This is a genomic window from Roseibium sp. JB4-4, from assembly GCF_055693425.1.
Genome location: NZ_CM146333.1, coordinates 5,059,269 through 5,115,616 on the forward strand (window position 1 = coordinate 5,059,269; position 56,348 = coordinate 5,115,616).

Here is a 56,348-nt window from a genome sequence, read left to right on the forward strand (position 1 = left end):
ATCGGTTTCATTCATATTTCAAACTTTCTTGAAATTTAAATTCGTTTGTGAAATTATATTTCAATAAAACTTGAAATGAAAGGTGACGTTATGTCGTTGAGTGATCTTTTGGAGACGCTTCAGGCTCTGCCGAGCGAAGCGCCGGTCGTATTCCTGACAGATGAAGGTGAAATTGGCGCTGGCTATCATGTAACTGAGCTCAAACTGTCTCATGTGACCAGTATCGACTGCGGCGCTCGCATTTCCAGTTGGTCGGAGGCAGCGCTCCAGTTGCTCGACGGTGCGGACGGCGGCCATATGACAGCTGGCAAGCTCGGTGCCATTCTCAGACAAAGCATAGCTAGAGTCAGCGGCCTTGCCGCCGTGCCTCTAAAAGCGGAATTCGCTCACGGAAATGAGGGAATGCACCTCTACGGGATCGATACGCCGGAATTGGAGGGGGCAAAGGTCGTTGTTCGGCTCACACAGCTTCGCGCGCATTGCAAGCCGGCACTGGAGATGCCTGCGAACCAGAACATGTCCGCCTGTTGCGGGACCTCGCCACAGTCTCAATGCTGCGGCTAAGTTGTAACGAGCTAGATCTAAGGTTCGTCCCGGCGCGTTCGTTTGCCGTCTGCGCCGGGTCAGGATTCAGAGAGTTTTGATATACTCCAGAAGCGCGTCGAGCTGTTCCGGATTGTCCCTGAAAAATCGTGTGCTGTATTCGTGACCGGTGTTGCTGTTTCCGGGCAGCGAGGTGTCGACCACGAAACCACCGGCGTCAATGAAGCCAAGCGTTTCGGGATCGTAGGTCCTGCTGCCGACTTCAAAAGCCTTTTGGCGACACAGACGTTGGCCTGTATCCGCGTCTATTTCTCCGCCCGTTTCAGGGCAATCCGCCGGCAACATAAGTTGACGCATTGTTCTGATTGAACCGTTGTGCAGATAAGGGGCTGTTGCCCAAATGCCGTTCAATGGCCTGGCCTTATAGACAAACAGTCGTTGCCGGGCTGCCTCCGCTTCTGCGGCAGATGTATCTTCTCCTGTCGAGGGATCGCTTCGTCTCAGAATCTCGCGGATCTTCGACCGGAGGATACCGTTGCGGGAAATGTCGAGACCCTGTACCCAGTCGATCAGATTGTCGCGTTCCGCCTCCTCGATGGCGTCTATCAGGATGCGGATGCGCTTCAGATTGCTCGCATCCTGTGCTTCAACAAGGCGGGCCTGAACGCGCTCGAGAAACGCGCGCCGTTCTTCCGGCTGACCTAGCATGATGGCATCTAGGGTGTTCTTGGGGTCGTTGAGAACCTTGTTGACGATCACGCCGCGCACCGCATAACTGACAAGCTCTGCACCGCCGCCCTGGGAAGAGAAACGGTGTTTGTCGGTCAATGGAAACGTCAGTGGAAGAAAAGCTTTTACCTGTCCGTTGATTTCTTCAGAGATGGGATAGACCTGACCCAAAAAGTTACCGGCCATCTGGGCATCGGTCCCGAGCTTCTCGATTGAAATGCGTTCTGCCTCGATGCGCCGGTTTGGATCGTCGCGTTTGAAGGCCGTGGTCAGTTCGGTGTTGTCCAGTCGGCCGTCATGGCATTCAAGGCAACGTTGCTCGTAGAGTGCCTTGCCGCGCTCGACCATGGAGGGTCCGTTGCCGGCTGCTGGCTGAGAATTGATCTTGCCCAGAACGTTTTCTGGCCATTCTGGAGACTGCAAATCCCAGAGCAGGGCTTCCAATTTATAAAGACCGTCCGCCTTGATCGAAGAGGCGTGGCCGATGCAGATCGTGTTGTCGAGCCCGCCCCATATGCTCTTCCAAACCTGTGCCAGTCTGCCCAGGAAACCGGTATCTTCAGCCAGGCATTCTGAAAGCTTGCCGTCGATCGGGTTATAATCCAGGCCCCCGAATACGCCCAGAACTTCGCCGACATTCCGGCCCAGTGCACCCGCTCCTTCGTTGGCCACGCTCGCGTTCCACTGGACGAAATCGTGCTGTGGCGTATCCCAAATGAAGGGGTAGCTGACCGGTGCGTTCGCGCGCTTGCCGCTTGTATCGTCCAGGCCTTGCGCGGAAACCGACACGGCATTGAAGATAGCGCCAATGGCGTCGAGCCGGGAAAATCCGTACTCATGGTCTCCCTTGTTCAGCTCATTCCAGGCTGAACGTGTTTGTGCGAGTTCGGCGAGTTGCTGCTTCAGCGCAGTCTTATCGCCTGCTGTCGTTGCCGGGTGGCCGAGGACTTTTTCAGCAAAGCGTTCGAACCTGGCCTCATCTTCAACGGTTGCTGTAAGTGCGTCCTCCAAAGACCACATAAAGCCTTCGAAATCGGCCATTGCAGGCGCGCCGTCAATCAGGAGCTTCTTGCCGTTGAATTCAACCTGTCCGGTGTGGCAGGCGGCGCATGTCAGTCCGAGCCATTCGGTTGAAACCGGCGCAAGAGGGTCATCTTTGGCAACCTTGTCGCGGGTGAAGCCGATGGGCAGTCCATCGGGATTAAGGGCTGTTGGTTTCTGTGGCAAGTACCGGAAAGTGTCCAAGTGACTGCTGTCGGAAAATGCCTCCTGTGTGCCTGCCTGTTCAAGCGCCAGGAACCAGCTGTACGGCATGACCCTGGACCCCTGCGGCGTAAACCAGAACTCCTGCTGCTCCTGTGCATCCCAGTTCTGGCAAAGGGTAATCTCGCCATCGAAGGCCCCGTCAAAACTTGCGGGAACGCATTCGTCTGCTGATATTGGTGTTGCAAGGCCGGTTGTGGCAAATGATATGATCAATAAGCTGAAAATCTTGAGTATTTTCATTGTATGTTCTCCAACTAAACTTGGAAATACAATTAAAAGATGTATTAGGTTGTGTAAAAAATATATGTAATTACGTTAGGTCAGCTTATCTTTTGTGTCAATGAATTGAGACTTGTTGACTTCCTTCTGTAGTTTATTTGCAAGAATGGCTGCCTCAACTGCAGCGGCCTATCATTGGTAAGCTAGAGGTTGTTCTTTCTTGTGCCGAAAGCGACTTTTAATTGTTGCTTGGTATTGCCCTTCATTCTGGTCGATGTCGTCGCTACGGGTTGCCGGGGCAGCAAGTTCGGGTCAGGTTTCCCAGGGAGGACTTTTCCCAATTTTTTCAAGAAGAAAGTCGATGAAAATTCTGACTTTTGGAGTGAGGACGTTGGCCTTGGGGTAGACCAGCCAGAGCACCGTCCGGTCATCAACTTCATAGTCGGGCAAAACCCTTACAAGCGTGCCGTTTGCCAGTTCGCGATAAACGCTCCAGAGGGAATTTGCGGAAATGCCTGCACCGCCAAGCGTTGCAATCTTCTGACTGAGGCCATCGTCGATCGTCAATCTGGATGTTGCAACCGCAGGATCAAAGTGCCCGGTTTCACCGGATTTGCAGACAAGCTTTCTTGCCGATTGATGCCTGAAGGCAAGCAGTTTGTGTGCCTTCAGATCCTCGGGGTGGTGTGGCGTTCCATGTTCGGCGAGATACTCCGGCGATGCACACAAGAGGCGCGTGTCGTTTGCAAGTTTGCGTGCCTTTAAACTGCTGTCTTCGAGAGCACTGTTGCGCAGAGCAAGATCAAAACTCCCGTCGATCAGATCAAACGGAGTGTCTGAGAGCCTCAAATCGAGGTTGAGGCCGGGATGCCGGTCCAGCAATTCTGGCAGGAGTGGCATGATATAGAGTTGAGAAAACGTGCTGGGGGCTGCAAATCTGAGTGTTCCGGCAACATCCTGACGTGTCAGGCCTAGAGCGGCTCTGGCCGCGTCCTCCTGCGCCAGGATTTCCCGTGCATAAGGCAAAAACTCCGCACCTTGCAGCGAAAGCGAGACCTTGCGGGTTGAGCGGTGCAGCAAGTCTGCCCCCAGGCTCATTTCCAGTTTGGCAAGTTTGCTGCTTGCGACAGCCGGTGCCATGCCGAGTTGCCGTCCGGCAGCGCTGATATTCAACTTGTCTGCCGCGAGAACGAACAAGCGAAGGCTTTGCGTGTCCATCTATTATATCCAAAAAACGAATTATGAAACTAGAAATAGCATTCTTATATATTTTTTGAAGATATTTATTTTCTCGTCAGCACCAAACGGGGCGTCGCAAGCCCAGCGCAATTGTCGGGCCCGGTTGGATAAGAAACTGACACCAAGGAACCAATTCAGTGGCCTATTTTTCCGTACTCGCCGTCACACCAACCAGCGAAGACTGGATACCAGACTACATTGCTCCGGCTAACAAACTCGTTGCGAAACATGGCGGCAAATATCTTGCCCGAACCGCAAAACATGAGCAGCTTGAAGGAAAGACCCAGTCCTCAGCACTGCGCATTGTTATCGAGTGGCCTTCCAGGGATGCTGCGGTCAATTTCATGAACGATCCGGAGTATGTGCCGCATCTTAAAGCCAGGACTGCGGGTTCCGAGAGTTTCCACTTTCTGATCGAAGGCAAGGACGATCTCGCGTCCTGAACGGCGATAAAACGGCGATCCGCCGCCCACCACTCCAAAAACTTTTCTGCATGCTCTAGTTAGGGGCTTCATTATGCACGTCGAAGCAAGCGTGAACTATCACGTTACCGCGCCTGGTCGTCAGGCATTCCACATTGACGCAGGCGGTGTTGAAGGCAAGTTGCTGTCGCCTGTTTTGGTTCCCACCAGTGTTTCGGTGCTGGATCTTCGCGACGGTCAAACCACTGTCGATTTTCAAAACGACAGCGTCGTGTTTGTCGACAGCCCCTCATCTGTTGTTGACTTCGGTGCGGACGGAGGCTGGAAACCGGAATACGACCTGCATCTGACTGAATTGTTGAAAGAACAAATTGGTGCAGAAGACGTTCTAGTATTCGACCACACCGTGCGCGTGGATGATCCTGCGTCGGGTCGCAAGCCTGCCCGGAATGTTCACAGTGACTATAGTGAAACAGGTGCGCGTCAACGCCTTGTCGACCTTGTTGGCAAAACCGAAGCCGAAGTCTGGGAAGAGGGGCACTTCGGTTTTGTGAATGTCTGGCGGCCCGTCAAGGCGCCAATCATGAGCGCACCATTGGGATTTGTGCGTCCTCGCTCAGTCGCAAAAGAAGACTGGGTACTGCTTGATCTGATCTATCCAGACAGAACCGGTCAGATCATGGGGCTGGTAAATGCTGCCGGTCATGAATGGGTCTATCTGTCTCGCATGAGGCCCGACGAAGTCGCGATCTTCAACATCTTTGACAACAAAGGCCTGGCATCGATTGCCCATAGCGCTCTCGACAGGGTTGAAAACGGTGGTTTGGGCAGTGTGCGCATGAGCATCGAGAGCCGAACACTTGTGCGGTACGCAGACCGCAACAAATGACCGAAGCTGGCTGTTGCCGGCAAGAACAACGCTGTGAACCGCAGGCGGCAAACCCCGTCTTGTTTCGCACGCCCGAGGAGAGATGCCAAAATGCTCGAAAATGTTGAAAACCAAGGCTTCTTGTCCATCAATCGGGCTTACAACAGCACTTTCGTACCTGAACATCTCAGCCTCGGCCTGGTTGTTCCATTGGAGAATTATGGCAACAAGGCAGTGCCGGACCTGGAACGTCACCTTGAGAGGGTGCAGCTTGCAGAAAGTCTTGGTTTTTCTGCGGTGTGGCTTCGAGACGTTCCGTTCAACGTGCCTTCGTTCGGAGACGCAGGCCAGCTTTTCGACCCGTTTGTCTATCTTGGATACCTGGCAGCTGCCACCGACAGGATAGCGCTTGGAGTCGCCAGTGTTGTACTGCCATTGCGTCATCCTGCCCATGTCGCCAAAGCCGCTGCCAGCGCGGATGTTCTGTCCGGCGGCCGGCTGTTGCTTGGCATTGCCTCCGGTGACAGGCCGGAGGAATACCCGGCCCTGAACCTGCCATTTGCCGAACGCGGAGCATCTTTCCGCGAAAGCTATGCCTATGTCCGCCAAATGGCGACCAGGATGCCTTCCTTTGGCAATGCTTATGGCGCCCCAGGCGGTGGTATGGACATGCTTCCCAAACCAAAGGCGGGTCGGTTGCCTATGCTGATCACTGGTGGAAGTCAGCAAAGCCCGGAGTGGCTCGCAGAGAACGGAGACGGTTGGATGACATATCCACGCGGTCTCGATGCCCAGGCAAGAGTTATTGCCGGTTGGCGTCAACGGGTTCTGGAACTGAGCACTTACGACAAGCCGGTCATGCAGCCGCTTTATGTTGATCTGACGCAGTCAGAAGACGAGTCGCCACGACCAATTCATCTGGGATTTCGGATTGGGATCCCGGATCTGAAACAATACCTCAAGTCACTTCAGGCAATCGGTATCAACCATGTTGCCCTCAATTTGCGGTTCAATGGCGCGGACATTGAGACCACGCTGCACCGTCTTGCAGACGGTTTGTTGCCTGAATTCGGACGTTAAGGAGACAAAGATGAGCAAAACAATTCTGATTACAGGTTCGACCGATGGTATTGGACTTGAAACTGCGAAGCGGCTTCGAGAGAAGGGCCACAACGTCCTCTTGCATGGACGAAATCCTGAAAAGCTTGAAGTTGCCAAGTCGGCGCTCTCGGCAATGTCCGGCGCGGGTGAAATATCGGGTTATCTTGCAGATTTGTCGCGACTCGAAGACGTTCAAAGGCTGGCAGACGAACTTGCCGAAAATCACGACCATCTGGATGTTCTGATCAACAATGCAGGTGTCTTGCGGAGCCCTCGTGACAGAACGGAGGAGGGTCTCGACGTCCGATTCGTTGTCAATCTCTTTGCCCCGTATCTGCTGACCAAGTGCCTTCGGCCGCTCATGGATGGCAAAAGCAGAGTGATCAATCTGTCGTCGGCGGCTCAGGCACCTGTCAGTCTCGATGCGTTGTCCGGACGTGAACAGTTGTCTGCAATGGATGCATATGCCCAAAGCAAGCTCGCCTTGACCATGTGGTCGCAGCACATTGGAAAGGAGCGCGGAGCAAGGGAACCGGTCGTGATTGCTGTTAATCCGGGGTCTTTGCTGGCGAGCAAAATGGTCAAAGAGGGCTTTGGCGTTGCCGGCAACGATATCGGTATCGGCGCTGACATTCTGATCCGTGCTGCCTTGTCGGAGGAGTTCGCCGGTGCGTCGGGACAATATTTCGACAATGACTCTGGCCGGTTTGCTGCGCCCCATCCCGACGGGCTAAAGAAGGCCAAGATCGAAGCATTGATGGCCGTATTGCAAGACTTGGTTCCTCTAAAGTCCTGACCTAAAACCTAAATTGATGATTTCAAAGGCCTCAGTTTCCTGTGGCCTTTGGAAAGCTCGGTACCATTGACATGGCAGTAAAAACTATATAACTAGAAATATAGTTATATTGATGAGGTCGATATGGAACCGGAAGTTGTTGCACAAGGCTTTGCGGCGCTGGGCTCTGAAGCCCGGCTGCAGGTGGTTTTGACGCTGGTGAAAGCTGGGCAGAGCGGTTTGAGCGTGGGGGACATTCAGTCCCGGACAGGGATGGCTGCGTCAACTCTCGCGCATCACTTGAAGTTTCTGTCTTCCGCAGGATTGGTACTGCAGGAAAAAGACGGGCGCACAGTGATCAACCGTGCCGCCTTTGATCATCTGGAGAACCTTGCAGGTTATATTCTGAAGGAATGTTGTGCAGATGAAGCTGTTTGCGATGAGCCCCGCATGGCAAGGCGGGCGGCGAATGTCTGATACTGCAAACAATCTTCAGGCGTCGCAAGACGCGGCAGAGGCAAGCTGTTGTCCCCCAAAAGCTGACAACAGCAAGGCGCTAATGTCTCAATGGACATGGAAATCCTTTCCCGGTCGAAACTACGTCCTATCGACCTGGATGATTGTGATCGCCGGTCCACTTATGGTCTTGGTGTTTGACAGCGGCCAGTTTGTTCCGTTCGTCAGTTTTGCCGTTTCCGCCTTTGGTGGCACGTTGCCATATATTGCCTTCGCCGTTGCACTGATTGCATGGCTCAAGGCCGCCGGGGCCGAGGCCTATGTTGGACGGGCATTTGAGGGCCGCGAAACACAAGCCATTTTCCTGGCAGCTCTTTTCGGCGGGCTCGCGCCGTTTTGTTCGTGCGAAGTCATTCCATTTATTGCCGGATTGCTGGCGGTCGGCGCGCCGCTTTCCGCAATTATGGCGTTCTGGTTGTCATCGCCGCTGATTGATCCGCCAACGCTGCTTATCACCGCGGGTGCGCTCGGATGGTCTTTCGCCATCGGAAAGGCGGTGTTCGCGGTCACGCTCGGTCTGTTTGGCGGTTTTCTGGTGTCGGTGTTGTTGAAAATGGGTGTCTTTGCCAGCCCGGTGAAATCCGGTTCCATGGCGGGCGGCTGCGGCTGCGGCGCTTCGCCCTTGACTGGCCGCCCGGTGTGGCGGTTCTGGGGGAGACGGAGCGCCGGCAAAAATTCGCGGACGAGCTCAAGAACAATGCCCTTTTCCTGATCAAGTGGCTTGCACTTGCCTATGTGCTCGAGGCTGCGTTGGTCACCTATGTTCCAGCCGATCTGATTGCAGGTATCGTTGGAGGAACAGGACTTGGTTCTATCGTGATTTCGGCACTTGTCGGCATGCCCGCCTACCTGAACAGCTATGTGGCGCCACCATTGCTTGCCGGGCTGATGGATCAGGGCATGAGCGCGGGGGCGGCAATGGCTTTCATGATCGCCGGCGCTGTCAGTTCCATTCCGGCAATGGCAGCGGTCTGGTCGCTGGTCAAGCCTCCGGTCTTTGCAATGTATCTTGGGCTTGGATTTGTCGGAGCGGTTCTTTCAGGGCTTGTCTTTCAGCTTGTTTGAGGTCGCTATGCGAACACATGTCTCGATTGTTGTTGAACCACACCAGGATGCAACAAGGCAGTTGCTTGTCCCAACCGGACTGCCGACGCCGCACCAGATGCCAGTGCATTTCGATGTATCCGGAGCTACCTTCGCGCTAACGGGTGAAAACACGACTGGTCAGATGGCGGCGTTGGTGACACCTGTTGCTGGCCAAGTGGTCGAAATTCGTTATGTCTTTTCTGAAGCGGGACCCGGCTATCCGGACTCGATTTTTGTCCCGCATCGAAATCGCTTCACTGTGGCGGCTGAGGCGCTGGTGTTCGATGCCATCAACATCTCGGAAGCTCAGCCTGACGAGCACACCGCGATCCAGGCCCTGGTCAATGCCGCGGCAGAGAAATTCCGATATGCGCACCCGCAGGTGCGGTTCAACGATGGTTGCGATGAGGTTCCCTATCTGGCGTGTGGAACGAGCGAGGGCTCCTGTGTTGACATCAACACCTACTTGATCGCCTCATTGAGAGCCGCAGGATTTGAGGCGGCCTATGTCACCGGTTATTTCTTCCCGGAAGAAAAGAGCGGCTGCTGCAGTGACATGCATTGCTGGGTTGTGACCCGGCATGACGGTGTCGTGCTGGAATGGGATATTGCCCATCATCTGAAGATGGGGACACGGGACATCTGTTGTGGGCTCAATCCAAAACCAGGCGACCGGGTCGCGGTTGCGCATTCCATGGGGCTCACATTTCCCGAACTCGGTATTGAATGCGAAAAACTGATCGCAGAGCCAGCCTGGGTCAACCAAGCCGGTCATTTGGAAGCCGCTGAAGTGACGATCCGGCGCAAGATTGTCAGCGCTTCTGACAAATTTGCTTAATCGCCACTGTGATCGAGAGACAAAGCCTGACCAAAATCCTGTTGTGATTATGCCTGTGTGATTGGAGCAGAAGAGTTCTTGCGCCCTGGGCTTCGCCCGTTAGTCTGACAGAACAGATTTCAGGATTCTCTCATGACCATTCTCATTGTCGGGGCCGGAATTTCCGGTCTTTCCACCGCCTGGGCGCTGACGAAGCGCGGCGTGCCCGTGACCTTGCTGGAGCAGGGCTCAATTCCGAATCCGTTGTCGGCATCCGGCGACCAACACCGCATCATTCGGCGTGCCTATGGCGGGCAGGGGGGATATCAGCGCAGGATCGACAATGCTTATGCTGCCTGGGATGAGATGTGGCTCGATCTCGATGCCAAGCACTTGGTGGAAACAGGCTTCATGCTGCTCTCGCAGGAGCCGGGAGATGGCGGCGATGTCTATCGGGAAGGGCTCGTAGAAGGAGGGTATCCCTTCGAAGATTTGAGCCCCGAAGAAACGGCAGACCGCTTTCCTTTTGTTGATCCGACAACGATCCGCTTCGGCGCCTTGAGCGCGGAAGGTGGTGTATTGCTTTGCCAGAAAATCGCTGACGGCCTCAGAGACTGGTTGCGTAAGGCCGGTGCTGACTTGCGGGAGAATACCAAGGTTCATGCTGTGGATGCGGAGGCAGGATCCGTGACGCTCGCCGATGGTAGTGTGCTGACTGGCGAGCACGTCATCGTAACAGCGGGCGCCTGGACACTGGGCCTGTTCCCGAAACTCGCGGCCCAATTGACTACGTATCGGACAGCCGTCGTTTACCTGACGCCCCCGGAAGACCTGCAAGAAGCATGGTCCCAGGCCCCGACAATTCTTGATCCGGGCGGCCCGATTGACGGATATGTTCTGCCACCGGTACCCGGCACGGGTCTGAAATTCGGCGCAGGAATACACAAATATCAGGCGGGGCCCGATCAGGACCGTGTTGCCTCTGCGGGTGAAGGTGAGAATTTGCGTAATCACTTTTCACCACCGTTTGCACGCATCGGGGAATACCGCGTGGATGATGTTGTCACCTGCGCCTATACCTTCACGGCCGATGAGCATTTTTTCGTGACTTCGCAGGAGAAGGCAACCGTTGTGTCGGCGTGTTCTGGGCACGGCTACAAGTTTGGTGCCGTCGTAGGGCAAAAACTTGCAGAAGGTGTCACTGGGGGAGACCTTGAGAGCACACGGAGGTGGCTGGAAGCGCGTGACTGAAGTTGTCGCGATGGCGCGGCAATGGACCGTCAGGAAAGCGCTGCAGCAACTGCTCCGCCTTCAGCGGCGGACTATCGTATGCCGATCGAGTTTCGCGTCCTGCCGAGTGCATTTGACGTGATCCTGCGTACGTAATCGCGTCGGTTCCGTTTTTGGATGTCGTAGATGCACAGCAATTGCTCAGTGCTTTACGGTCTGCACTTTTAAGTTGTTTCAAATAAAAACTCTCGCAAAATTCAATTGCTTCCTACGCCACATTAGCAAAACTGTAATCTTCAACAGTTTTGCTATCTAAATAGGTTGGCATTTGATCCAATAACATAACCGTGTTCTATCGCCTATTTAGAGTTTTAGTAAAATTTAACTAATGTAAGTAATATTTAAAGCAGATATCGGGGAAGTAGTGCCCCGTGGAAGACATTTCTATTCAGATTTGTGGACTTGGCTCGGGGGAGCTCATGAAACCATCAGGTCAATCTAAGTTTTCGTGGAACAGCAACAAAGGTTTTGGATTGCTGGGCCGACTGCGCATTGGAATGCGTATCAATCTGCTGGTGTTGCTTACACTCGTTGCGACCGGAGCTTTCGGCATCACGTATTTGGCCGGACGAACGCTGACCGGACAGTCCTTGGACAACAAGGATCAATACGCAAAACTCTATGAACTCGTTCAGGCCGTCGAAATCGGCGCACTTCAAATGCGGCGGAGCGAAAAAGACTTCCTGTTGAGGCGCGATACCAAATATATCGGCAAGTACGATGCGGCAGTTGCGAAAGTCAATTCAGCGCTCACGGACATGGCTCAAACTGTTGCCTCGGCCGCTGTTACGGAAAATGTCGCAAACCTAGAGAGTGACGTGGCCCGGCACGCTGCACAGTTCCACAAGGTAGCCGCTCTTCATCAGACCATCGGGCTGAATGAAAAGGAAGGCCTTGAAGGCGAATTGAGGCAGGCCGTTCATCAGGTCGAGGAAAAACTTAAGTCCGCGGAAATGGACGCGCTGACCGTCAAGATGCTGATGATGCGCCGGCACGAAAAGGATTTCATGCTTCGCGGCAAGGAAAAATATATCGGGCGCATCGACAAAAGGCGGGAGGAGTATGACCTTCTGCTCAAGGAAGCTGCATTGCCTGCAGACCTGACGAGCGAACTCTCAAGCCTGATGGATGCATATCAGAGCGGTTTCAAGGCCTATGCCGAAACAGCGATGGTCCTCCAGCCGGAGACGAAACAGCTTAGTCAGATTTTTGCAGACATGCAGCCGGACTTTGCAAAGATCCAGGAAGTTTCCGCCAATGGTCAGCTCGCTGCGAACGAACACTTCAGTGCGACGATGCTCAATACGGATCGGACATTTTTGATCACAGGGGCAGGCATCCTGGCTTCTGTGATCTTCCTGGGACTTTTTATCGGTCGAAGCATCACGACACCCATAAATCAATTGAACAACTCGATGAAAGCGTTGGCGGAAGGCGATGTTGACGCGAATATTCCGCTAACCGGAACAAAGACGGAAATCGGCGAAATGGCCGATACCGTACAGATCTTCAAGACAACGTCCGTTGAACGGATTGCGCTCATGAGCGAAAGCGAAGCCGAGCAGCAAGCGCGTGCAGAGCGGCAGGGGAAAGTCGACGACCTCATTGCCGACTTCCGGCATACGGTTCTGGGTGTGCTTGATGCAGTCAACACAGAAAACAGAGAAATGGAAGTTGCTGCCGGCACCCTGTCTTCAATCGCAACCCAGACAACGTCACAGGCGGACAGCGTTGCCAACGCCTCAAAAGATGCCTCGACCAATGTTCAGGCGGTTGCAGTTGCAGCAGAAACTCTGTCTGAATCAATCGGCGAAATTTCCAGGCAGGTTAGCCAGACCAAGAACATAGTGGTCAAGGCGACCGATGCCACAATCGAGACGGACACAAAGATCGCCGGCCTTGCAGATTCTGCGGTCAAGATCGGTGAGGTCATCCTGTTGATTCAGGGGATCGCCGAACAGACCAACCTGCTTGCACTCAACGCGACCATCGAGGCCGCCCGTGCCGGTGAGGCAGGTAAGGGGTTCGCCGTGGTTGCTTCGGAAGTCAAGGAACTGGCAACACAGACGGCCAAGGCGACTGAGGCGATCTCCACGCAGATAACCGACATTCAGCGGGAGACCGAAAGTTCCGTCGACGCCATTCGCGGAATTGCCGAGACCATGCGTGAAGTGTCTTCAGCGACCGAGGCAATTTCGGCCGCCGTTGAAGAGCAAGGGGCATCGACATCCGAGATTACCAACAATGTGCAATCGGCTGCCACTGGTTCCAGCGAAGTTTCTGAGAACATTGTCGGTGTTCGGCAGGCAGCTGACGAAAGCCAGGCCTCGGTGGAACGCGTGCTTGCGGCAGCCAACGGCGTGTCGGACAACTCCGAACAGCTCCGTCACGTGATCGATGAATTTCTTGGAGACGTTGCCGCGGCCTAGTCGCGCCGACGCGCTCAAGAAAAGCGGACAATAAGTTCTAGGTTTTCCATTCGGGGGCGCGTCCAAACCGGGCTGCGCCCCCGAAATCTGTTCCGCAATGTGTCAGGCCTTTCTACGGCCTTCCTCAACGGCATCCAGAATGAATTTGGGCAAAGCAAAGGCCGCTGCATGGACCTCCGGCGTGTAGTAGCGGGTCTCAAAGCCGGCGGCCTTGAAACGCTCTTCAAGAACCGAAATGGCTTGACGGCGCAGGTCCTGATTGTCGGAAGCCCATCCAAGTGTCATGTGCCCGCCGAAATAGGTTGGAATTGCCGCAATATAGGCAGCTGCATCCTTGAAGATGCGCGAGAACCGCTCAACGCTGGTGACAAGTTCCTCTTTCTGAAGAAAGGGAACGCCGTTTTGCGTCACAAGTACGCCGCCAGGTGTCAGCATACGGTGAATGTTCCGGTAAAACTCTTCGGAAAAAAGAACGGCACCCGGACCATGCGGGTCGGTGCTGTCAACGATGACCACGTCGAAACGGCGGTCCGTTTCCGCAGCGAATTTCATTCCGTCCGCAATGACGAGTTCAAAGCGAGTGTCTTCCAGAACGCCTTGGTTAAAGTCCGCGAAATGCTGCTTTGAGAACTCAACTACAGAAGCGTCGATTTCCACCTGGACCAGGCTTTCAACGCTATTATGTTTGAGAACCTCCTCGGCAAGACCGCAATCCCCACCACCCACGATCAGAACGTTCCGGGCGGCACCATGAGCCAGGATCGGCACATGAGACATCATCTCGTGGTAGATGAATTCGTCCGCCGTAGTGACCTGGGTCACCCCGTCCAGCATGAGAACCTTGCCGAAGACAGGATTGGAAAAGAGCACCAGATCCTGGTGCTCCGTTTTTTCCTGATAGAGGATTTGCGTGCAGCTGTAGCTGACCTGAACCCCTGGATAAAGGGTCTCGTTGAAAATCAACCCGTCGCTCATTCCGCTGCTTCCAATGTGTGAGGCTTAGACAACAGATTGGCGACTTCGCGCCCGCGCAACAGCTCTGAGACTGCCGTTTTGCCGGGATTGAAAGCCCTGCGTAGAACCTCAACGCATTTTTCGGGTTGAGCATCGCCGCACATGAAGACGTCGAAAGCTGCGTATCCGGCTTCCGGCCAGGTATGGACCGAAATATGGCTTTCCGCGAGCACGGCAACACCTGAAACACCCGTCGGTTCGAACGGATGCAGATGGATGTGAAGCAGCGTTGCGCCGGCTTCATCAACACATGTCCGCAACGCTTCTTCAACATGTTGCAGATCGTCGAGCCGTTCGGCATCGTAAAGGTCAATTATCAAATGCGCACCAGCGCAGTGGACCCCTTGCTTCTCGATGAAGTGATCCAGGCGATCATCCGCATATACAGCGGTGGCCGCAGTCGAAACGTTTTCTTCCTTCTGGGTGGTGCTTCTTGGCTCGGCAACGCTCAACGCGTCTTCTTCTACACGAGCCGCCAAGTCCATCCCCAGTTCGAAGAGGGCGTTGCTTTCCATGTCGCTCTCCCAAACCAGCAGATGTACCCGGTGATTTTCCGGAGCGCACTCCTTACAGAAAACGCTGTTTAATCTCAATGGGGTATGTAAGATTTTTTCTAAAAAACTGCAACGCAGCTATGACTTGACTGCGTATCTGACAAAATCAAAGCAAATCGTTTCGTCAAATGAGAGACTTAGCCGTGACCCTGAAAATTCGAAGTCTGACCGGTAACGACCTGAAAGACGCCCTCGATGCGCTTGCCGATCTGCGAATTTCGGTCTTTCGCGATTGGCCGTATCTTTATGACGGTTCTCTGGAATTTGAAGCTCGGTATTTGCACCGTTACGGTGAAACAGGCGGCGCTGTTATCGTCGGCGCCTATGATGGCAGCAAACTTGTCGGAGCCGCAACGGGCGAACCTCTTGGCGATGAACTCCATGAATTCCGTGCTCCATTGGAGGAACGTGGATATGATGTTGCCAGGATCTTTTACTTGGCGGAATCAGTGCTGGACCCGCGTTATCGAGGGCAGGGGATCGGACATCGATTTTTTGATGAACGCGAAGCGCATGCGCGCCGGCTTGGTTATTCAGAGGCCGTATTTTGCGCCGTAATTCGCCCGGACGACCATCCCATGAAACCGGCGGACTATCGTCCACTCGATCCATTCTGGCGCAAACGTGGATATCAAAAACTCGACGGTGTTCAGGTGCGATTTCCCTGGCAGGACCTTGGTGATGAAAAGGAAACCGAAAAACCGATGCAGGTTTGGTTCCGCACGCTTTGATTGCCATTTCAATACGGCAGTCCTTGTGAACAAAGGCAGGTTGCCTTCAATTCCGATGCCATCGCATTGAGTCTGTATTGCAGTTGCTTTCCAGTGTTTCGCAGCGAACCTGGTTGTTTACATGATCGAGCGGGATGCATCGCGAACGTTTTGTGTCGCAGCGTTGATCTGTGCGGTAGCTGCGGAAATGCTTTGCATGTTGTTCGTGATAAGCTCGACACCCTGAGCTGCCGAATGCATGTTCGACGATATGTCATTGGTGACAGTGTTCTGTTCTTCAACCGCCGTTGAGATGCTTGTTGCGATCTCGCCAATCTTCCGGATCACCGACATGATTGCTTCAATTGCATCGACGGCCTGTCCCGTCGTCTGCTGGACAGAATTGACTTGTGCAGAAATCTCTTCCGTCGCCTTGCTGGTCTGCGATGCAAGGCTCTTGACCTCAGATGCAACAACGGCAAAACCCTTGCCGGCTTCACCTGCTCTGGCAGCTTCGATTGTCGCATTGAGAGCCAGAAGATTGGTCTGGTCGGCAATGCCGTCGATCAGTTCGATAACCGAGCCAATCGTCTTGGCATCTTCAGATAGGCCCGACATGATTTCACTTGACTGTTCCGCCTGATTGACTGCGCTTTCGGAAACCTCAAGGGCAGTTTGCACCTGGCGGCTGATTTCCTGGATGGAGGCAACCAGTTCTTCGGCTGCTGCCGCGACAGTCTGAACGCTGGAGGATGTCTGCTGAGATGCGGATGCCGAATTCGTTGCCTGCTCGGCGGCTTCCGAAATCGAATTGCCGATCTCCGTGAGGTCCACATCTATCTTCTGTTGGATATCAGCGCGGCGCTCGCGTTCCTGCACCTGTGCGGTGATGTCGGTAGCAAACTTCACCACCTTGAATGGACGCCCTGCTGCGTCAAGGATCGGGTTATAGGTGGCCTGTATCCAGATTTCGCGGCCGCCCTTGGCAAAGCGTTTGAACTCACCCGCCTTGAACTGTCCCGTGCCCAATTCTTCCCAGAAGGTCGCGTATTCAGAGCTTCGGCGATACTCCGGATCGACGAAGATGGAATGATGCTGGCCTACAATTTCATCCAGAGTGTATCCGACGGCCCCAGTGAAATTGTCATTTGCATCCGTGATAGTGCCATCGAGTTCGAAGTGGATGACCGCCTGCGAGCGATTGATCGCATCAACCTGTCCTTCGAAATCAGCACTGCGCACCTTCCGTGTTGTGATGTCGGATGCGATCTTGACGACTTTCACAACCTTGCCAGCACGATTGAAGACCGGGTTATAGGCGGCCTGGATCCAGACCTCGTTGCCACCTTTGTCGTAGCGCAGAAATTCTTCTGACTTGAATTCGCCCTTGGCAAGGTCTTGCCAGAAGTCGTGGTATTCCTGGCTGTCGGCAAAATCTGGATCAACAAAGAGACGATGGTGTTGGCCCTGAACTTCAGTCAGCGCGTATCCCATTGCGTCCAGGAAGTTCTGGTTCGCTGTCAAAATTGTGCCGTCCGGCCGGAATTCGATCATGGCCTGTGACCGGCTGAACGCGTTCAGAACAGGCTGAGCTGAGCTCCAATTGACGATCGACATGCGAATCCCCTTACGCAGATGACGTTTCAGCAATTTCGCTAAGATTGAAGGAAAAAAATAAAAACACATTAATACGCAGACTATCTTCCGCTAGATCACATGAAGCGAAATAAATTTTGGAGATATAAGCGATTTTACTTAATGCAACTTTAGATTTAGTCTTTAGATCTATTCATTTCTTGTCGCGATGACTGGCAGTTCTAAAGCATATATGTCTTCGTTGGCCGAGTGTGATTGAGCAAAATTACCACAATTCAGGAGTGTTATTGTTTGTTTGTGAACTGACCGTGGCTTGCACGACGTTGTGCTAAGCATTGTCAAAGAAAACCTGACTTGGATTTGTCGCCGGAATTGAATGCGGCTTTCCAAATATTGAAAAATTGGCGATATTTTTCAATATTCGGTTCGACTTCTCATAGGTCGATCTGCCGAATACATGCGTTTTTTTAAAATTTGAGCGCGCTGATAGCAGGTTCTTCACCGCTGATTTGATCTCAAATGCTCTTGTAAGATCCAAGTCAGCGGTGAAAGAGGATTGCTTCAGGCTGGTCTCAATTGCCCGCCTCTGTGTCGATCTCCCAGCGAATTGTGACATCGGCGCTGATGGTGGTTTCACCCGCTTCGATCGGAACTGCAGCTGAGGCCATCATACTCTCTGCCCGCATCATCAAAGGTTGCGGCATCTGGGTAGAGGTTTCGGTGATGAACAGAATATTGCCAAGTCCAACGCCGGCAGCAGCAGCAAAAATCTCAGCCTTGTGTCGCGCATTTTCAACCGCCTTCTTTCGAGCCTCATCGAGCTTTTCATTCGGGTCGCTCACTTCGAACCGAATGCTATCGACTGAATTCGCGCCATTTTCAACCACAAGCGTCAGCAGGCCACCCAGTTTGGCCAAATCGCGAACGTTGACCTCGACACCGTTGCGGATTTCATATCCGATGATATTCGGCTGGCGTCCCGAGCTGCTGTTGGACTGCTCGTAACGCGGATAGATACCAAATCCCCGGGTCTGGATGTCCTTTGCTTCAATACCCTGGTTTTTAATGGCATCGATAACCTTGCTGATGGCGGACGAGTTTTCAGCCAAGGCGTCTTCGGCTGTTTTGGCCGTTGTGACCACGTTTGCGGTGATGACCGCCATGTCGGGTGCCACTGCAACGGAGCCGCGGCCCTGCATGGTGATATTGCCGGTTTGAACGGCATGAGCTTCCTCAGCAGAAGCGGAGCTGGATGCAAGCGGTGCCGCGACGAGCATCGTTGCGAGCACCAGCTCGCGGAAGAAAGATACAGACCGGCGAGAAGCCGGTATTAAAAGGGAGGTCATGAAAAAGTGTCCTTTCTGAAACATCCGATTGGCGGCGATATGGCTCTTTATTGCGGCCTGGATGAGGCTAACCGGTTCATGTTCCATTCATTCTCATAACGGGCGCAGTCAGCTTCGCCTGCTCGAGGCTTCACCTTCCGCAAAGCCGACCTCACCAGTTTCCGACAAAAGCACGGCAATCGGTCGGGACGCTTCGAACCGCGCGCACACAATAACGATCATGACTGTGAGCGGAACACACAAGACCATCCCGACAACGCCCCAGATGGCACCCCAGAACGCGAGGGACAACATGATGACCAGGCCCGACAGGTTGAGGTTGGAACCCATAAGTTTGGGTTCTACCAGATTGCCGACGGCGAACTGGATCAGTCCCAGACCGGTCGCAATGGCAAAGAAGGGCGCTAGAGTGTCGTAGTAGACGACCGCCAGCAAACTGGGAAAGATCACGCCAATCAGTGACCCGATGGTTGGAATGTAGTTCAACAAGAAGGCAATGAAACCGAACAGCGCCGCATAGGGCAGACCAATGGCCAGCAGTACCAGGCTGGTCAGGACGCCGGTTGCGACTGACACAGCCGTCTTGATCGAAAAATAGTGCATGATCGAGCGGTTGATCTCGGCCCGGATGGCAAACGCTGCCTGAGCCTTTTCCGGATCTGAAAAGAGCCGCTCGAATTTGCGGTCGAAGGTCGATTGCTCCAGCACCAGAAACAGCACGTAAATGAAGACCAGGCTGGCTGAACCGGCGATGGTGGTCACCAGGCTAGCTCCGGCCGTCACCATGCGAGGAACGACGGATTCAGGCAGCAGATCCTTCAACTCGATCGGATCATTGAGGTGAAATAGTGACGACGCCTGATCAAACAGTTCCTCAAGGCGCTTTTGATAGGTTGGTGCGTCCTGAGCCAGCTGGGTCAGATTGACCGTGACAATGTCGAGAACGAAGGTGCTGACAGCGAATATCGACAGAAGGGACAGGGTAAAGGTGACAAACCCGGGCAACCGCCACCGGCCAATCGGTATCAGCTGAAAGACGTGGGACAATGAATTGATCATGTACCAAACGATCAGGGCGATGACGAATGGCAAAACCAGCGACCGGCCGACAACGAGCAGCCAGCCGATCATAAGGACCAGGAAAACACTTAAGGTAACGGACAGGAGCGGGGATCGCATGGCAGCTCCGCGAAAAGGATTCGGATAGACATTTTCTGGATGTCATTTAGACCCGAAGCAGCTCGTGAACGGAACCAGTTTTTGCTTGGGGACCGGGTCCTGGCAAAAATCCGTGATCGCAAAACCCGATTTCCCAGAGCTTTTGCATCATGTCTGCGCAAAGCCCTTGCCCGATAAAATGGCCGTGGTATAGGGAAGATCCGCATCAGCCGCCGCAAGCGCGAACCGGCAGGTGCTGTGGGCCTGTAGCTCAATTGGTTAGAGCCGTCCGCTCATAACGGATTGGTTGGGGGTTCGAGTCCCTCCGGGCCCACCATTTTTCTGTGAGATTTGAACGCAGATGCGCTGCCGGGCCAGGCTATTCGACGTCGGATTGTTTGCTTGATGATGGAAAAAAATCGGATTCGATCAACCTGGTGCCAGTTGGCAGATTAGTCTGTCGAGTACTTTTTCTCCAATTCATCATAGTAACTCTTTCTGACGGCATCCTGGCGAACTTCGAAACTGGCGACCGGTCCGCTTTCGTCCATCCGGCCGTCGGTTTTCAGCATCGAAAGTGCATCGTGCATGCCTTTCAAGGCGCCTTGCAGCGCAACATTTGCATATAGGATCAATCCGAAACCCATTTGGTCCAACTCGTCGAATTCGATAATCGGTGTCTTTCCACCAACAACGAGATTGATCAATTGCGGAGTACCGGACAGCCGGCGGGGAATGTCACGAATGTTCTGCAGATCCTTGGGAGCCTCAATAAAAGTGATATCGGCGCCGTCTTCAATGAAGGCTTCAGCTCGCTCAATAGCGGCGTCAAAGCCGTGCGTCGCGCAGGCATCCGTGCGCGCGACAATCATAAAATTGGAATCCAGACGCGCATCGGCGGCAGCCTTGATCCTGCTGCGGGCCTCGCTCAGGTCAACGACGTCCTTGCCTGAAAAATGACCGCATCGTTTTGGATTGACCTGGTCCTCAAGCTGGATTGCGCTGGCTCCAGCGCGTTCAAGTGTGCGGACAGTGTGGTTCACGTTGAGGGCATTCCCGAAGCCGGTGTCTGCATCGACGACAATCGGCAATTCGGTCGTATTGCGGATGGTAGCCGTGTGCTGCGCAATTTCCGGGAGGGAGATGAAGCCGAGATCCGGCATGCCGAGATAGGTGTTGGTGAGACCAGCCCCTGAAATATAGACCGCTTCAAAACCGAGACGGTCGATCACGCTCGCTGCCAACGCATTTGCGGCGCCGGGCATCAAAATGGCGCCGCCCTTGTTCAGGCGCTGCCGAAACGCCTTGTTGATTTCATGGTTCATCATTGCAGCGCACTCCGGTCAAAGGAACATGGGCACTGGCGTACTGTGCGCGTTGAGACAAAGCAAGCTGCGCTCTGGTGTGTTCTGTCAGATGAAATGGTGAGTGTCAGTTGGCTGTCAGGCTTTTCGCGAGACTTTCCAAAAGCGGAATTGCCTTGGCACGTGCCTCCTCATCAAACCGTGTGGCGAGACCAGACACGGTGAGCGCTCCGGCAAGCTCCCTGGAGCCCGTGAAGACAGGCGTCGATATTGAAGAAATATTGGGGTTGGTTTGTCCGGCCGCACTCACCGTGCCGTTTTCGTTGAACGGGGAAAGGTCGCCGACGTCTTCTCCGGAAAACCGGCGGAGTACGAGGCCGGATGCGCCTGTCGAGAGCCGCAGCCGCATGCCTTCTTCGACATGGAATCGAAGCAGGTTTGGGGAATTTTCCCTGTACAAACAAACACGCTCATTGCCTGCACGCACATAAAAGGACGCGGTTTCACCTGTTGCTTCGGCGAGAATTTTTAAAGACGGAGCCACGTGCTCACGCCTGGTGAAGTCACGGCGGAAAATCAGACCGAGGCGCCAAACGCTCGGTCCGACGCTGAAGCTGCCATCTTCGTCGCGCTGCATGAAGCCATAAATGCGCATCGAGTTGGTGAGACGCAGGATCGTGCTCTTGTGAAGACCCGTTTCCTCGGCGATTTCCGCAAGTGTCATGGTTGGTTTTTGCGTTGAGAATGCGCTCAGGATCGACAGCGCGCGCTCAACGGATTCTGTGCGATTGGCAGTCATGGCCGTTCTGTCTGGTGAAACGCAGTCCGGTTCAACTTGCAGCATCCGGGCAAGACTGTCTAGCCTAGCTCCAATTCAGGAGAGGTAAAGTGCGCTACCATCAAATCGCCCAGACAAACTTTCGGGCCGCGGATTATTGCGGCCTTCTCGGAGGAGGCTTTCGCAGCCTGCCTTATTCTCTGCGCCTCTTGGCCGAGAACGCGGCCCGCCACTCGAAAGACGGTGCTGCAGCGCTGGATGTTCTGGCCCGTAAGGGAGACGCTGTTCCCTTCCGGCCAGCACGCCTTTTGCTGCACGATATGCTAGGGATCCCGGCGCTTATCGATATCATGGCCATGCGCAATCTCCTGGAAGAGCAAGGCGGCGATCCGGGCACTGTCGACATGAGCCTACCGGTTGATCTCGTGATCGATCACTCCATGTCGATCAATCACTGGGCCGACAGATTTGCTCTGCAGAAGAACATGGATCGCGAGTTTGAAGTCAATCGCGAACGATTTGCGTTTCTGAAGGCCTGTGAAACACGATTTCCCCGTCTGCGCGTCATTCCGCCAGGAGGCGGTATCTGCCATCAGGTCAATCTTGAGTATCTCGGCCAAACCGTTTTGCCGTCTCAAGATGAGGCCGATCTTCTGGTGCCCGACGCCAGTCTTGGCACGGACAGCCATACTCCGATGATCAATGCGCTCGGTGTCATGGGTTGGGGGATAGGTGGACTGGAAGCAGAAGCCATTCTCTTTGGGGAAACAACTCCGGTTAACGTGCCGCGGGTGATTGGATTGGAAGTTTCCGGCGCGCCGTCCGGCGACATCACCGCGACCGATATTGCTCTGGTCGTTGCCGAAAAACTCCGGGCAATCGGTGTTGTGGACACCTTCGTTGAACTTTTCGGTTCCGGGTACCGCGCCTTGAGCGTTGCGGACAGGGCAACGATTGCGAACATGGCGCCCGAATATGGTTCGACCATGGTCTTTTGTCCGGTTGACGAGCGCACCATCGGCTACCTGAACGACACGGGGCGCAATGAAAGCGCTGCACGCTCGGAAGCATATTGCCGGGCACAAAATCTTTGGCTGGAAGGCGTCGATAGCGCTGTCGACTATGACGAAGTTGTCGAGCTTGATCTGAGCAAAATCGGGCGTTCGGTTTCCGGCCCGTCGAGACCTGAACAGAGGATCGATTTGTCGGACGCGACCGAGAGGCTGAAACTGAAGGATGAAACCGAGCGCCGGGTTCAAGTCGAAGGGCAAGCGCATGACATCGGCGATGGGGATGTGATCATAGCGGCAATCACCAGCTGCACCAATACGGCAAACCCTCGCAACATGGTTACGGCCGGTTTGATGGCGCGCAATGCGGTTGCCAAGGGATTGCAAGTCCCTCCGCATGTCAAAACCTCTCTGGCGCCGGGATCCCGTGTGGTTGCGAAGTACCTCCAGGAGAGTGGACTGCAAAGCCCGCTGGATTCGCTTGGCTTCGAGGTCGCCGCATTTTCATGTTCGACCTGCAACGGCATGTCGGGGCCACTGCATCCTGCGCATGAAGCGACGATCAAAGCGCATGATGTGCAGGGAATTGCCGTTCTGTCGGGAAACCGCAATTTTGCCGGGCGGATCCACCCGCTTGCGTCCCGCAACATGATCGCTTCGCCACCACTGGTCGTGGCCTACGCCTTGATGGGCACGATCCTGAAAGACATTACATCGGAACCGCTGGGCAGTGACCAGAACGGCGATCCGGTTATGCTGACGGACCTTTGGCCCAGCGTCGATGAAGTGACAAAGATTGTCGAGACGTTCGTGACACCGGACGAATTCAACAAAAACTACGCCGCAATCAATGATGTGAATGCCGAATGGAACGCACTTGAGACAGATGCCGGCACCTATGACTGGGTTCCGTCGACTTATGTTTCCTTTCCGCCTTTCGTTCGCGAAATCGAGCGTGAAGCGTCACCGGTTGGCCCCATTACAGGCCTTCGACCTCTGGTCATTTTGGGCGACAGTGTCACGACGGATCACATATCGCCATCGGGTATCATCACTCCGGAATCTGAAGCCGGTCAGTTCCTTCAAGAAAAAGGTGTCGCTCCACGCGACTTCAATTCCTTCGGCACCCGACGCGGAAGTTCCGACGTTGTTGTGCGTTCGACTTTTGCCAATTACAGGCTGCGCAATGAAATGACACCCGACAAGGAAGGATCCTGGGCACGCATTGAACCAGAGGCCGAAGTCACCTCGGTATTCAAAGCGATCCAGACCTATCTCAAGCGAGACCAGAAGCTTGTTGTCATCGGGGGCAGGGAATATGGTTGCGGCTCTTCAAGAGACACAGCTGCAAAAGCGCCCTGGCTAGCCGGTGTCCGCGCCGTGATCGTTGAGAGTTTCGAGAGAATCCACCGCTCAAACCTGGTCAACATGGGCATCGCCCCATTGTGTTTTCCGGAAGGTGTCACGCGCAAGACGCTGGGTCTTGATGGCAGTGAAACTTATGACATTGCGTTCAATGAAGATCTCACTGGAGCAACGCTGTCAATCAATCGCAAGGATGGCATCGTCGAAACAACCCCTCTGGATTTGCGGCTCTACAATGACGGCGAGCGTGCAACGTTTGCTGCCGGTGGACTATTGCCACGCGCATTCCGGACATTCCTTGCAGGAGCAGCCTGATGCAGAACCGGTTACGAGCTGCCTTCTATAGGGGAGGGACCTCCAAGGCGGTGGTTTTCAACGCTTCGGATTTGCCGGCAGATCGTTCCTTTTGCGACCGGATTTTTCTGCATGTACTTGGCAGCCCGGACGCTTATGGCCGTCAACTCAACGGCATGGGCGGTGGTTTATCCTCGCTTTCCAAGGCTGTGATCATTGGGCCATCGGATCGCGATGACGCCGATGTCGACTACACGTTCGTTCAGATCGCCGTCGACGAACCTTTGGCAGATTACGGCTCGGCCTGCGGGAACATGGCCTCGTGCGTCGGTCCATTCGCTGTTGACGAAGGCTTGGTTCAGCTTGTGCCTGGCCAATCTGAAGCTCTCGTCAGGATCTATGACACCAATACCGACCGGCTTTATCATTCAAGGTTTCCGGTGCGGGAAGGAAAAGCGGTTGAAGAGGGCGATGTTGCGATCCCCGGTGTGTCGGGAACGGGCGCTCCGGTCGTGCTCGACTTTCTGACCCCTGGAGGGGCCGCAACGGGAAAACTGCTTCCAAGCGGGAAAGCGCTGGATGAAATCAACGTGGCTGGTATCGGCACGATTGCGATTTCGTTGATCGATGCTGCCAATGCGGTTGTCTATGCGCGCGCGTCCGACCTGGGAGCGTCAGCGGCGGATCTGCCCGCACAGCTCGATGCGGATACAAAGCTGATGGCAAAGCTTGAAGACGTGCGCTCAGCAGGCGCCATCGCAATGGGCATGGCAGTGACCGCAGACAAGGTCAAACGCTCAACCCCGAAGGTCGCTATTGTGGGTGGCCCTTGCCAATTCACTTCGCTTGATGGAGCGACGCACGGGCCGGAAACGCATGATATCAATGTGAGACTGGTGTCGATGGGCAATTTTCATCGAGCGATTACACTCACCGGAGGCATGTGTACCGCAGTTGCTGCGCAGGTTCCGGGGTCCCTGGTTCAGCATATTGCGCGCATCGGCGGGAAGGACCTCAGGATTGGAACCCCTTCCGGTGTCTTGACCGTAACGGCGGACGTCAGGTCCGGCAATCATGGGCCTGAAGCGGTGACCGCCGGGACCTATCGGACCCAAAGGCGCATCATGGAAGGTTCCGTCCTTTATCCGGCAAACTTACAAGAGTCGCAGGAATGAGCGAGGCTCTGACAGTCTTTCCGGCCTGCGATCTCAGCGAAAGTTACCCGGATCAGGTTCGTTTTGTTCTTCTGTCCGAGGAACCGTTCCTTGCTTGACGCCTGACACGAACACTAGGGTCCGTACCTATGGCTGTACCATAGCGTTCAGCCAGGCGCGGATGAACGTGCGACGCTTGAGCTGGTCCAGATAAACGAGCAGGCCCGGACCGAGACGGATGGGACGAAATGCTGCCTCGCGCTGCAAAACACCCGGATCGATCGCGGGCAAGCCGGTCAGTTCCTCGATGAGCTGACGATTGGAACCCGATACCAGGAAGTCTATGAACTGGCCGGACAGGTCCACGTCCTGTGTTGTCTTGGGAATGAGCACAGTCCGCAGCATGACGGTGGTAAAATCGTTGAATTGCAGGACATCCAGATCCGGGTTGTCTGGCAGATGTGCTGCCGCGTAGCTGCCAAGCACGTTATAGGCGAGCGCCAGCCGTCCATCGGCAACGTCTTGGATCATCTGGCTTGAGCAGCAATAAAGCTGTGCATTCAATCTGCCCATCACCTCGGCCATACGCCAGAGCGACTCCGATTGCCGGGAGTCTTGCGTTGCAAACAGATAGCCTGCACCGCTTTCCCGGATGTCATAAGTCCCGACTTTGCCGTTGAAACGATCCGGGTTCTCACGCAACAGCGCGATCAGTTCATCCCGGTTGGTCGGCGTCGGCAAACCCTGAAATGAGGATTTGGAAAAGGCCAGCACCGCAGGTTCCTGGGTAAAGGCGAACAGACGGTCCCGCCATTTGGCCCAGTCGGGCAGAGTGCTGGTTTCCGCCGACACGTGACGCAAGGCGAAACCGTCATTGACGAGCTTCGTCTGCAGGTCCATTGCCGATGACATAGCAATGTCGAATTCCGCATTTTCTTCAAAAAGTGCCTTCATCAGCTCGCTGCTGGAGGCGGTGACATAGCGGACCTCTATGCCCGGGTTTCGGGCCTGATAGGCCTCGATGAGCGGCGCGAAGATGTTGAGATCGCCGGTCGACAGAATGTTGAGCGTTGCCGTACGATTTTCGACCTCAAACAAGCGCTCTTCTTCGGCGACGAAGGCGCTCGTCGTGGTGATCAAGGCGCAGCACCAGGCGATCAGGCCAAAGGTAAGGATATGGACGCGCATGTGCCTCTCTTTTCCGGGTTGTCCGACAGTTTCAGCGTGCCGCCGTGAGCCCGCATGACTTCCTCAACAATGGTGAGTCCAAGCCCGGAGCCAATAATGTCACGGACATTGTTACCCCGGCCGAACCGCTCGGTCAGGTGTTGCCGGTCGCCATCACCGAGACCGCGTCCCTCGTCGATGACATCGACCCTGACGGTTGATCCAGATTGCAGGATTTCCACCTTGATGATGCTGTCTTCTGGTGAATACTTGACGGCATTGTCCAGAAGGTTTCGCAACGCGTTCTGCAGCAGAATGGGATCGCCTTCCACTGATCCGATCGTGTCCGAGCCGGAGCAGGTGATCCTAATATCCTTCAAGTCTGCAGTCGGGCTGATCGACCTGATCACATCCTGAGCGAGCTCCCTCACATGGAGGCGTTCCTTTTCGAGATTGTCTGAGCGGAGCGCGACCATGGCGTGGTCGAGCAGCTGACCAGCGGAGCGCGAACTCTCGTCCGCAGCACGAATGACTTCTCGCAGGATCTGTTTGTTCTCTGGTTTTCGCACGCTGCGCATGGCGATCTCAGACTGGGTTCTGACAGTTGTGAGCGGCGTGCGCACGTGATGCGCGGCTTCGGCGATAAAATCTTCGGTTCTTGCAAGCGAAGCACTGAGCCGGCCCATGAATGTATTGAGAGACTGGAGCAAGGGAACCAGCTCGGTCGGGGCCGACGTTTCGACCGGGCTCAAGTCCTGCGGACCACGGCGCGCGACTGACTGGGCAAGCCTGTTCAATGGCCGCATGGCGTTGTTGGTCGCAAACCAGCTGAGCGCTCCGGAGAGTACGAAAAATCCAATGCCGGCAGCTGCCGCAGCAATCGAGATCTGCAGAGAAACGGCGGCAAGTCCCAGACGTGTCTGAGCGACAAGGACAGTCAAAATCACTGTTTCATCGGCCACGGTCAACCGTCTTGGAAGGGCTGCGATGCGTACTTCGTCACCGCGATAGATGGCCGTCGCAAAAACCGGATTGCCAGCGTCAATAGTGGCAGACGGCACTGGCAGGTCATCGTATCCTGTGACGGTCAGATCGTCTGCAGTTATGCGGTAGAACACCCGTTCTTCGGCTATTGACCCAAGCATCGACAAGGCTGAATAGGGCACGTCGACAAGGATCTGGCCACGCTCGGCGCGCACAGCTTCAGATATCGCGGTTGCCGAGGCAATCAGGATGTTGTCCTGGGTGGTTTCAGCCGCCTGCTGAGCGAGCGCACGTACCGTGAAATAGAGTGCCACCGACAGTATGGCCGCAACAAGCAGCAATTGAAGGAGAAGTCGCCGTCTGAGCGAGCCTCGTGTGCGGACGGCTGTCATGAGGCCGTCATCCTGTAGCCAACGCCACGCACTGTTTCAATCTTGACGCGCCCTCCCTGAAGCTTTTTCCGGACACGCCCCACGTAGACCTCGATGGCATTTTCCGAAACGTCTTCGTCATAGGAGAACAAGCGATCGACAAGGTGCGACTTTGAAAAGATCATGTCAGGAGCTGAAAAAAGACCTCGAGCAACCGCAGTTCCCGGTTCCTGAGGTCCGAGACGTTTCCGGCAACCGCAACGGTTCCCGCTAGAGGATCGAACACAACATCCTGGAAGGTTTTCTGATTTCGCGATGCGCCCTGTCGTCGCCGAAGCACTGCCCTGCAGCGGGCTTCGAGTTCGGAAAAGTCGAATGGTTTGGTGATGTAGTCGTCCGCACCAAGGTCGAGCATCCGGACGCGGTCCGACACTTCGGAACGTGCTGTCAAAACAATGACCGGCGTATCGTTGTCGCCTGTGCGGTGTCTTTCCAGGAAGGTGCGCCCATCCCCGTCGGGCAACATGATATCAAGCAGTATGAGCTCATAGCCGGTGCTGGCCAAACAGACGGCGGCCGTTTCCAGATCGGGTGCATGATCAACGACATGACCGTCAAGGCTCATGCGCTCGACGATGGCTTTTGCCAGTTTCTCATTGTCCTCGATCAGTAGGAAGCGCATGCCAATTCAGCCGTTTGTCGTTGTTTTTTGTTAGCGTGACAGGTTCCTGTCAGCTTTCCCAATACTTTTGTTGTTTGCAAGGGGCTCGTTAAGCCCCAGCGTGTCTGGGAGGATAATATGACACTTTTGAAAATGACCCGACGGGTCGTTCTGGCTGCTGCTGCGGTCTCTTTCTCATTTGCAACTCCGTCCTTTGCAGAACCTGCTGTCGACAGCATTCACTTTCTCATCCCCGGCGGTGCCGGCGGTGGCTGGGATGGAACTGCGCGCGGTACGGGTGAAGCCCTGACAAAGGCCGGCCTTGTTGGCACAGCTTCTTATGAGAATATGTCCGGCGGCGGCGGTGGCAAAGCGATCGGTTTCCTGATCGAAAACGCCGACAGCAACCATGGCACGCTCATGGTCAACTCCACGCCGATCGTGATCCGTTCGTTGACGGGTGTGTTTCCGCAGAACTTCCGTGATCTGACCCTGGTTGCCGGTACAATCGGCGACTATGCAGCACTCGTGGTGCCTGCCGACGGCGAAATCAAGGATGTCAACGGCCTGATCGAGGCTTTCAAGGCGGATCCTGCCGGGACCGCGATTGGTGGCGGTTCCGTGCCGGGCGGTATGGACCATCTGGTCGCTGCAATGGTGTTCCAGGCAGCAGGCGCTGACCCGGTTGCCATGAAATACGTGCCTTATGACGGTGGCGGCAAGACCATGGCTGGTCTGCTTTCCGGTGAAGTCCAGGCCGTTTCCACTGGCTTCTCTGAAGCCGTTGAACTGGCCAAGGCGGGTGAAGTGCGCATCATTGGTGTGACGGCGCCTGAGCGCGTTGAGGCCTATGCAGATGCACCGACCATGGTCGAGCAAGGCAACGACACCACTTTCGTCAACTGGCGCGGTTTCTTTGCTGCACCTGGCCTTCCGGCAGACAAGCTGGCCGCTTACCAGGGCGCAATTGCCAAAATGTACGAAACCGATGAGTGGGAAGAAGTTCGTGCTCGCAACGGTTGGGTGAACATCCACAATCCTGGTGACGACTTCCGTTCCTTCCTTGAAGAGCAGGAAAAGTCCATCGGCGATCTGATGAAGAAGCTTGGCTTCCTCTGATCATCGTTCAGCAAAGCTGATACGCAAGACACGTCCGGGACTCCCCGGGCGTGTCGCCTAATCCAAAAAAACGGGGGGAACGATGGCGCTTGATCGCTGGCTGGCACTAGTCATCTTGTTGATCTGCCTAGCCTATGGCTATGCAGCTTACTTCACCATGGACGCGCTTTTGCCGCCGATCATGCAACGCAGCCCAATCTGGCCATCAAGCTTTCCCAAAGTCTTGGCCATTGGCGGAATTCTTCTTTCGCTGAGTATTCTGCTCGGTCTTGAAAAATCCCCTGACAAGAAAGACGCTGCCGATATCAATCTGTCGCGTCTTCATGAATATAAGGTCGGTCAGGCTGTTCTGCTGCTGGGCCTGATGGTTGCCTATGCGCTGCTGCTGCGGCCGCTTGGGTTCCTTACCTCCACCTTTCTCTTTCTCACGGTTGGCAGCTACATTCTCGGTGAGCGCCGCTATGTCATGATGATCGTGGTCGCGGCCATTGCCGCTGGCTCGGTCTGGTACCTTGTGGACGTGGTGCTGGGCATCTTCTTAAGTCCATTCCCGTCTTTTCTGATTGGAGGCTGAGATGCTCGAAGGACTTCTGACAGGCCTTACAACGGCCTTCACTTTCACAAACATCATGATGGTCGTTGGCGGCTGTCTGATCGGTACCTTTATCGGCATGCTGCCCGGGCTTGGTCCGATGTCGATCATTGCCATCATGATCCCGGTCGCGATCACAATCGGTGATCCGTCAGCCGCACTGATCCTGCTTGCTGGTGTTTACTATGGTGCAGTTTTTGGCGGCTCAACCTCTTCTATTCTGATCAATGCTCCAGGCGTTGCTTCAACTGTTGCAACCTCCTTCGACGGCTATCCGCTGGCGCGTAAGGGACAGGCTGGAAAGGCTTTGACGGTTGCCGCGATCTCATCGTTTGCGGGGGTACCATCGGTGCGGTCCTGCTGATGGTCTTTGCGCCGGCGCTGGCCTCCGTTGCGCTGTTGTTCCATTCGTCCGAGTATTTCGCACTGATGGTTGTCGGGTTGTCGGCGATTGCCGCATTTGCCGGCACCGGACAGGTCGGCAAGGCGCTGCTGATGACGTTCCTCGGACTGATGATGGCGACCGTTGGCGAAGGCGTTCTTTTCAACATGCCGCGCTTCACCATGGGGGTCATGGATCTCCAGTCCGGCTTTGGCTTCATCACACTCGCCATGGCCATGTTCGCGCTCCCTGAAGCCATCTTCCTTGTGCTTGACCCTGCGCGCTCAAAAACCGGCGACGGCAGCGATGGTGGCAAGATCAAGAACTTGCGGATTACCAAGGACGAAGCGCGCAAAATCACGCCGGTGATCGGCCGGCAGTCGCTTCAGGGTTTCTTTATCGGTGTTCTGCCGGGTGCGGGAGCGACGATTGCCTCTTTCCTCGGGTATGCGGTCGAACGCAATATCGCGAACAAGGAGGAGCAGGAAGAGTTCGGCAAAGGCTCAGTGAAAGGCATTGCCGCGCCGGAAAGCGCCAACAATGCCGCCTGCACCGGTTCATTTGTTCCGCTTCTGACACTTGGCATCCCTGGCTCGGGTACGACAGCGATCCTCCTGGGTGCGCTGATTGCGTTGAATGTCAGTCCCGGTCCGCGCCTGATGGTCGACGAGCCTCAGATTTTCTGGGCCGTCATCATCTCCATGTATCTCGGCAACCTTGTGCTGCTGATCCTCAATCTGCCACTGATCCCCTATATCGCGAAGGTACTGGCGGTTCCACGCAACTATCTGATCCCGTTCATCCTGTTCTTTACGTTGATGGGCGCCTATATCGGCCAGAACAACGCCACGGAGCTTCTTCTCCTCGTCGGCTTCGGGATTTGTGCAACGCTGTTCCGCTTTGCAGACTATCCACTCGCACCGTTGCTGATCGGGTTCATTCTCGGGCCTTTGCTTGAGAACAACTTCTCCCGCGCCATGCAGCTTTACGACGGTGTCGGATTCATCTGGGAACGGCCGATGACGCTCGGTTTGCTGATCCTTGCCGTTGTTCTGGTTGTTCTGCCCGGCTACAGAGCACGCCGTGCTCGCCTGCGTGCAGAAGGTGTCGCTGACGGCGATTGATGACGGCAGCACGAAGGGACACAACAGGTGTCGAAACCTCTTGAAGGGATTCGGGTCCTCGACCTGACCAATGTTCTGGCCGGTCCATTTTGCTGCCACCACCTGGCGCATCTTGGGGCGGAAGTGATCAAGGTCGAGGCCGCGGGCCGCGGTGACCTGGCGCGCAAGCTTGGCGCTGATCCCGACCTGAACGAGAAAGGTATGGGCGTTTCTTTTCTCGCGCAGAATGCGGGTAAGAAATCTGTCACCGTCAATCTGAAACACCCGAAGGGAAGGGCGCTTTTCATCAAGCTTGTCAGGTCCGCAGACGTGCTGGTGGAAAACTTCCGACCAGGAGTAATGGACCGTTTGCAGGTCGGTTACGAAGCACTCAAGAAAGAACAGCCTGAACTGATCTATTGCGCGATTTCCGGATTCGGACAGGACGGACCCTGGGTCCATCGTCCGGCGTATGACCAGATCATTCAGGGAGCATCCGGCGTCATGTCGATCACCGGTGACGGCGAAAGCGCGCCGTTGCGCGTCGGATACCCGGTCGCAGACACTGTCGGAGGTATTACCGCAGCATTTGCGGTCGCTTCAGCGTTAAATGCTTCGCCGAGGGGCAGCTTCATCGATGTCTCCATGCTTGAATCGGTGCTTGCGACCATGGGCTGGGTGGTTTCCAATTACCTGAATGCCGGTGTTGAACCCGCAGCGAACGGCAATGAGAATGTCACATCTGCGCCGTCTGGAGCCTTTCAGGCAGGCAGCGGGCTTCTCAATATCGCAGCTAACAAGGACGAACAGTGGGTCTTGCTCACAGATCACCTGGGATTGAGCGCACTGCGCGCGCGCCCCGAATACGCAACACGCGAAGACAGGAAGAAAAACCGTCTGGCGCTCAAGGCCGAGCTTGAGACGGTTCTGAAAACGCGCCCAGCGCGCGATTGGGCAAAGGAACTCAATCGCATCGGTGTGCCGTCCGGAGCTGTCCTGACCGTGCCAGAGGTGTTGCAAATGCCGCAAATCGCCGATCGGGGCTTCCTGCATACCTTCCAACAAGTGCCAGGTGTCGATCGGGATATCGCCGTGACGACGACCGGGATCAAGCTGGATGGCGATGCACCCAAGGTGTCTGCACCGCCACCGCTTCTTGGTGAGCACAACCATGAAATCTGGGGCGGGCTCGGTCTTAGCAGCCAAGAGCTGGAAGACCTTCAAAGCGATGGTGCATTATGAGCAACAGGGGCAAAGATGTATCCGACTGGTGGGCAACAGATATCATAGACATGGCGCCCGGCCAGATCCGGCTTCGGGGGCGGCCGATCGAAGAGCTGATCGGCAACGTGACATTTCCGCAGATGATCTGGCTGATGACCAGAGGCGATTTGCCGACCCCCGAACAGGCAAAGCTTTTGGAGTGCGCCCTTGTGGCGGCGGTTGATCATGGTCCGCAAGCGCCGTCGATAGCCGCTGCACGCATGGCGGTTACCTGTGGGCTTGGTCTCAACGGCGCAATGGCATCTGCAGTCAATATGCTTGACGACGTCCATGGAGGTGCGGGTGAACAGGCTGTGGAACTTTTTGGCTGGATTGATGCAGCCATGCGTGAGGGCCTTGGCCTGAATGAGGCCGCGACGAAGATGATTGACCGTTGGCAGGCCGAGCGGACAGCTTTCGTGCCGGGTTTTGGTCACAGGTTTCACAAGCCAGAAGACCCACGGGCACCACGCCTGCTTGGTCTTGTGGACACGGCCGCCGCCGAAGGTGTCGTGAGCGGTCGGTTTGCAGACATCGGGCGGGAAATCCAGAAGATCCTGAACACCAGAAAAGGCAAGCCGGTACCCATGAATATCGATGGGGCGACCGCTGTTGTGTATGCAGAGCTCGGTTTCGCCGGGCAACTCGCTCGGGGGCTTTTTTGCCTGTCGAGGTCGGTCGGCGTGATTGCGCATGCCTGGGAGCAAATGAACCAGGGTGGCCGGAACAAGGGGCCGACACCGCCGGACTATCGCTGGTCTTATACCGGGCCGAACCCAATCGACCACCAGACCTGAGCAAACGGTTCCCGGGTTTCAGGGTACTGCCGGCATCATCGTCAAGCTGCCGCGCTCAGAGAAGCTGCAGGATTGATTTTCTTGCCTGGAGAAGGAGTTCCGCGAGGGTGCTTTTGAGGCGCGTGAACCTGTGAGAGGGAACAGGTATCGATACCGCATAGATCTGATCCATCGGATCTCTGAAGGCGAAACCGGCGGCTGAAATGCCGTCCGTGTGCTCATTCAGATCCCATCCGATGCCGGTTTGCCGGATATCCTCGATTTCCCGCATGAACTCCGACAATGGTTTGGGGTCATCCTCGGTTGCTTTCAATTCCGGCGCTGCAATTGAAACGAGCGCATCGTCCTCGAACAGAGAGAGGGCGGCCTTGCCGTTGGCTGTTGTTGTCATGGGAAAGACTTCACCAACGGCGGAGACAGTTCTAAGGCGGTGGGAGCCGATCACCTGATCGACGAAGACCATGTGGTCTTCCCTGAAGGCAGCCAGGTCAACGGTCTCTTCTGTCTTTGAAGAGAGGTCGACCAAGACAGGTCGAATGAGCTCGGCCATGTTGATCCGGCCAGCGGCCGCAAGTGACTGGATTTCCGGTCCGAGCCTTAGGCCACCCTCGGCAGAACTTGCCATGACAAGACGTTCAGCAATGAGCGCATTCACGATGCGCTGTACCGTAGATCGGGGCAGGTGTACGCGTTCGGCGATACCGCCAAGACTCAGTCCGGAGTTGTCTTTTTTAGAATACGCAAAATCTCGGCTGCTCGCGAAATAACTTGAACGCCTTGATTTGATTGCGCTTTCCTTTCGATGATCATAACTCTTTCCGCCGTTCTTCTGGTCCAGCTCCGGTCTGGAATCACATGCTAAAGCAGCGTGATACCGTCTGCATATAGCAAATTCGCCCATCATGTCGAGAAAACACTTGACCGCATTATGATACACTCGTACCGTAAAGCAATACAGATTGGCACTGACCTTCGGGAGGATCAAAAATGTCAGTGATGATTCGCGGGATCGAGTTTCAGGAAAACCTGAACAACGATATGGGCGTCGAGTTCTATAACCTGTCGCACCGCTATGGGTTTCAGTGTCCGAACTGGCCGTATTTCAAAGATGTCCAGATTGAACGGAAGCACTACATGGCCAAGTCCGGTGTGCTGTCCCAGACAATCACCACCACGATGCATGTAACGACCCACATCGATGCTCCGGCTCATGTCGTTCCCGGAACACCGTTCATCGACGAAGTGCCTTTGCCTCATTTTTTCGGGTCCGGGCTGGTTGTCTCGGTGCCAAAGAAGAAGTGGGAACCGATTACAGGCGACGATCTGGAGAAGGCCTGCGGCCACGCAATCCGCAAGAACGATGTTCTGGTCATCAATACGGGCTGGCACAAGCAATATGAGGATGGCGACTATTTTGCTTATTGTCCCGGCCTCGTTCCTTCCGCCGCCGACTGGATCGTGGAGAAGGGCATCAAGGTCGTGGGACACGATACCCAGGCAAATGATCATCCGCTTGCAACGGCCATCGGTCCGCAGCGCAATGGCCCGATCCTGCCGCATCTGGAGCAGGAGTATCTTGAGTGGTCCGGCGGCCGCGACTGGAAAGACGATTTTCCCGAGTGGGAACCGGTTCACAACAAGCTTTTCAGCAACGGTATTCTTGGCATTGAAAATGTTGGCGGCGACCTGGATGCAGTCACTGGAAAACGCTGCACGTTTGCATTTTTCCCATGGAACTGGGACCGGGGCGATGGGTGCATCATCCGGCTTGTGGCGATGATCGACCGTGGTCAGCAGTACCGTATCGAGGCAGGCGAAAGCTTCTGATCCAGCATCACAGGTTGCCTGTTGTGGGCGGCCTTCATGCACAAGGTTCGGGAGGGCAACAATGCATGTGAAACGCTTTGAAGACGCTGCCCCGTACGAGGCGCCAAACCATCGGGATGTGGTCGGTTTGCGGCTGCAAGGGTTCGAAGAAGGTGGTCCGGAAAACCAGTGGGTCGGACTTAGTCAATTCCTGCCTGGCGGAGGCGCAGGGCCCGATTCAACGCCCTTTGAGAAGGTCTACGTCGTCCTGGATGGTGAGATGACTGTGATGACCGAAGGAGCTGAGACTGTTTTGCGAAAGTACGACAGCTGCACCATCGCGCCGAATGAAGTGCGCACGATCGAGAACCGGTCAAACCTCGTTTGCACCATGCTCGTCGTGATCCCGTATCCACCGGAGGCAAAGACATGAGTAATGCCTGGAAAAACCCGTTGGGACTGTTTGATGTATCGGGCAAGGTTGCGCTGATTACCGGCGCTTCGGGAGCCTTTGGCGCGGTCGCTGCAAGAGCCCTTGCGGGCGCGGGATGCAAATTGGTCCTGGCAGCTGGCAACGAGAAGGCCTTGGGCGAAGTGGCCACCGAGTGTGAAAAACTCGGCGCTGATGTTGTCACGAAGGCCGTGCGCCCGACTGATGAGACAGTTTGCGACGGTCTTGCCGATCTTGCCGCGGAGCGCTTCGGGTCGCTGGATATTCTTGTTGTCGCTTCAGGCATGAACAAGGTTGCGAAGATCGATACGCTCACTCCGAAGGATTTTGACGGGGTGATGGAAGCCAACGTGACCCAGTCCTGGCTTCTGACACGGGCTGCCACCAAAAAAATGAAGCAGCAGGCTACTGGCGGAAAGATTGTGCTGGTCTCATCAGCGCGCGGCCTGCTTGGTCATCCGGCCGGATATACAGCCTACTGCGCGTCAAAGGCTGCCGTTGACGGCATTACCAAGGCTCTTGGGTGCGAACTCGGCGAAGAGAACATCACAGTCAACGCCATAGCTCCGACTGTATTCCGCTCTCCTCTGACAGCGTGGATGTTCGAGGAGGACGATACGGCCAAGGGTTTCCGCAAAGGCTTCATCGCCCGTGTGCCGAAAGGGCGTTTGGGTGAACCGGAAGATTTGATCGGGCCATTGTTGTTTCTGGTGTCCCACGCATCGGACTTCTACACCGGTCACATACTTTACGCCGATGGCGGCTACACGGCAGGCTGAACGATGGCTCAATCCTTCATCATAGCCGTACTTGGCGCAGGACTGATGGGGCACGGTATTGCTCTGACGTTTGCCCGTGCAGGACACAAGGTCAACGTCTTCGATGCCTTTCAGGCCAGTCTCGACACCTTGCCTGAACGCGTTTCCAAAAGCCTTGGTGCCATGGGGGTCAAGGACGCCGAGATTGCAGAAGTTCAAGGCCGTATTACGGCTGGCAAAGAGATGAGCACATGCGTGCGAGAAGCCGACTTCGTGTTTGAGGCGGCTCCTGAGAAACCTGAGCTGAAGCGTGCCTTATTTCAAGACGTGGAGCAGCATACGCCCACCAACGCCATTTTGGCGTCCAACACCTCGGTCATACCGATCACCACCATCATGGCGGATCTGAAACATCAGGGCCGTGCTCTCGGCACACATTGGTGGAACCCGCCTCATCTGATCCCGCTCGTTGAAGTTATCAAGACGCAATGGACGGATGAAGCAACAATCCAAAAAACCATCGAGCTGCTGACTTCAGTTGGCAAAACGCCAGTGCGTGTTGAAAAGGATGTTGCCGGTTTCATCGGCAACCGCCTTCAGCACGCGATGTGGCGTGAAGCCATCTATCTGGTGGAAAGCGGCGTCTGCACGGCAGAGGCCGTCGACAAGGTTGTCAATGCCAGCTTCGGGCGCCGCCTATCGGTGCTCGGCCCGCTTGCCAATGCCGATCTCGTGGGCACGGATTTGACACTCGATATTCATGAAAATGTCCTGGCCGACCTCGACAACCGGCCAGCTCCTTCACCCTACCTGCGCGATCTGGTTGAAACCGGAAAGCTCGGCATGAAAAGCGGTGAAGGATTTATGAGCTGGACGCAGGAAGACATGGAGGATGTCCGAACGCGTGTCGCTACTCACCTTAGGAAGCTCGAAACGATCCTGACGTGACAGTCGCTTAAATCTTGAGCGCATCTGGGAGGAAAGATGATGACGCTGATTGGGAAGAAAAAAGGTATCACCCGCCGCGGATTTCTGGCTGGAGCATCGGCCGGGCTGGCCGCGCCGGCGATCTTGACGCGCACGCGTGCCTATGCTGCGGATCCCGTGGTCAAGATCGGCCACGTCAGTCCGCGGACCGGCCCTCTGGCGGGCTTTGCCGAGGCCGATGACTATGTTCTTGAAGGCATTCGCAAGGTGCTTGCGGCCGGTGTTGAGAACAACGGCAAGACCTACCAGGTAGAAATCATTTCCAAGGACAGCCAATCCAACCCGAACCGTGCCGCGGAAGTGGCCTCGGAGCTGATCCTGGGTGATGAAGTCGACATCATTGTTGCGGCCTCCACGCCGGACACCACAAATCCGGTATCTGACCAGGCCGAGCTGAACGAAGTACCCTGCGTCACAACGGATTGCCCGTGGCAACCGTATTTCTTTGGAAGAAACGGCGATCCGGCAACTGGATTTGACTACACCTATCATTTCTTCTGGGGCCTTGAAGACGTCATCAAAGCTTTCCTGGCGCTATGGGAAGAAAGCGGTGTTGAACGCAAGGTTGGTGGGCTTTTCCCCAATGATGCGGATGGCAATGCCTGGGGCGATGAGATTCACGGGTTTCCACCTGCCCTGATTGGAAGTGGTTTTGAGCTGACGGACCCTGGCCGCTATCAACCTCTGACCGATGATTTCTCAAGCCAGATCTCGGCTTTCAAGGAAGCGGGATGTGACATCATTACCGGCAATATGATACCGCCCGACTTCGGAACTTTCTGGTCGCAGTCCGCGCAACAGGGCTTCAATCCGAAGGTGGTGACCATCGGCAAGGCTCTCCTTTTCCCGTCTGTCATTGAATCCCTGGGTGAGCGTGGCAATGGGCTGACATCGGAAATCTGGTGGACACCGGACCATCCATTCAGCTCCTCGCTGACGGGCGTCTCGGCGAAGCAGCTCGCGGAAGGGTATACGGCATCGTCCGGCCGGCCGTGGACACAGCCCATCGGCTTCAAGCACGCGCTCTTTGAAGTTACGACAGACATTATCCGACGCAGTGCCGATCTGGATGATCCGAATGCGATCCTGGAAGCCATCTCCAAAACCGATCTGGCGACTGTCGTTGGTCATGTGAACTGGGACTTTGGTCCGGTCAAGAATGTATCCAAGACGCCGCTGGTTGCCGGGCAGTGGCAAAAGGGAGCAAATGGAATGGAGCTGGTGATCACCTCCAATCACAGCGCACCTGAGATCCCGACCACGGGGACATTGCAGTTGCTTTCGTGATGCCTGGACGGCGCGTGGCTGCGAGGCCGCGCGTCAGCCATTTTATGACACCAGCTCTGAAGGTCTGCATGAAACCGGTCCTTGAACTACAATCCGTTTCCAAAGCGTATGGCGCGATCACCGTGGCCGAAGACCTGAGTTATCAACTTGGGAGCGGTGAGGCATTGGGTGTGATCGGACCAAATGGCGCTGGTAAAACCTCAATGTTCAATCTGATCACAGGGACAGTTCGATCCGACAGAGGAGCGATCTTTCTCAACGGACAGGATGTGACCCGGCAATCGGCAGCCAAACGCTGCCGGGCTGGTGTCGCGCGTTCGTTCCAGATCCCGCAGCCCTTTTCCAGGATGACGGTCTTTGAGAACACACTGGTCGCTGCCACGCACGGAACACAGAATACACTTGCTGCGGCCAATGCGCATTGCCTTGAGGTGCTGGAGCTGACCGGCTTGATCGACCGTGCCAACGATCCGGCAGGCAAGCTGACACTTCTTGGCCGCAAGCGGCTGGAATTGGCGCGCGCCTTGTGCGCCCGGCCACAGGTTTTGCTTCTGGACGAGATTGCCGGCGGCCTGACGGAAAAGGAGTGCCACGATCTTGTCACGACAATCAACACGATCCGCAAGACCGGTCTGTCGATCATCTGGATCGAACACATCGTTCATGCGCTTCTCTCGGTGGTCGACCGACTGATCGTCATCGATTTCGGCAGGAAGATCGCTGACGGCGATCCGAAGGAAACCATGGCGAGCCAAGAGGTTCAGGAAATTTACATGGGAGTGGATGCCGATGGCTGATGCATTGTTGTCCACACAGGCTCTTGAAGCCTATTACGGCGATTTCCAAGCGCTCTTCGGAATTTCGATTGATGTGTTCCCCGGCGAAGTTATCGCCATCATCGGTGCCAACGGTGCAGGCAAAACGACACTGATGCGCTCCATCACCGGGCTGATCAAAAACAAACCCGACATGGTGTTCTGGAATGGTGCGGCAATCGGTGCGCGGCGTGCCGATCAGGTGGCCGCGGCAGGCATCGCCATGGTCCCGGAGGGGCGTCAGCTTTTTCAATCGCTTTCGGTTGAAGAGAACCTCATCATTGGCGGGCAATTGGGTCGGAAGGGTCCCTGGTCGCTCGAGAAGGTTTTTGAGTTGTTTCCGATCCTGAAGGAGCGGAGGAACGTTCCTTCAACGGCACTCTCAGGTGGCCAGCAACAGATGGTCGCCATTGGGCGTGCGTTGATGTCGAACCCGCAAATACTGCTTTTCGACGAAATCAGCCTTGGGCTCGCACCCATCATCATCAAGTCGATCTACCAGGCACTGCCGGACATCATCGGCGAGGGCATGAGTGCCATCATCGTGGAGCAGGACATTGCCAAAGCCCTGAGTGTTTCGAGCCGGGTCTATTGCCTTCAGGAAGGCCGGATTTCCCTGGAAGGGCGTCCGGAGACGCTGAACCGCGACGATATCAGCGCCGCTTATTTCGGAGTTTGAGATGGATTGGATCAACGCCATCATTCAAGGGATCTTGCTCGGAGGGCTTTATGCGCTTTTCGCCGCCGGTCTCTCGCTCATTTTCGGTGTGATGCGCCTGGTGAATATTGCGCATGGTGACTTCATCGTTCTGGCGGCTTTTTTGGGGCTTTCAGTGACTTCTGTTCTCGGGATTTCACCTTTGCTGGCACTGTTCCTGGTGGTTCCGGCCATGGCTGGGTTGGGATATGTGCTGCAGCGCGGCGTTCTCAATCAAACGCTTGGAGATGACATACTGCCCCCCTTGCTGGTGACCTTCGGGCTTTCCGTTATCATCCAGAACGGGCTTCTGGAGATCTATAGCGCCGACCCTCAAAAGATGAGCGCAGGTCCGATCGAGACGGCAAGCATTGCATTGCCTGGAGATCTCAACATCGGCGTCTTGCCACTCGTCATGTTCCTGGTGGCCGTTGCGGTGATTGCCGGTTTGCAATGGGTGTTTTACCGCTCTGCGCTTGGCAGGGCGTTCCGGGCCGTTTCCGACAAACAGGACATTGCTGAACTCATGGGTCTGAACAAGGCACATGTCTTCGGGCTTGCGATGGCCCTATCCCTGGCGGTGGTCGCCATTGCCGGAGTTTTTCTCGGCATTCGAACCAGTTTCGATCCGTCTATCGGTCCTGGACGCCTCATCTTTGGATTTGAAGCCGTCATTATCGGTGGCCTCGGCAACCTCTGGGGCACCTTGATCGGCGGCATCATCCTGGGCGTCAGCCAGAACATCGGTGCACAGATCAATCCGGGGTGGCAGCTTCTTGCCGGCCACATCGCCTTTCTTTTCGTGCTTGCCGTCAGGCCCCGCGGACTGTTTCCGAGGATCGACTGATGACTACGACAACTTATTCGATTTCCCGATCTTCGACGGTGACCCGGACTGCAGCGGTGGTCGGTATTCTGATCGTTGCAGGTTTGATAGCAGCGCCCTGGTGGGCAGGCCGGGCCGACATGAGGTTGTTGAGCGAGATGTTTCTCTATCTCTCTCTTGCATGTCTTTGGAACCTGCTCGCCGGATATGCGGGCCTGGTCTCGGTCGGTCAGCAAGCTTTCGTCGGCTTCGGCGGATACATGCTCTTCGCGCTTGCGATCTTTGCCGGTGTCTCGCCGATTGTTGCCATACCCCTGGCCGGGCTGCTCGGAGCCCTTGTCGCCGTGCCCGTGGCCTTGCTTATCTTCAGACTGCGGGGTGCCTATTTCGCGATTGGAACCTGGGTGATCGCTGAAGTGTTCCGTCTGTCATTTGCGCAAGTTTCCGCACTCGGTGGTGGGTCCGGCACAAGCCTGCCCGTGGCCATTGTGCGTGGCATGGCCTCTAACCGTTCAATGCGTGAAGCAACGACTTACTGGCTGGCGCTTGGAATGGCCGTTCTGGTGCTCGTGGTGATCTATTTGCTGCTGCGGTCCCGCAATGGTCTGGCGTTGACCGCGATACGCGACAGCGAGGTGGCGTCGGAGAGCTTTGGCATCGATATCTGGCGGCACAAATTCATCGTCTACATTATTGCAGCGGGTCTGACGGCGATGACCGGTGCCTTGATCTTCCTGCAAAAACTCCGGATTTCCCCGGATGCGGCCTTTAATGTCAATGACTGGACAGCCTTTGTCATTTTCATCGTCGTCATTGGTGGCATTGGAACGCTGGAAGGGCCAATCATCGGTGTAATCGTGTTCTTCCTGCTGCGGGAAACACTCTCGGATCTGGGTACGACTTACCTTCTCATTCTTGGTGTTGTGGCCATTGTGGTCATGCTGAAAGCCCCCAAAGGCCTGTGGGGGACTCTGAAGGAACGCACGGGGCTGGAGCTTTTCCCGCTGTCGCGCCGGGTCGTGGAAAACAAATCGGAAAAATGAGGAGGCGGTCTTGGCCGGCAAACGCAACAAAACCATCATCACATGCGCGGTGACCGGAGCCATCCACACGCCCACGATGTCTGACGCTCTGCCCTATACCTATGATGCTATTGCCGAGCAGGCGATTGAAGCGGCAGAAGCAGGGGCATCTATATTGCATCTTCATGCGCGCAACAACGAAACGGGCGCTCCATCAGTCGATCCAGCCGACTTTGCACCGTTCCTGCCGCGCATCAAGCAGGCAACCGATGCCGTCATCAATATTTCAACGGGCGGATCCCTAACACTGTCCATTCAGGACCGGATCAGGCCGGCGGCAACTTTCAGTGCTGAAATGTGTTCGATGAATATGGGAAGCATGAACTTTTCGTTCCATCCGCTTGCCAAACGATACGACAATTGGAAGTTTGACTGGGAGCGCGACTATGTCGCCAATTCCGACGGCAATATCTTTCGAAATACCTTCAAGGATATCCGCGAAGCGGCCGAGACACTTGCCCCTCATGACATCAAATTCGAGCATGAGTGCTATGATGTCGGTCACCTCTACAATCTGAAATTTTGCATGGATACCGGATTGTTCAAGGCACCGATCTTCATTCAGTTTGTCATGGGCATTCTGGGGGGGATAGGAGCGGACATCGACAATCTCGTGTTCATGAAAAAGACTGCCGACAAGCTGTTTGGAGATGACTATCGCTGGTCGATCCTGGCAGCCGGCAACGCCCAGATCCCCATGGCCACCACTGCCAGCCAGATGGGTGGGAACGTGCGTGTCGGGCTTGAAGACAGCCTATTTATAGCGAGGGGCGAACTGGCGCGATCGAATGCGGAACAGGTCGCCAAGATCCGCCGCATTGTCGAAGAGCTGGGGTGCGACGTGGCAACACCTGAAGAAGCAAGGGAAATTCTCGATCTGAAGGGCGGAGACCGGGTTGCGTTCTGAGCGTTGCAACAACGCGCCAACCGGTGACGGCGAATACACCGCCACCGGCGCTGATTTCTAAATCCACGGTAACACTGAAGGCTCAGGCGGCCCTTTTCAGATGTTCCTCGCCTGACCAGGCGCCACCGGGCCGATAACGACTCACAACCGAGCCCTCTTTCATTGCAAAGAGATGCAGCCAACCATTGTCGAAAAGGGTTTCGACTTCCGGATGCGCCTGAAGGATGGCCGATATTGCTTCCTGTGGTGCTTCGATAAGTACGGACAACCGTAAGGGTTTGTGAACCAGTGCCTTGCCGTCATGTAGGGTTTGCCAAGGCAGGCCAAGCCTCAAGTTGCCGCCATTTCCTTCGACGACGCCAATACCGCCAACCGCGTTGTGGATCAACTTGTTGCCACCCCCGAAGACTTTGGGGGCAACCGAAGACCCGTAATATTGCAGGCTGATCCAACTTGCCACGACCACCGGTGCCGTCAGGATCAGTTCCAGTGTCTTGAAGTCTTCGTCCGTTTGCCAATCGTAGCTGTGAAGGAAGGCGCGGCCCTCCAGATCGGCAGTTGCAGTGACATACCGCGGGGCCGCTACAAAAGCGGCGCATCCAGCAAGACCCCATTCGGGCCGGATCTGCGACCAGTCCATGGCCCTGGATGCAATAGTGGCGGCTTTGGCTCCCGGCAGCCGCAGAGCACGTTCGGTGCGCGCCTCTGCGCCTGCTTGCTCTAACCACTTTTCAAGGGAACGAACTTCTGTTCCGCTTCGTCCGCAATCCTCCAGATAAAGGGTTACGTTGTCCGTTGTCGTGTCATGGAGACCTGCAATGAAGCACGTGTCTGAAGGCACTTCGATGCCTTTTGCAGGAAGTCCCTTGCGGGTTTCTGGATCATTGAGCAATGATGCCAGCAACCGGGCGGAAACTTCTCCTGAATACCCGCCGCATGCGCCACAGTGATAGGCACTCTTGTGGGGATTGTTGGTCATTTGCGCTCCGTGGCCAACGAGAAGGACCGTCGGTGCAAGACCCTTTGTCAGGCTCATGGCCTTCAAAACGGATGCCGCAATTTCGACCTTTGTTTCTGCCCCCAGATCCGGATCAATGTGGGGCACTGGCGACTGCCCAGACTGTTTGCCGGACATACCAATAGCGTTCCCGACCAGTTTGAGCCCATATAGCGGACCGGCAGCCTCAACAAATGCAAACGAGGAAACCGCAGCCTGGCGAAACCGATCAAAGGCCCGAAGCACACGGCGCCTGACCCGTTCTTTGTGTTCAGCTTTTTTGTCACCTTGACTGGTAGACGTCAGCGCGGGTTTCAGCAGGACCGGCAGGTGGTGTTCAACGACATCCGACCCATGGTCCGTGTGCGCAAGTGGCAGACCGAAGAAGCCTGCAAATCCGATGGTCTCTATGCCTGCACTCTGGCTCTCAAGAGCGCGCCGGAACACCTCAGAGCGAACATCGATACAAAAGGCGGCTTGTACCGCCGGTCGTTTGAGCCCAGCGTTGGAGGTTCCAAGCTTGGATACGAATTCGCGCTGGTAAGCACGCTCGGCTGCTTCTTGCAGGATGGCATCGACCACCTGATCACCAGACGCTGAAAGCGGTGCCTCGTGCGCTGAGATTTCCTCCTTCCATTGGTCGTTGATCTCGGGGAAACGGGTGAGCAGAGCTTCCTCCCAGATCAGCCGAATGGCCAAAATGTCGGCAAGCGTTGCGTCCGTTCCGCCATTTAATTCAGCTTGCCAGAGCAGCCAGCGGGCGTGTTGTGCCCAGCCGCCAAGGTCAATCAGGAGGCGATGAAATGCCGTTTCTGCAGCGGCGATGCTGAGTCCAAGAGTGTCCGTCGTTTTCAGGACAGCTTGTTCGGCGGTGTCAGGGGCTGCCGAAACATGCGAGCAAAATCCGCTAAGACCTGCAATTTCGGGGGTAAGGTCCCGGCTGGCCCAAGCGCGCCAGGCCATAAAGGCTCCCTCGTCAGGTGCTGGTGTCCACAGTGCCTGTCCCCTGTCAAAGTGACCTGAAGCCCAAAGCCCGAATGTTCTTGAGATGACGGATGGCCAGTCGATTCCAGATGCGGTTGCAGCAAATTCTGCGATTGTGCTTGCAGTCCTGGGCTCCCGCGCGGGCTGTGAGGCACGGTCTTTCAAAGTTTCGAGGTTGCCAGGTTTCAAGGGCGAGTAGCTCGCGTCCAGAGCCGCGGTCAGATCTTCGTCTCCGATGCGTCCGGTTTGGATATCGTCAAAATGAGCCTTTCTAGGCTGCGTTAGGTTGACACCGGCAACACGGGCAAGGCGTGCCGACGCACCTGCAAGGTCTTCATTCACCTGACCGAGAAAAGGATTGACCGCAACCGTGGCGTCAAGCGGGAAAGCGGGGGGATGGCACGGATGGCAGTCTCGCCAGCCTGTAAGATGCCTGACTTCCGGGCGGACGTGAATTGAGCGTGTTTGATGAACATGTGTCTTTTCCCCGGCTTACTTGAACTTTGTGACCTGATAACCGCCAACGAAGCGATCAAGGAGGGCGTTGAGATAAAGACCGTTTGCCACATGGACGCGCAGGCCGGCCGTTGAAGGATGATATGTCCAGAGTGGAAAGAGCGCCTGTGCGAAGGCTACGAGACCGAACGACAGGACTGCCAACGTGATCAGTGCCCATTCCAGCGTCCCGGGATCCGGTGCTGCCGGCAAAGAAGAGCCCCAGACCATGTAGGAGGTCTGCTGAAAGACGAAATAGGCAAACGCAACAACGGTGGCCAGAACAGATGTCCGATAGGTCAGTTCCGAGGGCGCCTCGTCTGCGAGGCCCTGGGCCACGAGGTAGGAGACACCGAAGATCAAGATTGCTCCAATAGCCAATACTTGCGGTGACTTGGGACCGGCAATCAAAGCAAAGACCAGGGAAAGCGCGCCATAAAGAACCAGAGCTATCGCAAACGATTTTGCGACATTTGCCAAACTCGGTACGGCAATCGGGCCAGGCTTGCGTACTCCGGCAACTGCGGCAATTGCCCCGCCTGATGACAGGAATGCATGTGCCTTGTATAGCGAATGAGCAACGATATGCAGGAGTGCGAGCGGCCACAAGCCCAGACCGCACTGAAGCAGCATGAAGCCCATTTGCGAAATCGTCGACCAAGCAAGAGCCGTTTTGATGGCGCTTTGGGTCAGCATGACCACTGCACCGAACAGGGCCGTCAAACCGCCAATGGCAACGAGCACACCCATGGAGCCTGGGCTGGCCTGAACAAGTTCGGCAGTCCGGATCAACAAGAATCCGCCGGCATTGATGATACCTGCATGGAGAAGTGCGGAAACCGGAGTGGGTGCTTCCATGACCTCCGTCAGCCAACCGTGGAGCGGGAAAGTTGCAGTTTTCAAAACTGCGGCAGCGACAAGAAAGGCGATGGCAAGATGCTGCGTGAGGGAAAGCTCTGGTTTCACAGCCTGGACAAGCGCTCGAAGGTCTGCAGTTCCATAGGCGGATATGAACAATGCGCTGCTCAGGATCAGCGCCAGATCGCCGGCATGCCAGACGATGGCAAATTTGGTGGCCGCCCTGTGTGCTGCAGCACGTTCAGGATAAAAGAGCAACAGCCTGCGCAGGCCAAATCCAACGCCGATAAACCCGATCACAAGAACCGGAAGACTTCCCGACTGCGCAAGGAACAGCACTGCGGCGAGCGTTGCGAGCATCAATCCGTGAAATGATCCTTCCCGTGGTTCCCCATCCAGATACGTGCGGGAATAGCGCAGGACGATCCAGCCGACGAATGCCACAAGTATCGTCATCGCTGCGCTGATCGCATCCAAACGAATTACAAGCGCAAATGCACCGTCGAATAGCGCAATTTGCGCCGGTCCGAAGGCGAGCAACTGTGCAAGGCCGATAGCGGATAGTAAAAGGGCTGCAAGTGCGGCGTATTCTGAATACCACCCCGAGAGACTCTGTCGGCGGCCAGTTTGAACCCTTGCATGCAATGCTGTTGCAAGCAGAAGTGCCGGGGCCAGTAGGGTCAATGGAATGAGCTGCGACATGGAGAACCTCGCGATCGTTTCTTGTATCGCAGTGCATATAGCGGCTGGCGTTAATTTTAAAAAATAGATATTATATTAGAATTCGTTCTATTTTTTGGAACTAATTATGCTGAACCTTCATCATCTGAGACTGTTTCGAGCCGTTGCACGAGAAGGAACGCTGACGGGTGCTGCGCGTGTCTTGAACCTTTCTCAATCTGCTTTGTCCTCCCAGATCAAAACTCTTGAAGCTGCTCTCGGGCATGATCTTTTTGAGCGGCGCGGGCGCGGCCTTTTGCTGACCGAAGCCGGACGAATCGCGCTTGACCACGCGGATGCGATATTTCGAACAGCCGAGGACCTGACAGCTACGCTTCGACACTCGGGTACGGAGCGCAAAGTCCTCAGGGTCGGTTCACTGGCGACCCTTTCGCGGAATTTTCAGATCGGGTTTCTGAAACCGATGATCCGACGGCCGGATGTCGAAGTTGTCTTGAGGTCTGGTCCACAAGGGGATCTCCTCAGAGCGCTTGAAGCGCTTTCAGCGGATGTTGTTCTTACCAACCTCGTTCCGGCCCGTGACGCTTCGAGCCCCTATCTGGTGCACACTCTGTCCGAGCAACCGGTCAGTCTGGTTGGCCCAATCGGCCTGCCGGAGCTTGCTGAACGCCCCTGGACAGAGTTGCTCGCAGAAGAACCCTTGATCCTGCCAACGCCGGAGTCGGCACTCAGGGCGTCGTTTGATGCGCTGCTGGTGCAGCTCGGGATTGTGCCGAAGATTGCCGCGGAAGCTGACGACATGGCGATGTTGCGTTTGCTTGCACGCGAGAATGCTGGCCTTGCCGTCATACCGCCAATTGTCGTGCGGGACGAACTGGCTGCAGGAACCTTGATGGAACTTGGCCGACTTGAGGGTATCAAGGAAGAGTTTTTTGCCGTGACGCTGCAAAGACGCTTTCCAAACCCTCTCGTCGCGGAGTTGTTGAAAACATTCAAGAATGACACTGCGTGACAGCGTTCCATCGATTGAGGAACGCTGGAAAAGCTTTTGCACAACAGGCAAGACCATCGAGAGAAAGGGCAAAAACATGGCCACGGAAGATGACGTTTGGCACCGTATCGCCTCCAGAAAGGAGTTTGTGGAGGCTTATGCGGACAAGGTGCTGGTCGGGGAGGAGCTGCGTTTCACGATCCACTCGACTGGTAAAATCTCCGGGCACGTGGAGGGTCTAGATCTGGTTGGTGAATGGTATTGGGAAGACGGCTATTTTTGCAGGACTGCGACACTGAATGGCGAAGCGTTGGCTCTGGACTGTGAAATCATCGAGGGCTGCGGCCACCAAATGCGTTACACAAGGGAAAAGGGGCGGGGAGAGTTCTCTATTGTTTCCGTTGAGCAGGATTTGCCTGAATAGTTTCGCGGACATGGACCGATAGACCGGACGCCGATGCCGGATAAAAACGGACCGTCGCACGTTGGATCTAGTTTGCTCCGAATGGGAGGGGTGTCCACCTGTTCGCCACACCAACCCAGGAACATTCGTATCCCTGTTTCGATCAGCTTAACCGAACCGACTTAGCCAAATCGCGCAACGTTCGGCATCTCTGGCGTCATATGTCGCCAGCGCTTCTGCCGGACTTTGGTCGAAATGATCTTCCCTATCTTCTCCCAAGGCTGTCAGAAGCATTGAGTACCATGCGGTAATGCCTCCACGCGGAGGTTTATCGAACATCGGAAACTCAGGAACGCCACCTGCATCGCTTAGCCAGGCATTCGCCAACGAGGGGTTCAACACCATTGCACGGGCAAGGCTGATTGCATCTGCGGAGCCATCCTGCAAGGCTTGCTGAGCCTGGTCCCGGGTTTCAAATCCTCCTGTCAAAATGATTGGCTTGGATGTGACTTTTTTGGCGCGTTTGGCAAAGTCAATGAAATAGGGCCCAGATGAGGACGTGCCATCAGAACTCGATTTAGCGCCTGGGAAATATGTACCGCCGCTGATATCGATCAGATCTACTGACGTGGCTTCCAGTAGGCGCACAACTTCCAGCGCATCTTCCGCAGAAAGACCACCTTCGAGCTTGTCGGTCGAGTTGATCCTTATGCCAATCGGAAAAGCTGGTCCGACAGCGCCTCGAACAGCATCAACGACTTCGCCGACGATGCGAAAACGTCTCTCGACCGAGCCGCCATAGGCGTCAGTCCGGTGATTGAAAAGAGGAGAGAGGAACTGACTGAACAAAAACCCATGACCAGCATGGATCAAGACGCCGCCGAATCCAGCATTTTGCGCGAGTGTCGCAGATTGTGCGTAGGACCGAGGCAGGTCATGGATTTCAGTCAACGACATGCCCTCGCATTTCAAGCCATCAACATCCAAAGGAGACGGCCCTTTGGGGGTGCTGACCGGTCCATGAGCCAGTGCACCAGCGTGACCAAGCTGTGGCCAGATATGCGCACCATTTGTTGATCCGCGTTTCGCCAATTCCATCATGGCAGTTAAGTCTACGCCTGGTGCCAAAACGAGGTTGCCCGGTTTCTCCGGATAGTGTGGGCTTGTTTGGACTTCTCCTATCAGCGAGAGAGCGGCACCGCCTTCTGCCCATCTTTCATACAACCGGATTTGAGCTTTCGTGGGGTTTCCTGCTCCATCTCCAAGGGAGTCAGACATTGCCGACTTGATCAATCTGTTTTTCAATTGCACGCCACAGGGGAGGTCTAGTGGCAACGTCAGCAGATTTGTCGTAGGTTGAGTTCTCATCTTTTCTTTCCATCGAAATATTTCGATATGCAGGTTCAACTGAACACATGCCGGTTTAGATCAGGGTCATTTTTGTAACTCAAGGCTTCGAGAGTTCGTCTTTGACAGCAGCGATGAATGCTTGAATATTTTCTTCGTTACGTCTGTAGAATGTCCACTGTCCATGGCGTTCTGCAACCACGAAACCTGCTTGTTTCAACAGTCCCATATAATTGGAGACTGTCGACTGAGAGAGTTTGGCTTTCTCCTGAATGTATGCGACGCACACACCTTCCAGGTCTTCATGACCTGGTAAAGCAGGCGGAAAGTTTGAGCGGTCCTTTAACCACTCTAGAATCCTGCGGCGGACCGGATTGTTCAGGGCTGATATTGACTTTTCGATGTCCATAAATCGAAATATCTCGATATATGTTTTTTTGTCAATGCCTCAAAAAAGAGCCGATGTGTGCATTGGCGTTGAAAAATTAGACCGCAAGTTCGACCAGCGTTGCTGGCCATCATCGTCAATCGATCAGCTTCGGCAATTTTTCCGAAGAGTGTCAAACGATGTATATCGTTCAAGAACCTGCAGGTGAGTAATTAGGATTACTTTAAAGTCACTTCCTTTCATCTATATTTTAAGTAAAAATCAAACTGTCAATAAATGGCCAGTTTCTTGATAAATTTCGCCTAACTAATTATTTTTACATTAGAAAATCATCTTTAGTTGAGAGCGCGCTTCGGTTTATTTCTTCAATTTATACAGCCTCTGAGGGTATTTATTCGGCGTTTCAAGGAATTTTTATTGAATTGTCAGGGTAAATACGTATACCTCAGCCAAAGTGATTATATACCTAAGTATTGATATACGTAAGTAGGCCATACGTAAGTAGTCTTGTCTGACAAGAGCGCGCTGTTACTACACTGCGTTGCAGCAATCAGACGCTTGCGCCAGCGAGGGCCTACTTCGACCGCAGCAGCCGGTCCCGGTCCTGGACTGAGGTGCTAACTGCTTCGTAAGCGGTTGGCTGTTCCGGCCGCCAAGTTTCTGCATTTGCGAACCGGTTGCGGCACCACGGGGTGCTTGCCGCTGCTGCGCCCGCTCTTGGAAGCCGGGCGGGAGGATGGACCGCGACGGCAAAGCACTCTGCCGCGGGACAAGCGAAGCAGGTTGTGGCTTCAGCCACGCCTCAAGGGACAACACGGGTTTAGGCGGAGGAGACATCATGTCCGACAACTCATCCAAAAACGGATATTGGGCAGCCAATATGCGCATCATTTCGATCAGCCTCGTTATCTGGGCGCTGGTCTCCTTCGGGTTCGGCATCTTGCTGCGGCCGCTGCTGAGCGGAATTTCCGTTGGCGGAACCGACCTCGGCTTCTGGTTCGCTCAACAGGGTTCCATTCTCGTCTTCCTGGCGATCATCTTTTTCTACGCAATATGGATGAACAAGGTCGACCGTGAACACGGTGTGGACGAAGAATAAGGGCGCCTGAACAAATGGATCAGTTTACAATCAACTTGCTGTTTGTGGGCGGCTCTTTCGCGCTCTACATCGGCATCGCAATATGGGCCCGAGCGGGTTCGACGTCTGAGTTTTATGCCGCTGGACGTGGTGTTCATCCCGTCACCAACGGTATGGCGACTGCCGCCGACTGGATGTCGGCCGCCTCCTTCATTTCAATGGCCGGTCTGATTGCCTTCACCGGTTATGACAATTCCACGTTCCTAATGGGTTGGACCGGCGGCTACGTGCTGCTGGCATTGCTGCTTGCGCCTTACCTGCGCAAATTCGGCAAGTTTACGGTGTCCGAATTCATTGGAGACCGGTTCTACAGCCAGACAGCTCGCATCGTCGCAGTTGTCTGCCTGATCGTTGCCTCGACCACTTATGTTATCGGGCAAATGACCGGGGTTGGCGTTGCCTTTGGCCGCTTTCTGGAAGTGGACAACACGACCGGTCTGCTGATCGGTGCCTGTGTTGTCTTTGCCTATGCGGTTTTCGGTGGCATGAAAGGCGTGACCTACACGCAGGTGGCGCAATATGTGGTTCTGATCACCGCCTATACCATTCCGGCGGTCTTCATTTCGTTGCAGCTGACAGGAAATCCGATCCCGGGTCTCGGTCTTTTTGGAGATGATGTTGCCAGCGGAGTCCCGCTTCTGACCAAGCTGGATCAGGTGGTCACGGATCTTGGATTCAATTCCTATACAGCGCACCATTCCGATACTTTAAACATGGTGCTGTTCACCCTGTCGCTGATGATCGGTACTGCCGGGTTGCCGCATGTGATCATGCGCTTCTTCACCGTGCCGAAAGTCTCCGACGCCCGCTGGTCCGCCGGATGGACGCTTGTGTTCATCGCGCTTCTTTATCTGACGGCTCCGGCTGTCGGCGCCATGGCCCGGCTCAACATCACGGAAATGATGTGGCCAAATGGCGGGATCAATGGCGGTGCCGTTGCGGTCGAAACAATTGCCGAGGATCCCAAGTATGACTGGATGGATACTTGGCAGAAAACCGGTCTTCTCGATTGGGAAGACAAGAACGGTGACGGCAAGATCCAGTACTACAACGACCAGAATGCCGAAATGCAGGTTGTTGCGGAAGAAAAGGGCTGGGTCGGGAACGAGTTGACCAAGTTTAACCGCGATATTCTTGTTCTGGCGAACCCGGAGATTGCAAACCTCCCCAGCTGGGTGATCGGTCTGGTGGCCGCGGGAGGCCTGGCGGCCGCACTCTCAACTGCAGCCGGTCTCTTGCTGGCGATATCGTCGGCGGTCAGTCACGATCTCATCAAAGGGGCGATCAATCCAACAATCTCTGAAAAGGGAGAGTTGTTATCGGCCCGAATAGCGATGGCGGTTGCGATCGTCGTGGCGACCTATCTGGGCCTCAATCCGCCCGGCTTCGCGGCCCAGACCGTGGCACTTGCGTTCGGCCTGGCGGCAGCTTCCATCTTCCCGGCGCTGATGATGGGTATCTTCTCGACCCGCATCAACAACACCGGTGCCGTGGCAGGCATGCTGGCAGGCCTTGTTGTAACCCTGGTCTATATCTTCCTGCACAAGGGTTGGTTGTTCATCCCCGACACCAATTCCTTCTCGGACGCTGATCCGCTTCTTGGGCCGATCAAGTCAACGTCCTTTGGTGCAATCGGCGCGCTGGTCAACTTTGCAGTTGCATATGTTGTGTCCGGCATGTCCAAGGAAACGCCTCAAGAGATCAAGGATCTCGTCGAGAGCGTACGTGTGCCGCGGGGCGCCGGCGAAGCTCAAGCGCACTAAGGCAGCCATTGGGGAGCCGATTTTCGGCTCCTCATTTCTCCCAGACCTGTCCTGTCCGTTCTTGAACGGGCAGGACCCTTGCATTTCCCGGACAAGCATTTCTCAGACAAGGCCAACGCATATGCCCCTGAAACCGGATCAGATCCTGCGGTTCCTGAAATCGGTCCATCCATATGATGTGCTGCCGGAAACCCTACTGGCGAAATTGTCCGGTCAGATTGATGTGTGGAATTTGGCAACCAATAGCGTTGTCTATGATCTCGGTGACACATTGCGCGGCCTTTTCCTGATTTATGACGGGGCCGTCGAGGTTCGCGATGAAAACGGCGAGCTCATAAGTCAGCTGGGCTTACGCAATTCCTTTGGCGAACGCGGGCTGATGCTGGACGGTGTGGCCGTGACTTCGGCGCGAACGAGCGAGGATACTCTTTTGCTTGTGTTACCACCGGCGGTGTTTCACGACCTTCTGGCGACACAACAATCCGTCTCAAGGTTTTTCAACAGAGCACCCAAGAAACAAGCACGCGGCAATGAGCTGGCGACAACTCGAGCGGAAACGCTCATGACGAAGGACCCTCTCACCTGTCGACCGGCAGACAGCGCGCAACTTGCCGCTCGAGAAATGCGCGAGAACCGGGTGTCGTCCCTCTGTGTCACTGACGAGGACGAAACTCTTGTCGGTATCGTCACCATTCGAGACCTTTCGGGAAAAGTGCTCGCAGAAGGGTTGGATCCCGAGACGCATGTCAGGAACATCATGACTGGCAACCCGGTGACACTCCCAACCTCTGCTATCGGTTCGGATCTTCTGCATCTGATGATGGAGAGAAAGATCGGTCATGTGCCGATTGTTGACGGAGGGCGCCTGGCTGGAATTGTCACACAAACGGATCTGACAACTTTTCAGGCGATAAGTTCAGCCGAGTTGGTAGGCGAAATCTCTCGCTGTGCTGACGCAGAGGAGATCTCCAAGGTTACAGCGCGTATTCCGGCGCTGCTGGTCCAACTGGTCGCGGGTGGCAGCCGGCATGAGATTGTCACAAGACTCATAACCGATATTGCCGACACAGCAACGCGTCGTTTGCTGTCGCTTGCGGAAAGCAAACTCGGTCCTGCGCCAGTACCTTACCTTTGGCTTGCCTGCGGGTCTCAGGGACGACAGGAGCAAACAGGCGTCAGCGATCAGGACAATTGCCTGTTTCTTTCAGATGAAGTGAGCGATGAAGACCGGAGCGGCTATTTCGCCGATCTGGCGCGAATGGTTTCCGATGGGCTCAATACTTGCGGATACGTCTACTGTCCGGGGGACATGATGGCGACCAATCCGCGCTGGTGCCAGCCTTTGCGCGTCTGGAGGTCCTACTATGAGAGGTGGATCGCCAAGCCTGACCCTGAAGCGCAGATGTTGAGTTCCGTCATGTTCGATCTGCGACCCATCGGCGGAGACACGTCCCTGTTTGAAGAGCTGCAGGAAACGACGCTCAAAGCGGCAAGCGAAAATTCGATTTTTGTTGCTCACATGATCAGCAATTCCCTGAAGCACATGCCGCCGTTAAACCTGCTGCGCGGACTTGCGACGATCCGCTCGGGTGAGCACAAAAATGCACTGGATCTGAAGCTCAACGGTGTTGTGCCGATCGTCGACCTTGCCCGCATTTACGCATTGCGCGGACAAATTGGCTCCGTCAATACACGGGCGCGGCTCGAAGAAGCCCGGCAAACGGGGCAGCTCAGCCAATCGGGAGCCGGGGATCTTTTGGATGCCTATGACTTGATCGCCGAGACACGTTTGGAGCATCAGTCCAACCTGATCAAGCAAGGACAGGCGCCGGACAACTTTTTGCGACCGTCCAGTCTTTCCGATTTTGAACGGAGCCATCTCCGGGATGCCTTTGTCGTGGTGAAGACGATGCAGTCCGCCGCGGGGCATGGACGGGGCATGCTAAGCTAACAAACTATAAAGAGCCGCTGCGGCAAAGAACGCAGTGGCTCACGGGAGGAAGCCATGTTTGTGGAACTGATCGCGACGATCGTTGCGGGCGTAGCAGCCGCCGGTCTCGTGATGCTGCTGAACAGAACGTTGAAAGGGCGTCTTCCGCGCTGGTTTGCACCTGTGGCTGCCGGTATTGCGATGTTGGCGACAACCATTGCGAATGAATACGGCTGGTATCCAAGGCTCAAGGACACGCTGCCGGAAGAGGTGGTGATTGCCCAGACAGTCGAAAACACAGCGTTTTATCGGCCGTGGACATATGTCTTTCCGTTTGTGGAGCGCTTCGTTGCCATAGATCTGGCATCGGTTCGCACCCATCCGGCGCAACCGGCAGTCAGGCTTGCGGAAACATATTTTTTCGGTCGATGGTCTCCTGTCAGCAAATTGCCCGTGGTTACCGATTGCGTTGCCTTCAAACGAGCCGCCCTGATGGATGGCGTGAGTTTCGAAGCTGACGGCGTGATAAACGGCATCAACTGGACGCATGTGCCAGCCGAAGACCCGATCATATCGACGATCTGCGGGACAGAGTGATGTTTACCTCGCTCAGCCTGCGCTTCCGTATCTTCTTGTTGTTTGCCGGGGTCAGTGCGGGCAGCATCCTGGTCGTTGGTGTCTCGCTCTATGTCGGATTTCTGAGGACAGCGGATACCGATCCGGCCTCTGGATTTG

53 protein-coding genes, 1 tRNA gene and 3 pseudogenes (2 of these 57 cut by a window edge) are annotated in these 56,348 nt (G+C 55.2%); 37 read left to right on the forward strand and 20 right to left on the reverse strand.

The features are described 5' to 3' along the window. Window positions 1-15: the 5' end (the start) of an ArsR/SmtB family transcription factor gene (locus ACZ1HV_RS23705; protein ID WP_298821758.1), read on the reverse strand. The gene continues 312 nt to the left of window position 1, outside the view; 15 of the gene's 327 nt are visible here — the first part of the coding sequence; its start codon is at window positions 13-15; its stop codon lies off the left edge, out of view. Window positions 16-90: 75 nt separating this feature from the next. Between ACZ1HV_RS23705 and ACZ1HV_RS23710 the strand changes: the two genes are divergently transcribed. Beyond that, window positions 91-564, forward strand: coding sequence for a DUF6428 family protein (locus ACZ1HV_RS23710; protein WP_472716503.1), 474 nt, complete (start codon window positions 91-93; stop codon window positions 562-564). 66 nt (window positions 565-630) lie between these two features. On the opposite strand, the gene ACZ1HV_RS23715 is transcribed toward ACZ1HV_RS23710, so the two are convergent. Continuing rightward, window positions 631-2,778: a di-heme-cytochrome C peroxidase gene (locus ACZ1HV_RS23715; protein ID WP_472716504.1), complete on the reverse strand. Its 2,148-nt coding sequence runs from the start codon at window positions 2,776-2,778 to the stop codon at window positions 631-633. Between the two features lie 291 nt (window positions 2,779-3,069). Then, the gene (locus tag ACZ1HV_RS23720; RefSeq protein ID WP_472716505.1) at window positions 3,070-3,975 is read right to left on the reverse strand and encodes a LysR family transcriptional regulator; all 906 of its coding nucleotides are present in this window, start codon (window positions 3,973-3,975) and stop codon (window positions 3,070-3,072) included. Between the two features lie 158 nt (window positions 3,976-4,133). On the opposite strand from ACZ1HV_RS23720, the gene ACZ1HV_RS23725 reads away from it, so the two are divergent. The 10 genes from ACZ1HV_RS23725 (at window position 4,134) to ACZ1HV_RS23770 (ending at window position 13,300) form a co-directional block, all read left to right on the forward strand. Beyond that, window positions 4,134-4,439, forward strand: a complete 306-nt coding sequence (locus ACZ1HV_RS23725) for a DUF1330 domain-containing protein (RefSeq protein ID WP_298963766.1) — start codon at window positions 4,134-4,136, stop codon at window positions 4,437-4,439. 73 nt (window positions 4,440-4,512) lie between these two features. Further along, on the forward strand, window positions 4,513-5,307 hold the full coding sequence (locus ACZ1HV_RS23730; RefSeq protein WP_472716506.1) for a CmcJ/NvfI family oxidoreductase: 795 nt from the start codon (window positions 4,513-4,515) through the stop codon (window positions 5,305-5,307). Between the two features lie 90 nt (window positions 5,308-5,397). Beyond that, window positions 5,398-6,366 (forward strand): LLM class oxidoreductase, encoded by a 969-nt coding sequence (locus tag ACZ1HV_RS23735; protein WP_472716507.1) that lies wholly within the window; start codon window positions 5,398-5,400, stop codon window positions 6,364-6,366. Between the two features lie 10 nt (window positions 6,367-6,376). Continuing rightward, window positions 6,377-7,183, forward strand: a complete 807-nt coding sequence (locus tag ACZ1HV_RS23740; RefSeq protein WP_472716508.1) for an SDR family NAD(P)-dependent oxidoreductase — start codon at window positions 6,377-6,379, stop codon at window positions 7,181-7,183. Window positions 7,184-7,306: 123 nt separating this feature from the next. Beyond that, entirely contained in the window at window positions 7,307-7,639 is a 333-nt protein-coding gene (locus ACZ1HV_RS23745) for an ArsR/SmtB family transcription factor (RefSeq protein ID WP_472716509.1), read from the forward strand. Next, window positions 7,632-8,390, forward strand: a complete 759-nt coding sequence (locus ACZ1HV_RS23750; RefSeq protein WP_472716510.1) for a permease — start codon at window positions 7,632-7,634, stop codon at window positions 8,388-8,390. The genes ACZ1HV_RS23745 and ACZ1HV_RS23750 overlap by 8 nt, the downstream gene beginning before the upstream one ends. After that, on the forward strand, window positions 8,318-8,743 hold the full coding sequence (locus ACZ1HV_RS23755; RefSeq protein ID WP_472716511.1) for a permease: 426 nt from the start codon (window positions 8,318-8,320) through the stop codon (window positions 8,741-8,743). Before ACZ1HV_RS23750 ends, ACZ1HV_RS23755 begins: the two co-directional genes overlap by 73 nt. A 7-nt stretch (window positions 8,744-8,750) precedes the next feature. Then, a complete protein-coding gene (locus ACZ1HV_RS23760; protein WP_472716512.1) occupies window positions 8,751-9,602 on the forward strand; it encodes a transglutaminase-like domain-containing protein in 852 nt (283 codons plus the stop codon). A gap of 132 nt (window positions 9,603-9,734) precedes the next feature. Next, window positions 9,735-10,832 carry an NAD(P)/FAD-dependent oxidoreductase gene (locus ACZ1HV_RS23765; protein WP_472716513.1) on the forward strand — a complete coding sequence of 366 codons (1,098 nt, stop codon included), beginning with the start codon at window positions 9,735-9,737 and terminating at the stop codon, window positions 10,830-10,832. A gap of 458 nt (window positions 10,833-11,290) precedes the next feature. Then, entirely contained in the window at window positions 11,291-13,300 is a 2,010-nt protein-coding gene (locus ACZ1HV_RS23770; protein WP_472716514.1) for a methyl-accepting chemotaxis protein, read from the forward strand. Window positions 13,301-13,402: 102 nt separating this feature from the next. Here ACZ1HV_RS23770 and speE read toward each other — a convergent pair whose 3' ends face one another. After that, window positions 13,403-14,275, reverse strand: a complete 873-nt coding sequence (speE, locus tag ACZ1HV_RS23775; protein WP_298986471.1) for a polyamine aminopropyltransferase — start codon at window positions 14,273-14,275, stop codon at window positions 13,403-13,405. Beyond that, window positions 14,272-14,829 (reverse strand): adenosylmethionine decarboxylase, encoded by a 558-nt coding sequence (speD, locus tag ACZ1HV_RS23780; protein ID WP_298821778.1) that lies wholly within the window; start codon window positions 14,827-14,829, stop codon window positions 14,272-14,274. Before speD ends, speE begins: the two co-directional genes overlap by 4 nt. 167 nt (window positions 14,830-14,996) lie before the next feature. On the opposite strand from speD, the gene ACZ1HV_RS23785 reads away from it, so the two are divergent. Then, the gene (locus ACZ1HV_RS23785; protein ID WP_472716515.1) at window positions 14,997-15,599 is read left to right on the forward strand and encodes a GNAT family N-acetyltransferase; all 603 of its coding nucleotides are present in this window, start codon (window positions 14,997-14,999) and stop codon (window positions 15,597-15,599) included. 117 nt (window positions 15,600-15,716) lie between these two features. On the opposite strand, the gene ACZ1HV_RS23790 is transcribed toward ACZ1HV_RS23785, so the two are convergent. The 3 genes from ACZ1HV_RS23790 to ACZ1HV_RS23800 all read right to left on the reverse strand — a co-directional run bounded on the left by ACZ1HV_RS23790 (window position 15,717) and on the right by ACZ1HV_RS23800 (window position 19,699). Next, entirely contained in the window at window positions 15,717-17,195 is a 1,479-nt protein-coding gene (locus tag ACZ1HV_RS23790; RefSeq protein ID WP_298821782.1) for a methyl-accepting chemotaxis protein, read from the reverse strand. Window positions 17,196-17,746: 551 nt separating this feature from the next. Next, window positions 17,747-18,520 carry an SIMPL domain-containing protein gene (locus ACZ1HV_RS23795; RefSeq protein ID WP_472716516.1) on the reverse strand — a complete coding sequence of 258 codons (774 nt, stop codon included), beginning with the start codon at window positions 18,518-18,520 and terminating at the stop codon, window positions 17,747-17,749. A gap of 108 nt (window positions 18,521-18,628) precedes the next feature. After that, complete coding sequence (locus ACZ1HV_RS23800; protein WP_472716517.1) at window positions 18,629-19,699, reverse strand: AI-2E family transporter; 1,071 nt, start codon at window positions 19,697-19,699, stop codon at window positions 18,629-18,631. Between the two features lie 239 nt (window positions 19,700-19,938). On the opposite strand from ACZ1HV_RS23800, the gene ACZ1HV_RS23805 reads away from it, so the two are divergent. Beyond that, window positions 19,939-20,015, forward strand: a tRNA-Ile gene (locus tag ACZ1HV_RS23805). 115 nt (window positions 20,016-20,130) lie between these two features. Here the strand turns inward: ACZ1HV_RS23805 and ACZ1HV_RS23810 are convergent. Both ACZ1HV_RS23810 and ACZ1HV_RS23815 read right to left on the reverse strand, forming a co-directional pair. Beyond that, entirely contained in the window at window positions 20,131-21,006 is an 876-nt protein-coding gene (locus tag ACZ1HV_RS23810; RefSeq protein WP_472716518.1) for an isocitrate lyase/PEP mutase family protein, read from the reverse strand. Between the two features lie 103 nt (window positions 21,007-21,109). Then, window positions 21,110-21,781: an IclR family transcriptional regulator gene (locus tag ACZ1HV_RS23815; protein ID WP_298821791.1), complete on the reverse strand. Its 672-nt coding sequence runs from the start codon at window positions 21,779-21,781 to the stop codon at window positions 21,110-21,112. 89 nt (window positions 21,782-21,870) lie between these two features. Between ACZ1HV_RS23815 and acnA the strand changes: the two genes are divergently transcribed. Beyond that, a complete protein-coding gene (gene acnA / locus ACZ1HV_RS23820; RefSeq protein ID WP_472716519.1) occupies window positions 21,871-24,450 on the forward strand; it encodes an aconitate hydratase AcnA in 2,580 nt (859 codons plus the stop codon). Further along, complete coding sequence (locus ACZ1HV_RS23825; protein WP_472716520.1) at window positions 24,450-25,604, forward strand: PrpF domain-containing protein; 1,155 nt, start codon at window positions 24,450-24,452, stop codon at window positions 25,602-25,604. Before acnA ends, ACZ1HV_RS23825 begins: the two co-directional genes overlap by 1 nt. Window positions 25,605-25,730: 126 nt before the next feature. On the opposite strand, the gene ACZ1HV_RS23830 is transcribed toward ACZ1HV_RS23825, so the two are convergent. The 4 genes from ACZ1HV_RS23830 to ACZ1HV_RS23845 are packed head-to-tail and all read right to left on the reverse strand — an operon-like array spanning window position 25,731 to window position 28,787. After that, the gene (locus tag ACZ1HV_RS23830) at window positions 25,731-26,771 is read right to left on the reverse strand and encodes an ABC transporter substrate-binding protein (RefSeq protein ID WP_472716521.1); all 1,041 of its coding nucleotides are present in this window, start codon (window positions 26,769-26,771) and stop codon (window positions 25,731-25,733) included. Next, entirely contained in the window at window positions 26,741-28,126 is a 1,386-nt protein-coding gene (locus ACZ1HV_RS23835; RefSeq protein ID WP_472716522.1) for a sensor histidine kinase, read from the reverse strand. The genes ACZ1HV_RS23830 and ACZ1HV_RS23835 overlap by 31 nt, the downstream gene beginning before the upstream one ends. After that, window positions 28,123-28,290, reverse strand: a complete 168-nt coding sequence (locus ACZ1HV_RS23840) for a winged helix-turn-helix domain-containing protein (protein ID WP_472716523.1) — start codon at window positions 28,288-28,290, stop codon at window positions 28,123-28,125. Before ACZ1HV_RS23840 ends, ACZ1HV_RS23835 begins: the two co-directional genes overlap by 4 nt. Further along, entirely contained in the window at window positions 28,287-28,787 is a 501-nt protein-coding gene (locus ACZ1HV_RS23845) for a response regulator transcription factor (protein WP_472716524.1), read from the reverse strand. Before ACZ1HV_RS23845 ends, ACZ1HV_RS23840 begins: the two co-directional genes overlap by 4 nt. A gap of 117 nt (window positions 28,788-28,904) precedes the next feature. Between ACZ1HV_RS23845 and ACZ1HV_RS23850 the strand changes: the two genes are divergently transcribed. The 5 genes and pseudogenes from ACZ1HV_RS23850 (at window position 28,905) to ACZ1HV_RS23870 (ending at window position 34,022) form a co-directional block, all read left to right on the forward strand. Beyond that, window positions 28,905-29,885, forward strand: coding sequence for a tripartite tricarboxylate transporter substrate binding protein (locus ACZ1HV_RS23850; RefSeq protein WP_298821803.1), 981 nt, complete (start codon window positions 28,905-28,907; stop codon window positions 29,883-29,885). Window positions 29,886-29,967: 82 nt separating this feature from the next. Then, on the forward strand, window positions 29,968-30,459 hold the full coding sequence (locus tag ACZ1HV_RS23855) for a tripartite tricarboxylate transporter TctB family protein (protein ID WP_298986452.1): 492 nt from the start codon (window positions 29,968-29,970) through the stop codon (window positions 30,457-30,459). A gap of 97 nt (window positions 30,460-30,556) precedes the next feature. Next, window positions 30,557-31,983: pseudogene (locus tag ACZ1HV_RS23860) on the forward strand (tripartite tricarboxylate transporter permease). Between the two features lie 27 nt (window positions 31,984-32,010). Further along, entirely contained in the window at window positions 32,011-33,204 is a 1,194-nt protein-coding gene (locus ACZ1HV_RS23865) for a CaiB/BaiF CoA transferase family protein (RefSeq protein ID WP_472716525.1), read from the forward strand. Then, window positions 33,201-34,022: a citryl-CoA lyase gene (locus ACZ1HV_RS23870; protein ID WP_472716526.1), complete on the forward strand. Its 822-nt coding sequence runs from the start codon at window positions 33,201-33,203 to the stop codon at window positions 34,020-34,022. Before ACZ1HV_RS23865 ends, ACZ1HV_RS23870 begins: the two co-directional genes overlap by 4 nt. A gap of 55 nt (window positions 34,023-34,077) precedes the next feature. On the opposite strand, the gene ACZ1HV_RS23875 is transcribed toward ACZ1HV_RS23870, so the two are convergent. Next, on the reverse strand, window positions 34,078-34,677 hold the full coding sequence (locus ACZ1HV_RS23875) for an IclR family transcriptional regulator (RefSeq protein WP_472718497.1): 600 nt from the start codon (window positions 34,675-34,677) through the stop codon (window positions 34,078-34,080). Between the two features lie 15 nt (window positions 34,678-34,692). Then, a pseudogene (locus ACZ1HV_RS23880) lies at window positions 34,693-34,926 on the reverse strand (hypothetical protein); the annotation flags it as partial. 83 nt (window positions 34,927-35,009) lie between these two features. On the opposite strand from ACZ1HV_RS23880, the gene ACZ1HV_RS23885 reads away from it, so the two are divergent. From ACZ1HV_RS23885 to kce, 10 genes are all read left to right on the forward strand, one after another. After that, on the forward strand, window positions 35,010-35,849 hold the full coding sequence (locus ACZ1HV_RS23885) for a cyclase family protein (RefSeq protein ID WP_298986441.1): 840 nt from the start codon (window positions 35,010-35,012) through the stop codon (window positions 35,847-35,849). Window positions 35,850-35,910: 61 nt separating this feature from the next. Continuing rightward, on the forward strand, window positions 35,911-36,261 hold the full coding sequence (locus ACZ1HV_RS23890; protein WP_298821817.1) for a cupin domain-containing protein: 351 nt from the start codon (window positions 35,911-35,913) through the stop codon (window positions 36,259-36,261). Further along, window positions 36,258-37,058 (forward strand): SDR family NAD(P)-dependent oxidoreductase, encoded by an 801-nt coding sequence (locus ACZ1HV_RS23895; RefSeq protein ID WP_298821819.1) that lies wholly within the window; start codon window positions 36,258-36,260, stop codon window positions 37,056-37,058. The genes ACZ1HV_RS23890 and ACZ1HV_RS23895 overlap by 4 nt, the downstream gene beginning before the upstream one ends. Before the next feature lie 3 nt (window positions 37,059-37,061). Next, entirely contained in the window at window positions 37,062-37,985 is a 924-nt protein-coding gene (locus tag ACZ1HV_RS23900; protein ID WP_298963802.1) for a 3-hydroxyacyl-CoA dehydrogenase family protein, read from the forward strand. A gap of 36 nt (window positions 37,986-38,021) precedes the next feature. Then, the gene (locus ACZ1HV_RS23905; RefSeq protein ID WP_472716527.1) at window positions 38,022-39,311 is read left to right on the forward strand and encodes an ABC transporter substrate-binding protein; all 1,290 of its coding nucleotides are present in this window, start codon (window positions 38,022-38,024) and stop codon (window positions 39,309-39,311) included. A gap of 68 nt (window positions 39,312-39,379) precedes the next feature. Continuing rightward, window positions 39,380-40,108, forward strand: a complete 729-nt coding sequence (locus ACZ1HV_RS23910; protein WP_472716528.1) for an ABC transporter ATP-binding protein — start codon at window positions 39,380-39,382, stop codon at window positions 40,106-40,108. After that, a complete protein-coding gene (locus tag ACZ1HV_RS23915; protein WP_298821824.1) occupies window positions 40,095-40,805 on the forward strand; it encodes an ABC transporter ATP-binding protein in 711 nt (236 codons plus the stop codon). The genes ACZ1HV_RS23910 and ACZ1HV_RS23915 overlap by 14 nt, the downstream gene beginning before the upstream one ends. A gap of 1 nt (window position 40,806) precedes the next feature. Continuing rightward, window positions 40,807-41,670, forward strand: a complete 864-nt coding sequence (locus ACZ1HV_RS23920; RefSeq protein ID WP_298821826.1) for a branched-chain amino acid ABC transporter permease — start codon at window positions 40,807-40,809, stop codon at window positions 41,668-41,670. Continuing rightward, on the forward strand, window positions 41,670-42,692 hold the full coding sequence (locus ACZ1HV_RS23925) for a branched-chain amino acid ABC transporter permease (RefSeq protein WP_472716529.1): 1,023 nt from the start codon (window positions 41,670-41,672) through the stop codon (window positions 42,690-42,692). The genes ACZ1HV_RS23920 and ACZ1HV_RS23925 overlap by 1 nt, the downstream gene beginning before the upstream one ends. 10 nt (window positions 42,693-42,702) lie before the next feature. Then, on the forward strand, window positions 42,703-43,638 hold the full coding sequence (gene kce / locus ACZ1HV_RS23930; RefSeq protein ID WP_298821830.1) for a 3,5-dioxohexanoate:acetyl-CoA acetone transferase: 936 nt from the start codon (window positions 42,703-42,705) through the stop codon (window positions 43,636-43,638). 82 nt (window positions 43,639-43,720) lie between these two features. Here kce and ACZ1HV_RS23935 read toward each other — a convergent pair. After that, window positions 43,721-46,095: pseudogene (locus ACZ1HV_RS23935) on the reverse strand (YbcC family protein). Between the two features lie 16 nt (window positions 46,096-46,111). After that, window positions 46,112-47,674 carry a proton-conducting transporter transmembrane domain-containing protein gene (locus ACZ1HV_RS23940; RefSeq protein ID WP_298963810.1) on the reverse strand — a complete coding sequence of 521 codons (1,563 nt, stop codon included), beginning with the start codon at window positions 47,672-47,674 and terminating at the stop codon, window positions 46,112-46,114. A gap of 106 nt (window positions 47,675-47,780) precedes the next feature. Between ACZ1HV_RS23940 and ACZ1HV_RS23945 the strand changes: the two genes are divergently transcribed. Beyond that, window positions 47,781-48,665 carry a LysR family transcriptional regulator gene (locus ACZ1HV_RS23945; RefSeq protein ID WP_472716530.1) on the forward strand — a complete coding sequence of 295 codons (885 nt, stop codon included), beginning with the start codon at window positions 47,781-47,783 and terminating at the stop codon, window positions 48,663-48,665. Continuing rightward, on the forward strand, window positions 48,652-49,068 hold the full coding sequence (locus ACZ1HV_RS23950) for a hypothetical protein (protein ID WP_472716531.1): 417 nt from the start codon (window positions 48,652-48,654) through the stop codon (window positions 49,066-49,068). The genes ACZ1HV_RS23945 and ACZ1HV_RS23950 overlap by 14 nt, the downstream gene beginning before the upstream one ends. A 147-nt stretch (window positions 49,069-49,215) precedes the next feature. Here ACZ1HV_RS23950 and ACZ1HV_RS23955 read toward each other — a convergent pair whose 3' ends face one another. Further along, window positions 49,216-50,415 carry an NADH:flavin oxidoreductase/NADH oxidase family protein gene (locus ACZ1HV_RS23955; RefSeq protein WP_472716532.1) on the reverse strand — a complete coding sequence of 400 codons (1,200 nt, stop codon included), beginning with the start codon at window positions 50,413-50,415 and terminating at the stop codon, window positions 49,216-49,218. 79 nt (window positions 50,416-50,494) lie between these two features. Next, entirely contained in the window at window positions 50,495-50,803 is a 309-nt protein-coding gene (locus ACZ1HV_RS23960) for an ArsR/SmtB family transcription factor (protein ID WP_298821842.1), read from the reverse strand. An 817-nt stretch (window positions 50,804-51,620) separates the two neighbouring features. Between ACZ1HV_RS23960 and ACZ1HV_RS23965 the strand changes: the two genes are divergently transcribed. The 5 genes from ACZ1HV_RS23965 to ACZ1HV_RS23985 form a co-directional block, all read left to right on the forward strand. Beyond that, a complete protein-coding gene (locus tag ACZ1HV_RS23965) occupies window positions 51,621-51,881 on the forward strand; it encodes a DUF4212 domain-containing protein (protein ID WP_298821843.1) in 261 nt (86 codons plus the stop codon). A 14-nt stretch (window positions 51,882-51,895) separates the two neighbouring features. Next, window positions 51,896-53,683, forward strand: coding sequence for a sodium:solute symporter family protein (locus ACZ1HV_RS23970; RefSeq protein ID WP_472716533.1), 1,788 nt, complete (start codon window positions 51,896-51,898; stop codon window positions 53,681-53,683). Between the two features lie 121 nt (window positions 53,684-53,804). Then, a complete protein-coding gene (locus ACZ1HV_RS23975; protein WP_472716534.1) occupies window positions 53,805-55,634 on the forward strand; it encodes a DUF294 nucleotidyltransferase-like domain-containing protein in 1,830 nt (609 codons plus the stop codon). 54 nt (window positions 55,635-55,688) lie between these two features. Next, window positions 55,689-56,210 (forward strand): hypothetical protein, encoded by a 522-nt coding sequence (locus tag ACZ1HV_RS23980; RefSeq protein WP_472716535.1) that lies wholly within the window; start codon window positions 55,689-55,691, stop codon window positions 56,208-56,210. Continuing rightward, a protein-coding gene (locus ACZ1HV_RS23985; RefSeq protein ID WP_472716536.1) for a 3'-5' exonuclease crosses the window boundary here: on the forward strand, window positions 56,210-56,348 show its 5' portion. The gene runs 1,274 nt beyond the window's last position; the window shows 139 of its 1,413 coding nt (coding positions 1-139); it begins with the start codon at window positions 56,210-56,212; its stop codon lies off the right edge, out of view. The genes ACZ1HV_RS23980 and ACZ1HV_RS23985 overlap by 1 nt, the downstream gene beginning before the upstream one ends.

Bases quoted from the DNA above. Each gene is read 5' to 3' on its own strand.
- ACZ1HV_RS23710 (WP_472716503.1), top strand. From the start codon at position 91: ATGTCGTTGAGTGATCTTTTGGAGACGCTTCAGGCTCTGCCGAGCGAA.
- ACZ1HV_RS23715 (WP_472716504.1), bottom strand. From the start codon at position 2,778: ATGAAAATACTCAAGATTTTCAGCTTATTGATCATATCATTTGCCACA.
- ACZ1HV_RS23720 (WP_472716505.1), bottom strand. From the start codon at position 3,975: ATGGACACGCAAAGCCTTCGCTTGTTCGTTCTCGCGGCAGACAAGTTG.
- ACZ1HV_RS23730 (WP_472716506.1), top strand. From the start codon at position 4,513: ATGCACGTCGAAGCAAGCGTGAACTATCACGTTACCGCGCCTGGTCGT.
- ACZ1HV_RS23735 (WP_472716507.1), top strand. From the start codon at position 5,398: ATGCTCGAAAATGTTGAAAACCAAGGCTTCTTGTCCATCAATCGGGCT.
- ACZ1HV_RS23740 (WP_472716508.1), top strand. From the start codon at position 6,377: ATGAGCAAAACAATTCTGATTACAGGTTCGACCGATGGTATTGGACTT.
- ACZ1HV_RS23745 (WP_472716509.1), top strand. From the start codon at position 7,307: ATGGAACCGGAAGTTGTTGCACAAGGCTTTGCGGCGCTGGGCTCTGAA.
- ACZ1HV_RS23750 (WP_472716510.1), top strand. From the start codon at position 7,632: ATGTCTGATACTGCAAACAATCTTCAGGCGTCGCAAGACGCGGCAGAG.
- ACZ1HV_RS23760 (WP_472716512.1), top strand. From the start codon at position 8,751: ATGCGAACACATGTCTCGATTGTTGTTGAACCACACCAGGATGCAACA.
- ACZ1HV_RS23765 (WP_472716513.1), top strand. From the start codon at position 9,735: ATGACCATTCTCATTGTCGGGGCCGGAATTTCCGGTCTTTCCACCGCC.
- ACZ1HV_RS23770 (WP_472716514.1), top strand. From the start codon at position 11,291: ATGAAACCATCAGGTCAATCTAAGTTTTCGTGGAACAGCAACAAAGGT.
- speE (WP_298986471.1), bottom strand. From the start codon at position 14,275: ATGAGCGACGGGTTGATTTTCAACGAGACCCTTTATCCAGGGGTTCAG.
- speD (WP_298821778.1), bottom strand. From the start codon at position 14,829: ATGGAAAGCAACGCCCTCTTCGAACTGGGGATGGACTTGGCGGCTCGT.
- ACZ1HV_RS23785 (WP_472716515.1), top strand. From the start codon at position 14,997: ATGAGAGACTTAGCCGTGACCCTGAAAATTCGAAGTCTGACCGGTAAC.
- ACZ1HV_RS23790 (WP_298821782.1), bottom strand. From the start codon at position 17,195: ATGTCGATCGTCAATTGGAGCTCAGCTCAGCCTGTTCTGAACGCGTTC.
- ACZ1HV_RS23795 (WP_472716516.1), bottom strand. From the start codon at position 18,520: ATGACCTCCCTTTTAATACCGGCTTCTCGCCGGTCTGTATCTTTCTTC.
- ACZ1HV_RS23800 (WP_472716517.1), bottom strand. From the start codon at position 19,699: ATGCGATCCCCGCTCCTGTCCGTTACCTTAAGTGTTTTCCTGGTCCTT.
- ACZ1HV_RS23810 (WP_472716518.1), bottom strand. From the start codon at position 21,006: ATGATGAACCATGAAATCAACAAGGCGTTTCGGCAGCGCCTGAACAAG.
- ACZ1HV_RS23815 (WP_298821791.1), bottom strand. From the start codon at position 21,781: ATGACTGCCAATCGCACAGAATCCGTTGAGCGCGCGCTGTCGATCCTG.
- ACZ1HV_RS23825 (WP_472716520.1), top strand. From the start codon at position 24,450: ATGCAGAACCGGTTACGAGCTGCCTTCTATAGGGGAGGGACCTCCAAG.
- ACZ1HV_RS23830 (WP_472716521.1), bottom strand. From the start codon at position 26,771: ATGCGCGTCCATATCCTTACCTTTGGCCTGATCGCCTGGTGCTGCGCC.
- ACZ1HV_RS23835 (WP_472716522.1), bottom strand. From the start codon at position 28,126: ATGACAGCCGTCCGCACACGAGGCTCGCTCAGACGGCGACTTCTCCTT.
- ACZ1HV_RS23840 (WP_472716523.1), bottom strand. From the start codon at position 28,290: ATGATCTTTTCAAAGTCGCACCTTGTCGATCGCTTGTTCTCCTATGAC.
- ACZ1HV_RS23845 (WP_472716524.1), bottom strand. From the start codon at position 28,787: ATGCGCTTCCTACTGATCGAGGACAATGAGAAACTGGCAAAAGCCATC.
- ACZ1HV_RS23850 (WP_298821803.1), top strand. From the start codon at position 28,905: ATGACACTTTTGAAAATGACCCGACGGGTCGTTCTGGCTGCTGCTGCG.
- ACZ1HV_RS23855 (WP_298986452.1), top strand. From the start codon at position 29,968: ATGGCGCTTGATCGCTGGCTGGCACTAGTCATCTTGTTGATCTGCCTA.
- ACZ1HV_RS23870 (WP_472716526.1), top strand. From the start codon at position 33,201: ATGAGCAACAGGGGCAAAGATGTATCCGACTGGTGGGCAACAGATATC.
- ACZ1HV_RS23885 (WP_298986441.1), top strand. From the start codon at position 35,010: ATGTCAGTGATGATTCGCGGGATCGAGTTTCAGGAAAACCTGAACAAC.
- ACZ1HV_RS23890 (WP_298821817.1), top strand. From the start codon at position 35,911: ATGCATGTGAAACGCTTTGAAGACGCTGCCCCGTACGAGGCGCCAAAC.
- ACZ1HV_RS23895 (WP_298821819.1), top strand. From the start codon at position 36,258: ATGAGTAATGCCTGGAAAAACCCGTTGGGACTGTTTGATGTATCGGGC.
- ACZ1HV_RS23900 (WP_298963802.1), top strand. From the start codon at position 37,062: ATGGCTCAATCCTTCATCATAGCCGTACTTGGCGCAGGACTGATGGGG.
- ACZ1HV_RS23905 (WP_472716527.1), top strand. From the start codon at position 38,022: ATGATGACGCTGATTGGGAAGAAAAAAGGTATCACCCGCCGCGGATTT.
- ACZ1HV_RS23910 (WP_472716528.1), top strand. From the start codon at position 39,380: ATGAAACCGGTCCTTGAACTACAATCCGTTTCCAAAGCGTATGGCGCG.
- ACZ1HV_RS23915 (WP_298821824.1), top strand. From the start codon at position 40,095: ATGCCGATGGCTGATGCATTGTTGTCCACACAGGCTCTTGAAGCCTAT.
- ACZ1HV_RS23920 (WP_298821826.1), top strand. From the start codon at position 40,807: ATGGATTGGATCAACGCCATCATTCAAGGGATCTTGCTCGGAGGGCTT.
- ACZ1HV_RS23925 (WP_472716529.1), top strand. From the start codon at position 41,670: ATGACTACGACAACTTATTCGATTTCCCGATCTTCGACGGTGACCCGG.
- ACZ1HV_RS23940 (WP_298963810.1), bottom strand. From the start codon at position 47,674: ATGTCGCAGCTCATTCCATTGACCCTACTGGCCCCGGCACTTCTGCTT.
- ACZ1HV_RS23945 (WP_472716530.1), top strand. From the start codon at position 47,781: ATGCTGAACCTTCATCATCTGAGACTGTTTCGAGCCGTTGCACGAGAA.
- ACZ1HV_RS23950 (WP_472716531.1), top strand. From the start codon at position 48,652: ATGACACTGCGTGACAGCGTTCCATCGATTGAGGAACGCTGGAAAAGC.
- ACZ1HV_RS23955 (WP_472716532.1), bottom strand. From the start codon at position 50,415: ATGAGAACTCAACCTACGACAAATCTGCTGACGTTGCCACTAGACCTC.
- ACZ1HV_RS23960 (WP_298821842.1), bottom strand. From the start codon at position 50,803: ATGGACATCGAAAAGTCAATATCAGCCCTGAACAATCCGGTCCGCCGC.
- ACZ1HV_RS23965 (WP_298821843.1), top strand. From the start codon at position 51,621: ATGTCCGACAACTCATCCAAAAACGGATATTGGGCAGCCAATATGCGC.
- ACZ1HV_RS23970 (WP_472716533.1), top strand. From the start codon at position 51,896: ATGGATCAGTTTACAATCAACTTGCTGTTTGTGGGCGGCTCTTTCGCG.
- ACZ1HV_RS23975 (WP_472716534.1), top strand. From the start codon at position 53,805: ATGCCCCTGAAACCGGATCAGATCCTGCGGTTCCTGAAATCGGTCCAT.
- ACZ1HV_RS23980 (WP_472716535.1), top strand. From the start codon at position 55,689: ATGTTTGTGGAACTGATCGCGACGATCGTTGCGGGCGTAGCAGCCGCC.